50 protein-coding genes are annotated in these 46514 nt (G+C 53.1%); 29 read left to right on the forward strand and 21 right to left on the reverse strand.

From position 1 onward, the window contains the following. Window positions 1-120: 120 nt before the first annotated feature. Genes RG807_RS16615 through RG807_RS16630 form a run of 4 tightly spaced genes read left to right on the forward strand, consistent with a single transcriptional unit; the run spans window position 121 to window position 3514 of the window. Window positions 121-942 carry an SDR family oxidoreductase gene (locus tag RG807_RS16615; protein WP_309045881.1) on the forward strand — a complete coding sequence of 274 codons (822 nt, stop codon included), beginning with the start codon at window positions 121-123 and terminating at the stop codon, window positions 940-942. A gap of 30 nt (window positions 943-972) precedes the next feature. Beyond that, window positions 973-2037: a phosphotransferase family protein gene (locus tag RG807_RS16620; RefSeq protein WP_309045882.1), complete on the forward strand. Its 1065-nt coding sequence runs from the start codon at window positions 973-975 to the stop codon at window positions 2035-2037. Further along, complete coding sequence (locus tag RG807_RS16625) at window positions 2037-2726, forward strand: histidine phosphatase family protein (RefSeq protein WP_309045883.1); 690 nt, start codon at window positions 2037-2039, stop codon at window positions 2724-2726. The genes RG807_RS16620 and RG807_RS16625 overlap by 1 nt, the downstream gene beginning before the upstream one ends. Window positions 2727-2743: 17 nt before the next feature. Then, window positions 2744-3514 carry an SDR family oxidoreductase gene (locus tag RG807_RS16630; RefSeq protein ID WP_309045884.1) on the forward strand — a complete coding sequence of 257 codons (771 nt, stop codon included), beginning with the start codon at window positions 2744-2746 and terminating at the stop codon, window positions 3512-3514. Here the strand turns inward: RG807_RS16630 and RG807_RS16635 are convergent, their stop codons facing one another. Beyond that, the gene (locus RG807_RS16635) at window positions 3515-4423 is read right to left on the reverse strand and encodes a DUF6279 family lipoprotein (protein ID WP_309045885.1); all 909 of its coding nucleotides are present in this window, start codon (window positions 4421-4423) and stop codon (window positions 3515-3517) included. 143 nt (window positions 4424-4566) lie between these two features. On the opposite strand from RG807_RS16635, the gene RG807_RS16640 reads away from it, so the two are divergent. Together RG807_RS16640 and RG807_RS16645 are read left to right on the forward strand one after the other, a co-directional pair. Then, the gene (locus RG807_RS16640; RefSeq protein ID WP_309045886.1) at window positions 4567-4833 is read left to right on the forward strand and encodes a DUF2798 domain-containing protein; all 267 of its coding nucleotides are present in this window, start codon (window positions 4567-4569) and stop codon (window positions 4831-4833) included. Between the two features lie 132 nt (window positions 4834-4965). Continuing rightward, a complete protein-coding gene (locus RG807_RS16645; RefSeq protein WP_309045887.1) occupies window positions 4966-6399 on the forward strand; it encodes a DUF4397 domain-containing protein in 1434 nt (477 codons plus the stop codon). Window positions 6400-6451: 52 nt separating this feature from the next. Here RG807_RS16645 and dacB read toward each other — a convergent pair whose 3' ends face one another. Beyond that, window positions 6452-8020 (reverse strand): D-alanyl-D-alanine carboxypeptidase/D-alanyl-D-alanine endopeptidase, encoded by a 1569-nt coding sequence (gene dacB / locus RG807_RS16650; protein WP_309045888.1) that lies wholly within the window; start codon window positions 8018-8020, stop codon window positions 6452-6454. 257 nt (window positions 8021-8277) lie between these two features. Between dacB and RG807_RS16655 the strand changes: the two genes are divergently transcribed. Beyond that, on the forward strand, window positions 8278-9051 hold the full coding sequence (locus RG807_RS16655) for a glutathione S-transferase N-terminal domain-containing protein (RefSeq protein ID WP_309045889.1): 774 nt from the start codon (window positions 8278-8280) through the stop codon (window positions 9049-9051). A gap of 115 nt (window positions 9052-9166) precedes the next feature. Beyond that, window positions 9167-9580 (forward strand): GFA family protein, encoded by a 414-nt coding sequence (locus RG807_RS16660; protein WP_309045925.1) that lies wholly within the window; start codon window positions 9167-9169, stop codon window positions 9578-9580. Here the strand turns inward: RG807_RS16660 and RG807_RS16665 are convergent. Next, the gene (locus RG807_RS16665; protein WP_309045890.1) at window positions 9574-10698 is read right to left on the reverse strand and encodes a PQQ-dependent sugar dehydrogenase; all 1125 of its coding nucleotides are present in this window, start codon (window positions 10696-10698) and stop codon (window positions 9574-9576) included. The genes RG807_RS16660 and RG807_RS16665 overlap by 7 nt on opposite strands. 188 nt (window positions 10699-10886) lie before the next feature. After that, on the reverse strand, window positions 10887-11348 hold the full coding sequence (locus RG807_RS16670; protein WP_309045891.1) for a YaiI/YqxD family protein: 462 nt from the start codon (window positions 11346-11348) through the stop codon (window positions 10887-10889). Between the two features lie 159 nt (window positions 11349-11507). Between RG807_RS16670 and RG807_RS16675 the strand changes: the two genes are divergently transcribed. Continuing rightward, complete coding sequence (locus RG807_RS16675) at window positions 11508-11846, forward strand: zinc ribbon domain-containing protein YjdM (protein ID WP_309045892.1); 339 nt, start codon at window positions 11508-11510, stop codon at window positions 11844-11846. 153 nt (window positions 11847-11999) lie between these two features. Continuing rightward, complete coding sequence (locus RG807_RS16680; RefSeq protein ID WP_309045893.1) at window positions 12000-12509, forward strand: copper chaperone PCu(A)C; 510 nt, start codon at window positions 12000-12002, stop codon at window positions 12507-12509. A gap of 89 nt (window positions 12510-12598) precedes the next feature. Here the strand turns inward: RG807_RS16680 and RG807_RS16685 are convergent, their stop codons facing one another. After that, on the reverse strand, window positions 12599-12775 hold the full coding sequence (locus RG807_RS16685) for a CCGSCS motif protein (protein WP_309045894.1): 177 nt from the start codon (window positions 12773-12775) through the stop codon (window positions 12599-12601). Window positions 12776-13048: 273 nt separating this feature from the next. Here RG807_RS16685 and RG807_RS16690 point away from each other — a divergent pair, with 273 nt between their 5' ends. After that, the gene (locus RG807_RS16690) at window positions 13049-14119 is read left to right on the forward strand and encodes a GGDEF domain-containing protein (RefSeq protein WP_309045895.1); all 1071 of its coding nucleotides are present in this window, start codon (window positions 13049-13051) and stop codon (window positions 14117-14119) included. 87 nt (window positions 14120-14206) lie between these two features. On the opposite strand, the gene RG807_RS16695 is transcribed toward RG807_RS16690, so the two are convergent. Next, complete coding sequence (locus RG807_RS16695) at window positions 14207-14413, reverse strand: cold-shock protein (protein ID WP_071266268.1); 207 nt, start codon at window positions 14411-14413, stop codon at window positions 14207-14209. Window positions 14414-14707: 294 nt separating this feature from the next. Between RG807_RS16695 and RG807_RS16700 the strand changes: the two genes are divergently transcribed. Both RG807_RS16700 and RG807_RS16705 read left to right on the forward strand, forming a co-directional pair. Further along, window positions 14708-15562 carry a crotonase/enoyl-CoA hydratase family protein gene (locus RG807_RS16700; RefSeq protein WP_309045896.1) on the forward strand — a complete coding sequence of 285 codons (855 nt, stop codon included), beginning with the start codon at window positions 14708-14710 and terminating at the stop codon, window positions 15560-15562. 6 nt (window positions 15563-15568) lie between these two features. Beyond that, the gene (locus RG807_RS16705; RefSeq protein WP_309045897.1) at window positions 15569-16165 is read left to right on the forward strand and encodes a CPBP family intramembrane glutamic endopeptidase; all 597 of its coding nucleotides are present in this window, start codon (window positions 15569-15571) and stop codon (window positions 16163-16165) included. On the opposite strand, the gene RG807_RS16710 is transcribed toward RG807_RS16705, so the two are convergent. Then, window positions 16162-17028, reverse strand: coding sequence for a LysR family transcriptional regulator ArgP (locus tag RG807_RS16710; protein ID WP_309045898.1), 867 nt, complete (start codon window positions 17026-17028; stop codon window positions 16162-16164). The two genes, RG807_RS16705 and RG807_RS16710, sit on opposite strands and share 4 nt — an antisense overlap. A 92-nt stretch (window positions 17029-17120) precedes the next feature. Here RG807_RS16710 and RG807_RS16715 point away from each other — a divergent pair, with 92 nt between their 5' ends. Beyond that, window positions 17121-17735, forward strand: a complete 615-nt coding sequence (locus RG807_RS16715) for a LysE/ArgO family amino acid transporter (protein ID WP_309045899.1) — start codon at window positions 17121-17123, stop codon at window positions 17733-17735. A 9-nt stretch (window positions 17736-17744) separates the two neighbouring features. Here RG807_RS16715 and RG807_RS16720 read toward each other — a convergent pair whose 3' ends face one another. Continuing rightward, window positions 17745-18245 carry a C40 family peptidase gene (locus tag RG807_RS16720; protein WP_309045900.1) on the reverse strand — a complete coding sequence of 167 codons (501 nt, stop codon included), beginning with the start codon at window positions 18243-18245 and terminating at the stop codon, window positions 17745-17747. 93 nt (window positions 18246-18338) lie between these two features. Here RG807_RS16720 and arfB point away from each other — a divergent pair, with 93 nt between their 5' ends. Next, on the forward strand, window positions 18339-18752 hold the full coding sequence (arfB, locus tag RG807_RS16725) for an alternative ribosome rescue aminoacyl-tRNA hydrolase ArfB (RefSeq protein WP_309045901.1): 414 nt from the start codon (window positions 18339-18341) through the stop codon (window positions 18750-18752). Here the strand turns inward: arfB and RG807_RS16730 are convergent. Next, window positions 18743-19819 (reverse strand): alpha/beta hydrolase, encoded by a 1077-nt coding sequence (locus RG807_RS16730; RefSeq protein WP_309045902.1) that lies wholly within the window; start codon window positions 19817-19819, stop codon window positions 18743-18745. The two genes, arfB and RG807_RS16730, sit on opposite strands and share 10 nt — an antisense overlap. Before the next feature lie 115 nt (window positions 19820-19934). Between RG807_RS16730 and RG807_RS16735 the strand changes: the two genes are divergently transcribed. After that, complete coding sequence (locus tag RG807_RS16735; RefSeq protein WP_309045903.1) at window positions 19935-20252, forward strand: putative signal transducing protein; 318 nt, start codon at window positions 19935-19937, stop codon at window positions 20250-20252. A 26-nt stretch (window positions 20253-20278) separates the two neighbouring features. Here the strand turns inward: RG807_RS16735 and rluF are convergent, their stop codons facing one another. Next, the gene (rluF, locus tag RG807_RS16740; RefSeq protein ID WP_309045904.1) at window positions 20279-21226 is read right to left on the reverse strand and encodes a 23S rRNA pseudouridine(2604) synthase RluF; all 948 of its coding nucleotides are present in this window, start codon (window positions 21224-21226) and stop codon (window positions 20279-20281) included. A 137-nt stretch (window positions 21227-21363) separates the two neighbouring features. Between rluF and RG807_RS16745 the strand changes: the two genes are divergently transcribed. Beyond that, the gene (locus RG807_RS16745) at window positions 21364-22116 is read left to right on the forward strand and encodes a substrate-binding periplasmic protein (RefSeq protein WP_309045905.1); all 753 of its coding nucleotides are present in this window, start codon (window positions 21364-21366) and stop codon (window positions 22114-22116) included. Window positions 22117-22132: 16 nt separating this feature from the next. On the opposite strand, the gene RG807_RS16750 is transcribed toward RG807_RS16745, so the two are convergent. The 3 genes from RG807_RS16750 to RG807_RS16760 all read right to left on the reverse strand — a co-directional run bounded on the left by RG807_RS16750 (window position 22133) and on the right by RG807_RS16760 (window position 26142). After that, entirely contained in the window at window positions 22133-22957 is an 825-nt protein-coding gene (locus RG807_RS16750; protein WP_298450064.1) for a DUF6160 family protein, read from the reverse strand. A 91-nt stretch (window positions 22958-23048) separates the two neighbouring features. Then, entirely contained in the window at window positions 23049-24860 is a 1812-nt protein-coding gene (locus RG807_RS16755; protein WP_309045906.1) for a choice-of-anchor D domain-containing protein, read from the reverse strand. A gap of 259 nt (window positions 24861-25119) precedes the next feature. Continuing rightward, window positions 25120-26142, reverse strand: coding sequence for a helix-turn-helix domain-containing protein (locus RG807_RS16760; protein ID WP_309045907.1), 1023 nt, complete (start codon window positions 26140-26142; stop codon window positions 25120-25122). Between the two features lie 206 nt (window positions 26143-26348). Here RG807_RS16760 and RG807_RS16765 point away from each other — a divergent pair, with 206 nt between their 5' ends. Then, window positions 26349-27041: a class I SAM-dependent methyltransferase gene (locus RG807_RS16765; RefSeq protein ID WP_309045908.1), complete on the forward strand. Its 693-nt coding sequence runs from the start codon at window positions 26349-26351 to the stop codon at window positions 27039-27041. A gap of 38 nt (window positions 27042-27079) precedes the next feature. Here RG807_RS16765 and RG807_RS16770 read toward each other — a convergent pair whose 3' ends face one another. The 7 genes from RG807_RS16770 to RG807_RS16800 all read right to left on the reverse strand — a co-directional run bounded on the left by RG807_RS16770 (window position 27080) and on the right by RG807_RS16800 (window position 33963). Then, window positions 27080-28387: a short-chain fatty acid transporter gene (locus RG807_RS16770; RefSeq protein WP_309045909.1), complete on the reverse strand. Its 1308-nt coding sequence runs from the start codon at window positions 28385-28387 to the stop codon at window positions 27080-27082. 164 nt (window positions 28388-28551) lie between these two features. Further along, window positions 28552-29997, reverse strand: coding sequence for a phospholipase D-like domain-containing protein (locus RG807_RS16775; protein ID WP_309045910.1), 1446 nt, complete (start codon window positions 29995-29997; stop codon window positions 28552-28554). Window positions 29998-30015: 18 nt separating this feature from the next. Beyond that, a complete protein-coding gene (locus tag RG807_RS16780) occupies window positions 30016-30750 on the reverse strand; it encodes a glutamine amidotransferase (protein WP_309045911.1) in 735 nt (244 codons plus the stop codon). Window positions 30751-30758: 8 nt separating this feature from the next. Continuing rightward, window positions 30759-31484 (reverse strand): YebC/PmpR family DNA-binding transcriptional regulator, encoded by a 726-nt coding sequence (locus RG807_RS16785; protein WP_298450071.1) that lies wholly within the window; start codon window positions 31482-31484, stop codon window positions 30759-30761. A 98-nt stretch (window positions 31485-31582) separates the two neighbouring features. Further along, window positions 31583-32383 carry an oxygen-binding di-iron domain-containing protein gene (locus RG807_RS16790; protein ID WP_309045912.1) on the reverse strand — a complete coding sequence of 267 codons (801 nt, stop codon included), beginning with the start codon at window positions 32381-32383 and terminating at the stop codon, window positions 31583-31585. 149 nt (window positions 32384-32532) lie between these two features. After that, window positions 32533-32961, reverse strand: coding sequence for an SRPBCC family protein (locus RG807_RS16795; protein ID WP_309045913.1), 429 nt, complete (start codon window positions 32959-32961; stop codon window positions 32533-32535). Window positions 32962-33087: 126 nt separating this feature from the next. After that, window positions 33088-33963 (reverse strand): AraC family transcriptional regulator, encoded by an 876-nt coding sequence (locus RG807_RS16800; protein WP_309045914.1) that lies wholly within the window; start codon window positions 33961-33963, stop codon window positions 33088-33090. Window positions 33964-34129: 166 nt separating this feature from the next. Here RG807_RS16800 and RG807_RS16805 point away from each other — a divergent pair, with 166 nt between their 5' ends. The 9 genes from RG807_RS16805 to RG807_RS16845 all read left to right on the forward strand — a co-directional run bounded on the left by RG807_RS16805 (window position 34130) and on the right by RG807_RS16845 (window position 44590). Then, window positions 34130-35623, forward strand: coding sequence for a CoA-acylating methylmalonate-semialdehyde dehydrogenase (locus RG807_RS16805; RefSeq protein WP_309045915.1), 1494 nt, complete (start codon window positions 34130-34132; stop codon window positions 35621-35623). A gap of 119 nt (window positions 35624-35742) precedes the next feature. After that, complete coding sequence (locus tag RG807_RS16810) at window positions 35743-36909, forward strand: acyl-CoA dehydrogenase family protein (RefSeq protein WP_309045916.1); 1167 nt, start codon at window positions 35743-35745, stop codon at window positions 36907-36909. A 26-nt stretch (window positions 36910-36935) separates the two neighbouring features. Continuing rightward, the gene (locus RG807_RS16815; RefSeq protein WP_309045917.1) at window positions 36936-37715 is read left to right on the forward strand and encodes an enoyl-CoA hydratase; all 780 of its coding nucleotides are present in this window, start codon (window positions 36936-36938) and stop codon (window positions 37713-37715) included. Between the two features lie 43 nt (window positions 37716-37758). Beyond that, window positions 37759-38859 (forward strand): enoyl-CoA hydratase/isomerase family protein, encoded by a 1101-nt coding sequence (locus RG807_RS16820; protein WP_309045918.1) that lies wholly within the window; start codon window positions 37759-37761, stop codon window positions 38857-38859. A 62-nt stretch (window positions 38860-38921) separates the two neighbouring features. After that, window positions 38922-39809: a 3-hydroxyisobutyrate dehydrogenase gene (mmsB, locus tag RG807_RS16825; protein ID WP_309045919.1), complete on the forward strand. Its 888-nt coding sequence runs from the start codon at window positions 38922-38924 to the stop codon at window positions 39807-39809. 194 nt (window positions 39810-40003) lie between these two features. Then, window positions 40004-40936 (forward strand): DMT family transporter, encoded by a 933-nt coding sequence (locus tag RG807_RS16830; RefSeq protein WP_309045920.1) that lies wholly within the window; start codon window positions 40004-40006, stop codon window positions 40934-40936. Between the two features lie 128 nt (window positions 40937-41064). Beyond that, window positions 41065-43284 carry an OsmC domain/YcaO domain-containing protein gene (locus tag RG807_RS16835; RefSeq protein WP_309045921.1) on the forward strand — a complete coding sequence of 740 codons (2220 nt, stop codon included), beginning with the start codon at window positions 41065-41067 and terminating at the stop codon, window positions 43282-43284. Between the two features lie 5 nt (window positions 43285-43289). Next, a complete protein-coding gene (locus RG807_RS16840) occupies window positions 43290-44276 on the forward strand; it encodes a diaminopimelate dehydrogenase (RefSeq protein ID WP_309045922.1) in 987 nt (328 codons plus the stop codon). 35 nt (window positions 44277-44311) lie between these two features. Next, window positions 44312-44590 (forward strand): YkgJ family cysteine cluster protein, encoded by a 279-nt coding sequence (locus RG807_RS16845; protein WP_410804599.1) that lies wholly within the window; start codon window positions 44312-44314, stop codon window positions 44588-44590. 3 nt (window positions 44591-44593) lie between these two features. Here the strand turns inward: RG807_RS16845 and RG807_RS16850 are convergent, their stop codons facing one another. Continuing rightward, on the reverse strand, window positions 44594-44860 hold the full coding sequence (locus RG807_RS16850; protein WP_298450084.1) for an RNA recognition motif domain-containing protein: 267 nt from the start codon (window positions 44858-44860) through the stop codon (window positions 44594-44596). Window positions 44861-45043: 183 nt separating this feature from the next. On the opposite strand from RG807_RS16850, the gene RG807_RS16855 reads away from it, so the two are divergent. After that, window positions 45044-45940: a DMT family transporter gene (locus tag RG807_RS16855; RefSeq protein ID WP_309045923.1), complete on the forward strand. Its 897-nt coding sequence runs from the start codon at window positions 45044-45046 to the stop codon at window positions 45938-45940. 119 nt (window positions 45941-46059) lie between these two features. After that, the coding region (locus RG807_RS16860; protein ID WP_309045924.1) for a contractile injection system protein, VgrG/Pvc8 family at window positions 46060-46514 on the forward strand (455 nt) is incomplete at its 3' end.

The raw sequence follows: 46514 nt of genomic DNA on the forward strand, positions 1-46514 counted from the left end.
GTCCATGTACGCTTGGCTCCGCCATCCATGGCTCCGCACAGTTTCAGAAAGCCGGCCCCGCCCACTCCTGTCTGACTCTGAGTCAGGTTGCCAGAAATCCAAAAAATAACGGACAAACCCATGACACAAAGAGTATTCGTAACAGGCGGCGCAAGCGGCCTTGGCCGAGCCATTGCACTGCGTTATGCCAGAGAAGGCGCCAAGGTCTGTATCGGTGACATCAACCCCGAGCAGGGCGTAGGTGTTGAGCAGGAAATTAACAATGCCGGTGGCCAAGGCTACTTTGTGGAGTGCGACGTTCGGCGCCTGACAGATATCGAAAAAATCTGCGCTGATCTCACCGAAAAGTGGGGCGGAGTAGACGTGGTGGTGAACAACGCTGGCGTGGCCTCTGCCGGCTCCATTGAAGACACCACCATGGCCGACTGGGAATGGATCATAGATATCAACGTGCTGGGTGTCGTGCGGGGCTGTAAGGCATTCGCGCCCCAGTTCAAGAAGCAAGGCTCCGGCACCTTCGTAAACATAGCCTCCATGGCAGGCCTTATGCTCGCGCCCCTCATGGACAGCTACAATGTGTCTAAAGCCGGCGTCATTGCGCTGTCCGAAACCCTGCGCCAGGAACTACGGGGTGATGGCATCCACGTGAGCTGCGTGTGCCCGGCATTTTTCCAGACCAACCTCACGCAAAGCATGCGCTCGGACATTCCCGGCATTCAGCAGAACGTGAACAAGCTGATGAAGCGCTCGACCATTACGGCAGATCAGGTTGCCGACGACATAGTGCGTTCAGTGAAGAAAAAAGATTTCTGGGTGCTTCCCCACGTGAAAGAGCGCCGCTTGTGGATACTTAAGCGTTACGCCCCAGCAGTGTTCGACAAACTGATGTACGAAGAGAGCAAGCGCTGGATGAAGAAGATGGGCAACAAGGCCAAAGCCTGATTAGCGCACGGGAAAAAAGGAGAGTGATGAATGACCCAGATTGACCAGGCAGCAGATATCCGCGAAGGCGAAGAGCTGGATCTATCCGCAGTAGACCGCTTCATGAAAGGTGCCATCCCGGACCTGACCGGCGAGCCGACGATCCGCCAATACCCGGGTGGTGCTTCCAACCTGACGTATCAGGTGGACTACGGCGACCGTTCATTTGTTTTGCGCCGCCCACCCTTCGGCAAAATTGCGAAATCCGCCCACGACATGCTGCGTGAAGCCAGAGTGATGCAGGCGCTGAAGCCTGTGTACCCTTATGTGCCCAACATCATTGCCATTTGCGACGACCACGATGTGCTGGGTTGCGATTTCTACGTGATGGAACGCCTGAAAGGCATCATTCTGCGCCAGGACTTCCCTAAAGACCTTGAAATGGACGAAGCCGATACCCGCAAGCTGTGCCTGAGCGTCATCGACAAGATGGTGGACTTGCACCGGGTTGACGCCAAGGCCGCTGGCCTGGATTCCCTGGGCAAAGGCGAAGGCTATGTTCAGCGCCAGATAGGCGGCTGGAGCGATCGTTTCCGCAAAGCTCGCACGGACGACGTTGGCGATTTTGAGGAGGTGATGGCCTGGCTCAACGAAAAAATGCCAAACGATGTGGCCCAGGTTGTGATTCACAACGACTACCGCTTCGACAACGTTGTGTTAAACCCCGAAAACCCCTTTGAAGTGATCGGGGTGCTGGATTGGGAAATGGCCACCATTGGTGACCCGCTGATGGATCTGGGCAATACGCTCGCATACTGGATAGAGGCGGATGACGATGAATCCTTCAAGATGCTTCGTCGCCAACCTACGCATCGCCCCGGAATGCTTACTCGTAAGGAAGTGGTTGAGTACTACATGGAGAAGTCCGGTTTTCACGCAGATAACTTCGACTTTTACGAGATTTACGGGCTGTTCCGTTTGGCGGTGATCGTGCAACAGATCTATTACCGTTTCTATCATGGCCAGACCAGTGACAAACGCTTTGCCATATTCGGCCACGCAGCCAATAGCCTTGAAAAACGGTGTAAACGTTTGATCGCGGAGAGCTCTTTGTAATGGCTACGGTGTACCTTGTGCGCCATGGCCAGGCCAGTTTTGGTAAAGAAAATTACGACCAGCTTTCCAAAAAGGGTTGGGAGCAGGGCAAGGTGCTTGGCCGGTGGATCGCCGATAAAATTGAACCGGCTGCGATTTTTGGCGGCGACTTGCAGCGTCACCGGGAAACCGTAGAAGCCATTGCAACCGGGTATGGTGCAGAGCTGCCGGATATGCAGGTTGCTCTGGGCTTTAACGAGTTTGATCACGAGTTCATCGTAAACGCATACCGGCCCCAATGGCGTGACCGGCAGGTGATGGCGAGGGATCTGGCAGCTTTCCCGAAACCGGCAGCAGCCTTTCAGAAGGCATTTGTAGAAGCAGTACGCCGCTGGGCATCTGGTATACACGATGCAGAATACGATGAGACCTGGACGGAGTTCAAAACCCGGGTTCTCTCGGCCTTTGATGAAATGATCGAGTACGCAGGCGGCGGTGATGTTTTGGTGTCCACATCCGGCGGCCCCATCGCCGTTATGTGCCAGCACCTTTTGAGCCTGAGCGATGAACGGACATTAGGGCTGAACGAAGTCATCGCTAACACCAGCGTTACCCGTGTGCTCTACTCCACGGGTCGTCGCAGCCTGTCTGTTTTCAATAATTACAGTCATCTGGAAGCGGAAGATCCCGCCCTGGTGACCTTCCGATAACGAATTGAGGTGAACGAATGAGCAAGAAAGACCTGTTTGATCTGACTGGAAAGATTGCCCTGATTACTGGTGCCAGCCGTGGCATTGGCGAGAGCATTGCCCGCACGCTGGCGGATTATGGCGCTCACGTGATTGTGACCAGCCGCAAGATTGACGGCTGTGAAGCCGTCGCCAGCAGTATTCGGGAAGCGGGCGGTAGCGCTGAAGCCTATGCTTGCCATATTGGCGAGATGGATCAGATAGAAGCGATCTGGGCCCACATCGAAAAAGAGCACGGCAAGCTGGATATTCTGGTAAACAACGCCGCAGCCAACCCGTACTTCGGCCCGGTTGAGGATACAGATCTGGGTGCCTTCCAGAAAACCGTCGATGTAAACATCCGCGGTTACTTCTTCATGTGTGCCCGTGGTGCGCAATTGATGAAGAAGCACGGCGGTGGCTCGATTGTTAACGTGGCGTCGATTAATGGTGTGAACCCTGGCCATTACCAGGGCATCTATTCGATTACCAAAGCGGCGGTAATCTCCATGACCAAATCCTTCGCGACCGAGTTGGGGCAGCAGAATGTTCGCGTTAATGCGCTCTTGCCAGGGCTCACAGATACAAAATTTGCCAGTGCACTGACCACCAATGAAGCGATTAAAAAGCAGGCGATGGCGCACATTCCTGTAAAGCGTATTGCCGACCCGGATGAGATGGCCGGCACTGTGTTGTACCTGGCCTCAGGTGCATCCAGCTATACGACGGGTGCCTGCATTAATGTGGATGGTGGTTACTTAACGGTCTGATCATTTGTAAATGTGCGATGCGACCTCAGAGCCAGAGACACAGGTAAGGGCTTTGAAGTCGCCGCGCAATTCCGATACCTGGCGTGCCAGATGGTCGAGATGTGAAGCGTCGCTTGCCTGTAACAGTTGCTGAATCAATGAACTCATGGCCGCCATGCTTTCGTCGATCCTCTGTGCATAGGCATCGCCGCGACCTGCTTCCGGGTTGTTGATCAGTTCGGTGACTGTTGCGTCAAAATCAGGATCATTGCGATTCTCAAGGGCATTCAGCAGGGCTTTTTGCCAATTGCGACGGCCCGCCAACCAGATTTCTGTCTGTCCTTTCCGGCTTTCCGACCAGTTTTTTATGAGGCTCTTCTGAGTGGCGTTCAGGCTGCCCAGCCACCGCTCGGCTCGCTCTTCTGTGCGCTCCGCTCGCGCTTGTGCAATTGTTTCGGCATCACCCTCCAGAAATTCCCCTTCCAGTTCTCGATGATTTTCTTCCATGTTGCCCGCCAATTCGCGGACCTGCTCATCACTTAAACTGGAGAGCAGGTTAATGGCAACGGGTGTGATTTTTTGCATCAAAGGCGGGAAGAAGCCTGCAATCTGGTTTTGAAGACGGCTGACTGCCTCAGGGGTTGGTTTACCTGACGCAAGGTCGCTCTCGATACTGCTCAGCCAAGCTCTGTAACGCGGCAACTCGGAGCTACAGTGCCATCGTTTCAAACTCTCAATATCGTCATCTAGCTGCTGCTCCTGAGTCTGAGAGAGCGAAACGAAATCCTCAACCCACCATACAATGCCCCAATCGGCGTAACGGTATGCAAGCCGGGTTGAGCTGCATCCTGAAATAAACAGCATGATAACAAGCAGGAATGCTGCCGATCGTATGCTGTGTACTTTGGATAAATACCCATACTGATCCATAAGGCGCCTTGCTCGGTAAAAAAGCCTATCGAAAAATGATCGCAAGCTCACTACTATGGCTTGCTTTCGTATACACAGTCTACGACATTCCGGGGTTTTCAGATGTGACCATCAGAAGGCCTGTGCCCAGATCAGGAGAGTTCATGAGCCGAATTAAACCCGCCCGTTTGCGACAATTAGTGTTCGGGTTTTATATGTCTGGAATGATGTCACTATTGATGTCTGGCGTAATCACCTTCATCAACACAGGGATGGATAGCGCTTTTATGTATCGCTGGATCCCGGCCTTTTTAGTGGCATGGGCCGTCGCATTTCCATTGGTAACCTTCATTGCGCCCCTAGCGGTGAAACTTACGGAAATGACTTTGGGGCGACCCGGCAATGAAGACAAGCGAACACCTGTAAACTGAAATGTAAAATTTTATAATCTGTTTTTATTGTCCTCCCGTAAGTTAGTTTTACGTGCATGTCAGGAGCTGAACTAGTGCATGTTCGAACTAATTGATTCCGGTTGTTATCTTTGGAATAGAGGTTAAGAGACAATGAAAACAAAAGTTGCACTGACAATGGCTTTAGCTGGCAGCGTGATGCTGGTTGGCTGCAGTAATAATGACAATGATCCGGTGGTGAAGGAGCCTACTTCGAAGGTGAGGGTGCTGCATGCTGTTTCCGATGCGCCTCCTGTAAATGTTTTGGTTGATGGGCAAACTGCGGTTTCAGGTGCTGATTTCAAGCAGGCAGCCGTTATTTCTCCTGCAGTTGGAAGTTATTCACTGACCGTCGAGGGTATTCTCCCTGGCGGCGCTACTACACCCGTTATTGGTCCTGCCGACGTCACCCTTGAGGAAGGCTTCAATTACGACGTGATTGCAGTTGGAAATTTGGCAACCATTGAGCCTCTTATCCTGGCCGACGATGGCGCCTTAACGGATGCGGATCTGGTTCGTTTGCGCGTTGCCCATTTGTCTCCGGCTGCTCAGGCTGCTGTAAACGGGCCCGTTGAAGTATACGTGTCTGTCCCAGATGCTGAGCTTAGTGACGACGGCGTTCTTTCATTCAGCTTTGAGTTCAAGGGCGTGCAGGATCCGATTGAAGTTCCTGCCGGCGACTACAGGATTCGCGTTGCAATTCCCGGGGACACTCCAACAGTCGTTTATAACAGTGGCGTGGTTTCACTGGTTGCCGGATCGGATCTGTTAGTGGGTGCCGTCGATAATACCAGCCCAGCGACAACGGAGGGTGCTTCTAACAGTCCTATCAGCCTGATTGCGGTTACTAGCAAAGGCGAGGTCCTGGAACTGTATGACGAGAACCAGAAAGCGGGCGTCAGGGTTGTGCATAACTCCGCGGATGCTCCGGCAGTTGCTGTTCTGGTAGACGACAGCGTTGCGATACCCAGCTTGACGTTCCCGAACGTCGCGCCGGGTGCTGCCATTAACAGTTATGCAATTATTCCCAATGGAACTCGTAATCTCAAGGTATCCCCTGCGACCAGTGCAGTTCCGGAATCTGCTGTAATCGATGCGGATGTTGAGTTCGGCCAGGCTTCTGCTAAAACCGTTGTTGCGGTGAATGTTCTTGCTGCAATTGAACCATTAGTGTTGGTAGACAGTGTTCGCAGTATCGCCACTCAGGCTTCTCTGCGCGTTGTACACGGTGCTGTTGAAGCTGGGACTGTAGACGTGTATCTGGTGCCAACAGCTGAAGGCGGAGCGACGGCGACTGTTTTGAACTCAGAGGTAAACGATCCCACCTTGAATGACTTTGAATTTAAGAGTAACACTGGATACCTTGCGGTGCCTGAGGGGGAGTATGTTGTGTTCATTACGGATCAGAGTGGTAATGAACTGTTGAAAACCGGCAGTGTTACTCTTTCCAATGGTGGTGTTTACACAGCCATCGCGCGCCTTGCACCGGAAGACAGTGACAATACAGCGGGTTTGACACTACTCGATGATTTTGCCGGTCCAGTGTGAAATTAATTGGCGAGTATTAGTAAAGAAAAGCCCCGGTTTTCCGGGGCTTTTTTTATTGAACAGACGTGCGGGGTTGGCCTGAATCCATCCGAGAAAGCGCAGTCCCCGTAGGTGGCCGGAAGTGCAGAGAGTAAAGAATCCGGTCCAGGACAGCCTGGCCATTCCAGGCTGGATCGTTATTCACCATGCCCACAACCGCCCAGGTTGTATTGTTTTCATCCCGTGTAAAACCCGCGATAGATCGAACGTTCTCCAGGTAACCGGTTTTAATGCGGCCTTCGCCATCCATGCCCGTATTTCGCAGACGGCGAGCCATGGTTCCATCCATTGCGATAATCGGCATGGAGGCCATGAGGTCGGAAGAGTAGGGGCTGTTCCAGGCGTGCTGAAGGATTTTGGCGCCTTGTCTGGCGGTAATCCTGCCGTGGCGTGTAAGCCCTGCGCCATTGTCGATCACCATGCCACTGGTATCGATGCCTTTCTTGTCCAGCCAGTCATAAATAACGCGAATGCCGGCTACCCGGTCGTCGTCTTCATGGCCCAGTCGGTTTTGAGCGCCGATGGTCAGCAACAGTTGCCGGGCCATCACGTTGCTGCTCCATTTGTTGATGTCCCGCACCATGGTAACCAAGTCTGGCGAGGTGGTTTTCATAACCAGCCGGGCGGTTTCCGGGGTTAGTCCGGTCTGGTTTCCACCAGACACAATAATACCCATTTCGGAAAGAAGGCTGCGAATCAGTGAGGCGCTGTATTGCTCGTGTGGCAGCAGCGACAAATAAGTGGTGGTGCGGCACCCCTGGGGCAACTCACCTGTTACCCGCACAGTTACCTTCCCGCCTGCCTGCGCTACTGGTTCCCAGTCAAAGCTGCGGCGTGATGGGCAGGGCCCTTCGGCTACTGCAGTCACCCTGTTGTCGATAACAACTTCGCCAAGAGCGGGTGTGCTCCAGGCTTGGGTGCCGCGCTCATCGGCTCGAATCTGGAAGTGTATGAGGTTGAGGTTGGTTAAGTAGGCAGACGGCTCAACCAGAAACGGCGCGTGAGGGTTGTCGCCATTGTCTGTAAAGGTAGGGAAGCCACCATCAATTTTGAAATAGCTGCCATCCAGCACCAGATCGCCATCAATGTGGTTGATCCCCATGTCACGGAGTTCCCGCAGGGTTGTCCAAAGTCGTTCGAAGGTGAGTTTCGGATCGCCACCGAAGCGCACATAAAGATTGCCTTTAAGAGTATCGCCAACCATTTGCCCATCAGTCAGAAAATCGGTATCCCAGTGATGCGTGGGACCAAGGATTTCTAAAGCTGCGTAAGTTGTGACGACCTTCATGATGGAGCCAGGGCTCATGGGCACGTCGGCGTTGATGTTTTGATCAAGTCCGGGGCCGTTCAGCGGAACTGCGGCCATGCTCAAAGCATCGTCACTGTTGAGGGACTTCATGGCGAAATCCCTCATCTGGCTGGCCCAGAGGCGGTTGTCGCTGTAGCTGGTGTCGTCACTGTCAGCAGCCAGTGCTGATGGCAGGTTTGCCAAAGCTGAAGTCAAGGTAAGCGCCGCGGCCAGAACCAAGGCAGGACGCTTTGGCCGACGAGTGACTATTCCTGCGTTGTTTGTATGCGGCATACCTGAAATCATCCTAATGGCCACGCGATAAAATGTGCGGAGAGGTTCGCTGATTAAACAATAGCCCATCTTTGGTAAATGTACTATGCAGAAAACCTCTACATGACGTTAATAAATGCCAGTAGACTGGTTGTTTGTATTGGGGTTTGTCACGGGGTGTAAGTTGCGTTGCGGTCAGTATCTGGTGGTAGTGTTGGCCAATGTAATAGTGGCATGTTTGGTGATAATGACGGTGTTTTCAACAAAAGGATGGATCTATGGCTAATGTGCTGGCTCACCATGCAAAGGTACTGGGGTCTGTGGCTACCTCATCGTTCACAGCCTGGCGTGGGTGTCTCGTGGTAAAGGCCGTACCCCAGCCGGAGCAAGCTCTGGTGCTTTACGATATGGAGGGGTGTCCATACTGTCGGCGCGTTCGCGAAGCATTGACAGCCCTCAACCTTGATGCGGACATTCGGCCTTGCCCCAAGGGTGGCCGCGTATTCCGCAAGCACGCAGAAGCGATCGGTGGAAAACAGCAGTTCCCCCTGTTGGTTGACCAGAACACCGATACCGTAATGTACGAGTCGGAAGCCATCATCGAGTACCTGTTTCGCCAATATGCTGGTCGTTCGGTACCCGGATACTACCGTGAACGGGTCTGGCAGCCGGTTCTTGGTTCCATGGCTTCCGTTGCAAGCGCCATGAGAGGCCTGCGAGCCAACGCCGGAAAACAGCCGGAGCAACCGCTGCATTTATGGAGCTTTGAAGGCAGTCCATTCTCCCGCCTGGTGCGAGAGAAATTGTGTGAGCTGGAAATTCCCTACACTCTGCACAATCTGGGCAAGGAGCACTGGACTGAAATTGGTCCGGCTGCACAGCGAATCAAGCCTGGGCCCTATACGCCAATTCCGGGTGGCAAAAGAGATGCGTTTTTCAAGGCTCACGGCCGGGTACAGGTGCCTTACCTTGAAGATCCGAATACCGGCGAAGGGCTGTTTGAATCTGCTCGCATACTGGACTACCTGAATGCGCAGTATGGACAGCGATAAAAGATAGATGGCTATTCCAGTTGGCCACCCTGGGCGGCAACTCTGTTTCATGGGCAGCAAGGCAGGTATCATAGCAAGCCATTAATGCGCTCATTAAACGATTGTCAGGATGCCTATGTATACCGGCCAGTGCCTGTGCGGCGATGTTACGTTTGAATACGACGGCCCTTTGGGGCCGCTGTCCCTGTGCCATTGCAGTCAATGCAGGCGGGCCCATGGCAGTGCATTTTCGGCCAGTTCGCCGGTGCAAAAGGTGCGTTTCCGGTTTTTGTCCGGAGAGCCTCAACTTACGGAATATGAGTCGCGTCCCGGAAAATACCGGGCTTTTTGCAGCCGCTGTGGCGGCCAATTATACAGCCGCGTAGATGCGATTCCCGGCATTCTTCGCCTGCGTGTGGGCACTATCAACGAACCCATAGAAAAGGGGCGGGTGCAGCATGTCTACACTGGCTCAAAGTCGGGCTGGTTTGAAATTACTGATGATCTGCCTCAGTATGAAAAAACCGAACGTACCGGCGATCCTCACTGAGCGGGCACAACCCGGTAGACTTTCCCTTGGGACGAATCCGTCAGCAACCAAAGGCTGCCATCTGGCCCTGAACGAACGTCACGAATACGTTCGTTCAGGCTGGTGAGCAAATCTTCCTCCTCGACTACCTGTCCATTTTCGATTTCCAGCCGAACCAGTTTGCGTAGCTTGAGCGCCCCTACGAACAGGCTGCCTTGCCACTGAGGGAAGTCGGTGCCGGTGTAAAACGCCATGCCTGAGGGGGCGATGGATGGGTCCCAATAGTGCAAGGGCTGAGCCATGCCCTCTTTTTCGGTATTAAAGGTTATTGGAAGTCCGGAGTAGCCAATACCGTAAGTGATTTCAGGCCATCCGTAATTGGTGCCGGCTTTCAGGATGTTTATCTCATCGCCCCCACGCGGGCCATGCTCGTGAGTCCAGAGTTCTCCGGTTTCAGGATGCAGGGTCATGCCCTGGATATTGCGGTTTCCCCAGGTGAAAAAGGTGTTATTAATGTTTGGGTCATCAAGCCCTGGGTTGCCGGGAGCCGGTTCGCCATTCACCGAAATGCGATGGACGCCGCCGGCGTCGTCCCGGGTATCTTGGGCCCGATCCATCTCGCCGCGGTCACCAACGGATACGTAAAGGTGGCCGGATGCATCGAATACCATGCGCCCACCAAAGTGACGGGACGTATTGGAGCGAGGGAGCGCTTCGAAGATGGTTGTGACATCTTTCAGACGCTCTCCTTCAAAAATCCCGCGGGCTACGCGAGTCGTCATTCCCTGGCTGGAGCGATGCGCATAGCTGAGGAAGAGTGTTTTATTGTCGACAAACTCCGGGTGCAGAACGACATCGAGTAGTCCGCCCTGGCCGGACACTACAAGTGATGGAAGCCCAGGAATGGCTTGGGGCCTTAGCGTTCCGTTCTCGATGAGCCTCAGGCGGCCCGCTCTTTCCGTAACGAGCATGGATCCATCGGGGAGAAAGGCCAGGCTCCACGGGTGTTCGAGGCCATCAGCAACGGTTTTCAGGCTGAATTGAGCGTCATTACTTGCAAATGACTGGGCTGCCACGGCGAAGGGGAGGAAAAGCAGTAGCAAGCCGCCCATCGGTATCAGGGGTTGTATAAGGCGCATGAGTTGCCCTCCGAGAGTTGCAAATGATAATCAATATCATTAATATGTTTTTGTGCTTGTACATGCAGCACAAATAATCCTCACAGGATCTGTTTACACCATAAGCACAGGGATATACAGCCATGACGGCAGAGCAGGAAATGATGGAAGGGCTAAAAATTGCGGCCGGTGCTGGCCTGTTTGCTGCGCTAGTTGTTATCGGCCTTGCGGTTGCGCTGTAACCAGCTGTCCAGTTTGTCTGCGAACTCTTTTCGGTCGGTCTGACTGAATGGTGCTGCGCCCCCGGTAACCTGCCCGGCATTACGCATCTCTTCCATGAAGTTCCGCATAGCCAGGCGCTGGCGGATGTTTTCCTTTGTGAAAGCCTGGCCCCTTGGATTAAACACATCTGCCCCTTTCTCAATGGCTTCAGCTGCTAACGGTATGTCCTGGGTGATCACCAGATCACCTGCACTGAGCTGATCCATAATCTCGTTATCCGCCACATCGAAACCCTGCATTACCTGCCTCGCTTTGATATATGGGCTGGGCGGCAGCTTGATCACGTGGTTGGCAATAAACGTTGTCTGCACTTGCCAGCGGGTGGCTGCGCGGCAGAGAATTTCCCGGATGGGCACGGGGCAGGCGTCGGCGTCGACCCAGATTGCCATGGCGTATTCCTTATAAGCGGATTTTTATAGCGGTTGAATGATGCAGGGGAGTTTACCTGTTGTAGCATCAGGCGTGGAAGAGGGTGCCAAACCACACCGCCAGAATAGAAATATTCCAGGTGGTATAATCCCTGTAAATTCAACCAACAGGAAACTCCAATGTCTCAACTTCCCCCTTGTCCCAAATGTGCTTCTGAATTCACCTATGAAGATGGTATTCAGTTCGTTTGCCCTGAGTGTGCCCACGAGTGGACCGAGGCCGAGTCGGCCGCTGCTGCAGAGGGTAAGGTTGTACGTGATGCTCACGGTAATGAACTTCAGGATGGTGATGCGGTGACCGTCATCAAGGATCTGAAGGTTAAGGGTTCCAGCTCAGTCGTAAAAGTGGGTACCAAGGTGAAGAGTATTCGCCTTGTTGAGGGCGATCACGATATCGATTGCAAGATTGATGGCATTGGCGCCATGAAGCTGAAATCCGAGTTCGTCAAGAAAGCTTGATGCCCAAAGTCTCGGGCTCAGTCTCGCTCGCTGCGACCATTCGCCGCACCGTATTTCTTGCGCTTGGCTGAGCGGAAAGCAACACTGTGAACGTTATTACCTTCACTCCTGACATTAGTCACTTTCAGTTCAACAGTAGCGACGCGAGACATCATGAGAAAACTAATTACATTGTTGTATGTCAGTAGCGCATTGATCGCATCGGTCTTTGTCAATGCTGTCATGGCTCACGAGTATTCTGTGGGAGATATTGAAATAGGGCACCCATGGAGTCGACCAACGCCGCCGGGCACCTCTATGGGTGTGGGCTATTTGGTCATCAGCAACCATGGCGACAACGATATCAAATTGGTGAGCGCTAATACGCCTCGAGCGAATCATGTGTCAATTCATGAAACCCTTATGAAAGACGGTGTGATGCGCATGCAATCGCTTGAGAGCGGGCTGACCATACCGGCTGGGAAGCATGTTGAACTCAAGCCTCTCAGCTATCATCTGATGCTGGAAAAGCTGACGGCGCCGCTGAAAGAGGGAGAGAGCATTCCTCTTACGCTGCAGTTTGAAGGCGCAGAAGTGATTGAGGTCGAGCTAAGCGTGCAGTCGCTGGACGCTGACACGAAAGATACGGAAATGGACCATTCAGGACACGGAATGGAGCATTGAACCAGGTTTAGGGAGAAACCCGGTGGCGTTTCGGGCAAGCCGCGCATGCATCAGAAACGTCACCGGTGATTACGCTATTTGCTGCTAGCTTACGAGCAGCCACCACAGCAAACGCCCGGGTCCCCGTGCTTGCCTTTCTTTTCAGTATTTTTTTCTGTGCTTTCGACTGCGTTAGCAGTTTGCGCAACAGCACCGTCTTTGAGTTGATCTGCGTTCGTGTTAGCGCCGTTGTTCGGGCTGGTCACTTCTTCGAATAGCTGTGTCATTTGATATTTCCTGTTTGGTGCACTTTAAGATTCATTTTAAATGGATGTTATGACGAGTTTGCGGGAGTGTCAATGCATGTTTTACGTAATCTGTCTGCTGATATGGACAGCACACGCCGCTATCCAAAAAGTGAGTGCGGATTCATTTGTGTGCTAAAGTCATGTGTTAATAAGAGTAAGTCCAAGCTCAAAGCGTTAAGAGTGTTTGCCAGAGGTTTCACGGGGAAAACTGAGGCCGAACTGATCATTCAATAGTTAGGGATTTTGCAGCTTATGTCTGACCACAGTGATGCTGTGAAGTCCGCATCGCGGCGCGAGCGAGGCATGAAGTTCTGGAAAGTTGTCCGCCGGGTGTGTCAGCTTGCGGCGACGATTGATATTTCTTTTTTCTTCCTGTTTCTTTTCCTCGGATCGCCGGTTCTGGCGTGGATAAACGTTGCCAGTGTGGCTGTGTATACGGCTGCGTACTATGCAATCAAACGCAGGCAGAATCGCCTTGCGATTGCGCTCATCTGGCTAGAAGTCATTGTCCACTCGGCGTTAGGATCCCTGATGATCGGATGGGAAAGTGGCTTTCACTACTACCTGCTGATGTTCATTCCGGCTGTATGTATCAGTTCGGTGCGCTTGGGCACCATTATTTCTTTGATAGTCGTAATCTGGGCCTACTACGTAGGGCTCGATATTCTTATGTGGTTCATGGAGCCTCTCCAGCCAATACCATCGGGCGCCCTGCTCGGCGTTCACCTGTTCAATCTTAGTGTTGTGTTGGCGATGCTTGCTTACCTGTCATTCTTTTATATGAAGATGGTGGTGTCGGCGCAGCGCAAACTCCAGAAGCTCGCTACGGTAGATTCGCTGACCGGGCTGTTTAATCGTCGCCACGGAAGTGATCTGGCTGAAAATGAAATTGCCCGTTTCCGCAGGGTGGGGCACCCTGTTGCGTTTATGTTGCTCGACGTGGATCACTTCAAGTTATTCAACGACCGGTACGGCCATGAAACAGGTGACACAATTCTGGCTGAGATCGGGCAGGTCATTCCGGCACAGCTGAGGTCCCAGGACATTGCAGCACGCTGGGGAGGCGAGGAGTTTCTGGTCATTCTTCCGGATACCAAAATTGAAAGTGCACTGGCAAGCGCCGACAGGATCAGGGTTGCACTTCGCAGTCATGACTGGAAACAGGCTACAGGTGAGTCGATTGATGTAACAGTCAGTGTTGGTGTGAGCGAGGTCTGTGAAAACGACGATCTGGCATCTGCTATCAGTCGTGCGGATCGAGGGTTATATCGCGGTAAGGCTGGCGGACGCAACCGTGTAGAGCATGAGGAAGAGTTGTCGTGATAAAGCGGGATAGCGAGGTGGAGGCAGAGGAATTTCAGGCAACAAAAAAGGCAGCCGAAGCCGCCTTTTTTAAACGCTGACTGTTAATTAAACAGCAACAACGTTCTCAGCCTGAGGACCTTTCTGGCCCTGAGTCACGGTGAAGTCAACTTGCTGGCCTTCAGCCAGAGTCTTAAAACCGCCGCCCTGAATAGCGCTGTAGTGAACAAATACGTCGGGGCCGCCTTCACGAGTGATAAAGCCAAAACCTTTTGCTTCGTTGAAAAACTTAACAGTACCGGTAACAGTAGACATAATATAATCCTGATTTCAATCATTTAATGTGCCGCCAGATCATCGTGTTGATGGCTGGTCAGCGGTATGCGGAAACAAACAACGGGCGTGATCAAAAACAGGACGTACAACTACTGGAATGCGTCATATTGATGAAGTGCTTTGCTAAATCTTTCCAACGAGGGCCACTGTACCTGCTGGCCGATGAAAAGCAAAGGACTTTCTTGTACGCATAAACCCGACATCTTCAGCAACATGAGGTATGTTTGCGTCAGCAATTTGAATTAATAATCAATTAACAAAGGAGTTTCTGCTTTGTCTGAGCTATCCACCTACGAAAGTTTTGCTGTCAGTGTTGAGAACAATATTGCTCATGTGCAATTCAAACGCCCGGAAGCACTGAACTCCATGAACAAGGCCTTTTGGCTTGAACTGCCCAAGTGCATGCAGGACATCGAAGCAAACACCGATGCCCGAGTCATTGTAGTGTCATCCACGGGCAAGCACTTTTCAGCCGGAATGGACCTTGGCGTTTTTACAGATTCCAAAGCCGTGCCGATGAGTGGCGATCCCGGCAGAATGGCGGAGAATCTGCGCCGGGTTGTGATGCAGCTTCAGGACACTCTGACCTCTCTCGAGAATGTTCGCTTGCCAGTGCTTGCCGCCATTCATGGAGGTTGTATAGGTGGCGCACTGGATTTGGTGTGTGCGGCGGATAGTCGTTACTGCACCGAAGATGCGTATTTCACGATCAAGGAAACCGAACTGGGCATGACCGCCGATGTAGGCACTCTGCAGCGTTTGCCCAAGCTGATGCCGGAAGGCGTTGTGCGTGAATTGGCCTATACCGGCCGCAAGTTCACTGCGCAGGAGGCCAAAGGGCTGGGCTTTGTGAATGCGCTTTATCCTGACCAGGAATCGTTGCTTGCCGGAGTTATGGATATTGCCGCGCAGATTGCCGCCAACTCACCGCTGGCGGTTACGGGGTGCAAGGAAATGTTGAACTACAGCCGTGATCACACAGTGGCTGACAGCCTGAAATACATGGCAACCTGGCAAGCCGGCATGTTCCGCCCCACCGACATGATGAAAACCTTCCAGGCGAAAGCCCAGAAGCAGGCACCACAGTATGATGACCTGTTCCCCGTGAAGAGCCTCTTTGAAAAGTAACTGGCGGTGACGAAACGGCACAGGGCAAGCCTGTCCTCCTATGCTGCCCTGGCGTTCCAGGGTGGCATAGGGGTAGTGGGATTGCTGGTAATCCTGGTTGCAGAAATTCCGGTGCAGTTATTCGGCGCCGGCATTCTGCAAAGCGTGTTGTTCGGTGTTCTGGGTGCCTTATGCACGTACGGAGCGTTGTTGATTCTTACACAGATTCCAGGCCTGTTTCCGGACAACCTGGGCCAGCAAATGCGCGGGCTGCACCGGTTTGCCTCAGGCTATTCCTGGTTTGTTCTTTTTCTGCTCTCGGTTTTTGCCGGTGTGGGGGAGGAGTTGCTGTTCCGGGGAGCGGTACAGGGTTGGCTTGTGGAACACACCAATACTGCAACTGGCGTACTGCTGGCCTCTGTATTGTTTGGCTTGGTGCATTATGCCTCTTTCACCTACTTTATAGTGGCTACCTGCCTGGGATTGGTGCTGGGTGTAGCTTACTCAGTGACCGATAGCCTGCTTCTGGTGATGGTCTGGCACGGAGTTTACGACATGCTGGCGCTGTTCTTCCTGCTCCGGTTTCCTGGGTGGTTTGGTGTAAGTGTGAATCGGAAAGGCTAGGCAGATGCCGCTTGCAATGCTGCTGTTAGCCGGTCCATGACACGACCGCTGTGGCGCCAGAAATGCCAGTAAAGTTTCACCTCAAGAGATAGCCCGGGAGCAATGCTCACCAGCTGCCCGGCCTCAATTTCCCGCCGGGCCTGAATCTCCGGAATCATACCGTACCCCATGCCAGCCAGCGCCAGCCTTACAAAACCTTCGGAGGAAGGGCAGAGATGATAGGGAAAAGCGCCGTGATAGCCGCTCTGGCCCAAAAAACGGTGCTGTAATTGATCGTTGGGCCCGAATATGATCGCGGGTGCGGATTGCAGGCTTTGTTCGTTGAAACCCTGGTTGAAGTGTTGCGCCCTATAGGCGGGTGTGGCCAAAGGCAGATAGATCATGGTGCCCAGGGGAACGCAGCGGGCTCCAGCGGCGGGCTGAGGATTGCTGCACAGGCAGGCGGCGACATCCCCTTCCCGCATCCTGCGCAGAGCGATATCCTGATCTTCCACGACCATATCCAGCAACAGGTCTTCTCTGGTGCAGAACTGGCCTATTGCGTCGGCCCACCAGGTTGCCAGGCTATCTGCATTCAAGGCGATGCGCAGCCGCGCGGTTGGCTCTGAAAGAGTGGGAAGCGACTTTGCCAGGTCCCTTTCAAGAAGCTGAACCTGTTGAACATGGTTGAGTAACTGTTGCCCGGCAGGTGTGGCCCTCAGAACCGGGCTGCGCAACAGAACCGGTTGGCCAATGCGAATTTCAAGGGTGCGGATCCGCTGGGAAACAGCGGATTGGCTTAGCCCCAGCGTAGCCCCGGCGCGCTCAAATCCGCCTGTCTCGATAACCGTGGCAAGCGCTTCAAGTAATTTGTAATCAATCATAAGGTCAGCTTATGCACTATTACGAGTATGAATTTTAAGTATAGCGTTATGTGAGTATTCTTGCGGCATCTGAAACTGTGGAGTTCGTAACTGTGTTTGAAAGCTACCTTACGGGGTTAATTGTTTGCGGCGGCCTTATCATCGCTATCGGGGCACAAAATGCTTATGTGCTGAGCCAGGCAATACGGCGGGAGCACCACTGGTTGGCAGCGGGCTTGTGTATGGTTTCAGATATAACGCTCTTTGCCCTGGGTATGTTCGGCGTAAGTGCTGCTTTGATGGCAATGCCGGAAGCCCTGGAGATTTTGCGCTGGCTTGGGGTGGCTTTCCTTGGCTGGCTTGCCGTTCAGGCATTTGTGAGAGCGGGCAAGGGAAGGGGAGCGCTGGAAGTTGGAGAGGCAAAGCGAAGTAGCTTGAAAGGCGTTTTGTTTACGACGCTGGCGGTGACCTTGCTGAACCCCCAAGTGTATCTGGATACGCTTTTGTTGATTCCAGCGGTAGGTGCTCAGCAGCAGAATGCAACGACCTTTGTAGCGGGGGCCAGTAGCGCTTCAGTTATGTGGTTTGGGCTGTTGGCCTGGAGCGGATCCGCCATGGCACCGATACTGTCACGCCCAATGGCTTGGCGAATCATTGATGGTGCCATTGGTGTGATGATGGCGACTATTGCTATTCATCTTGCTGCGAATGGCAGTTTGCAGGGCTAAGTGCCCCGTTTAATCGAAACGGCGGGCCTGGGAAAGGCGGTCGCGCCAATAATAGCCATCCAGATCTGACATGATGACCCCAGACGATGTTGAGGCATGTATGAAGCGATTGTCTCCCATGTAAATGCCGGCGTGTTGGTCCTTGCCGGCTATCCGGAAAAAGACAATGTCACCCGGTTCAATGTCCTCAGTGGAAACCGCCTTGCCATGGCGCAGCATGAGTGAGGTGGAGCGTGGCAATTGCTGGCCTAGGCTTTCATGATAGGCAGTGGTTATAAAACCTGAGCAGTCAAACCCTCTACCTGTGGTTCCGCCGTAGTGATAGGGCGCACCTTGATAGCGTTCGAATACCTGCCATAGTTTATCGGCTTTCACCGAGCCGGGCGCAGCTTCTTCCGGATGATATTGTGAGTGTGGGGCGGTAGATGGCAGTTGTTGGTTGCTGGCACACCCGCCCAATATAAACGACACGAAAGCCACCACCATGGCATGTTTGGCAAAGTAGGCCATTGGAAGTCCTGAGCAAAGATTCTGTTTGGTCACTGTATTACCTTAACCCGGCTATGTCAGGTTACGGTTTGCGCGATTTGGTATCCTAGCGAAATGTTGAAAATATCGAATGCTGTTGAAATTGCGGAATGGGAAATCGAGATTACCCAGATTCGCTCTCAAGGCCCAGGTGGCCAGAATGTGAATAAAGTGGCTTCTGCCGTACACCTTCGCTTTGATGTGCCAAACTCTGCGCTGCCGTCGTTTTATAAGGAGCGCCTTATGGCGCTGCAGGACCAGCGCATCAGCAAGGAAGGTGTAGTTGTCATCAAGGCCCAATCGTTTCGTACACTGGAGCAGAATAAGGACGATGCGCTTGAGCGCTTGAAAGAACTGATACTCGAAGCGGTCAAGGTACAGAAAGTGCGCCGTGCTACCCGGCCTTCAAAATCCGCCCGGCGTAAACGGGTGGATAAGAAGACGCAAAAAGGCAGAACCAAGGCGCTGCGCGGCAAGGTTCAGATGTGAGTTGTCTCTGATGCACGTTCTGGGGCTTCGATCTGTTTGATAAAAGCTTGCACGTCAAGAAACGCCTCTTCAGCTTCCGGTAGCATGGGTGTAAAAATCTGCCATACGTGAACCATGTCCGACCAGGTGTGCAACTTCACTTGTGAGCCTGCGGCTTTGGCCTTGGCGGCGTATCGCCGAGCATTATCCAGCAGCATCTCTGAAGTACTGGCCTGGATCAGTGTCGGGGGCAAATCTGCAAGGTTTCCCAGCAGTGGCGATGCAACAGGACTGGTAGGCGAAATTCGGAAAGCCGCCAGTGTTGCCCACCAGATAACCGGCTTTGGAATCTTCGACAGACCGCCGAAAACAGGCCCAAGCATAGGGTCCGTAGAGATATTGTTGCGGTTGCTCGGCGCTGAAAGTGTGAGGTCTGTGGACGGTGAAAAGGCCACCGCAGCGTTCGCTTGGCGCAGGCCACTGTCACGAATCCAGGCCAACAGGCCAAGTGTATGGCTGCCACCCGCGGAATCTCCCGCCACCAGAATGAACGATGCCTCTCTGGCACCCTCCGGGCCGTTATCAACCAGCCAGGTGTAGGCTTCACGACAATCGCGCACACCATCCATAAATCGGTGCTCCGGCATCAGTCGATAGTCCACGGCAAAGACGGCTGCATTGGCTATGTTGGACAGCCGATCCGTAATGGCTCTGTGGCTGCGGGGGCTGCCAGCTGCCCAGGCGCCACCGTGAATGTAGAGAATGCGCCTCCGGGTATCAGCACCCGGCGCGATCACCCACTCACCGCGGGGGCTGTCGCACCGCCGGAATTCAGACAGGAGTTGGAGGCCATCACTTAACCCGTCCATGTGTTTGCGCAGTGCCATGAGTCTTGCTTTACCGCGAAGCCCGTACCCAGCTTTGCGCATCTCCTTTAGCCGCTCGAGCACATTCTGGTTCTCTGCACTGGGGCTTGTTGTCTTTACTGAATAGGTTTCCTTATCCAGGTGGGAGAGGTCCTCTATGCGAAAAAGAAGGAGGGTCATTGCAACGATAAACAGAACGACAGTGGCGATAATCCAGAACATGAGTGGCCCGTATCCTGAGAGTTGGCCCGGATGCTCCGGGCACACTATGCTTTGTATCAAAGCATCGCAGATTTTTGCGATTGATGCCTTCAAATGTCACAGAAGGAGAAGGGCGATGCAAATAGCCTATCGGGCCAAGGACATCACAGAAGCGCATATCGTTGCCGGACTACTGAACGCCCGCGGCATTGAAACCCATGTGGGTGGCCTTTATCTGCAGGGTGCAATGGGCGAGATTGGTGCTGCGGGCTTTAGCAATGTTCATGTGGGCGATGAGGATCTCTACCCGGCCCGGCAGGTGATTGCAGAATATGAGGCAAATGGGCAGGCCGTTCCAGCCACGGAAACCGATGACGGTAAGCCAGACTCTTATGCCCGCTGGTTTTTGCTGACAATGGCAGTCTTGGCACTGATTTGGTTAAACGTTCGTTGATGCACCTGCCATTTAGTGCTTACCGGTCATCGCTTAACACTGCGCTGCCGTGGTTTTCCGGCTTTGGAACGCTTTGACGACACAGGTTTTTTTCCTGCTGGGGGCCTTGTGTTTGATGGCCCAGTTTTTTTTCTGCCTTTATTACCATCCCGCTGGCCGGTTTTTGGCCCAGGTGCGGGCGGGCGCGAAGAGCCCTTGGGTTTACCAGTCGTCTTTTTCCTGGCGGTGGGAGGCTTATCTGGCGCGCCATCTGATGATGAATCACGTATGGCATCAAACAGACCCGCCAGTTCTTTCTCCGTAAGATCCCGCCATTGGCCTACCGCCAACCCTTTCAGATTGACGTTCATAATACGGACGCGCTCAAGCCGGGTGACCTCAAATCCGAAGTGCTCGCTCATTCTACGAATCTGTCGATTCAGCCCTTGCACCAATATTATGCGAAATACAAAGCGGCTCTCTTGTACTACTTTGCATTTTTTGGTCATGGTGCCGAGGATGGGCACGCCCCCTGCCATGCCTTGGATAAAAGACTTGGTGATGGGCTTGTCGACCGTTACCACATACTCTTTTTCGTGATTGTTCCCGGCACGAAGGATTTTGTTGACCAGATCGCCGTTGCTGGTCATGAAGATCAGGCCTTGCGAGTCTTTGTCGAGACGGCCGATTGGGAAAATACGCGTACTGTGACCAACAAAACGCTGTATGTTGTACCTTTCAGCGTCATCGGTCGTGCTGACAATACCCACGGGTTTGTTGAGAGCAATAAACACAAGATCTTCTTCTGCCCGCGGCTCAATCACCTGGCCGTTAACTCTGACCGTATCGCCGGGTAATACCTGATCGCCCACGCTGGCACGCTTGCCATTGATGTAGACATTGCCCTGCTCAATGTAACGATCCGCTTCCCGGCGGGAACACATGCCGCTTTCGCTGATGTATTTGTTAAGGCGGGTGGAATGATTGCTGGCCATTTATTGTCCGGTTGTGAAGCTGAGAGCGGGCATCATAGCAGGCAGCTGATTCTCTCGCAGCCCATCGGTTGGTGCTTTATTGCTCAGTCTGTCATTATTTTCCAGTGTATTTCTCAGCCCTGAGGGCGCAGATATCAATGAATAATACCTATTATTTTTTCCCAGTGTGGCGGGTGTGTTTTTGCAAAGTCTTCGCTGGTCTGGCTCTGCTGCTTGCCCTGCCAGCTTCCGCGCAGACGCTTCACCTGGTAACGGAGGAGTGGCCGGGCCTGATTAACGATACACCGCAAGGGCCTAGTGGTGTGCTATGGGAAATATCAAGAGACGTGCTTGCAAGCATGGGATATCAGATAAAACTGGATTTTGTTCCTTGGAAGAGGGCTCAGCGCCTGGTGGCAGAGAGTGCGCGTGACGGTATTATTGGCATGGGCATAACCGACGAGCGAGAGAAAGTTTATCAGTTCCCGGAGGAGGCACTTCTGGTTAGTGAAACCGCGGTCTACACGCTGAAGGACAAAAGTTTCGAATATGACGGCCTGGATTCCCTGACAGGAATGAACGTTGGCGTTTCCCCCGGCTATACGTACTCGCCTGAGGTCAGGGCTGCCACCCATTTCGAGCAAGTGAGTATGCCAACTATAGAATCTGGATTGAAGATGCTGCTGCTAGGGCGGATTGATGCGATGTTGGCAAACCGGAATGTTGTCTGGAAACAGGGCGAGCAGCTGGGTATTGAAAATCAGATCAAGGCTTCCGGGAAATCTGTCAGTGGGGGCCCAGTTTACCTGGCTTTCAGTTCGGATATTTCTGGTGAGTTTTTGGAGGCATTTTCTCACGCTTTGAAGCGCTACAAGGATACTGAGGCGTATGTGGTTGATGGCCTCCGGTAAACCGGAGGCCATTTTTTTAGTGCCCGTAAATCCGCATGCTTGTGTTCTGGATTGCGAGGTTATCCAAAGCAACAGAGCCAATCGAGGTGCCGCCTACGAGCACTTGCCCGATGGTAATGTCAGCCTCAAAGGTGTTCAGATCAATTGCCAGAGCTGAACTGCCGTTGGCCCGTGTACCGTTGTAGATATCCAAATCCACTTTCGCGCCAAGGCGCGTGATCAGTGGGTTGTTTGGATCGAAGTCGGCGCCAGTCACGCGCATGTCACGAATGCCAAGAGCAAGGAACGGGATATCGACATCCAGGTCATCTATGGCAAACATGGTTTGCACATTCATCTTGTCGGTTGCTGTGTCGATGCGAATTTTCAGCTCCGTCAGGATGCCATCCATGGCGAAATTATTGGCCAACAGGGTGGAGTCGGTGTGTCCCTGTAGTGACCATTCGCCAGTCGTCACAGAAAAATCGATTGGTGCTGCAACCAATGGGAATACGTTGATCAGCGCATCACCATCATCTGCAATATCAATTTCCACCTTGATGTTATCGATCAACGTGCTCGACTGGCCAAATAGCAGATTCCGGATTCCGGGATCTGTAAATTCGGCAAACATGTCGGTGCGATTGGCACCGCCAATGAAAATGTCTTTTACGGACAGTGAACCTTCATCCGTGTAGCGGAATTCTCCAATATTGACCTGGGTTTCCAGCTCAATAGTGACACCGGCCTGGCCGGTGATATTACCCATGTGGGTGTCTTCAAGTGGCTTTAACTCCGCGTGTGCCGCGAACGACAGACTTGAAATTGCCAGCACCAGTACTGATTTCTTCAGGCTTTTCATAACGATTCCTTTTTTTGCTTTTGTTATGTAGGTCAGCCGGCTTTTATACCGGCTGACCTGTTGGGGCTATATTTGATTAGCCCTCTTTTCCTTACAGTTCCGGAGTCAACGTCAGGTCGATGGTGTTGCCGGAACCAGTCAGGAACTGGTTAAGAACGCTTGTCAGAAGACCACAGTTTTCCAGTGGTGGCAGGTCGTACACGCCGCTCACGTCGCCGCCGGTTGCAGGCGAGAAGTTAGAGCCATCTTTGGAGGTCAAAGTAATGTCCACAGGCTGGATTGACTGGCACTGATCGCCGCCGCCAACTTTGATGGGCAGGCCGAACAGCTTGAGTTGAACCTTTGGTACTTTGATGAACAGGTGAGAGTTGGCGGTCAACTTGCCATTTACCAGGCTGCCAGTGGTCATTTCAGACTGCTGGAACTCAACATTTGCTGTTGCTTTCAGACGGCTGAACAGAACTTTGATTGAGAAATGACCAACGGTAGGGTCAACGTTTAGATCGGCTTCGAACGTGCCGCTTGCCAGTTCCAGAAGCGTTGCGATGCTGCCGGTCAGAGGCAGGCTGCTGTCCGAGGAATTGATGTAGGTGGAGCCTGAAAGGCCCAGCAACAGCTCAATTTCATTTGTAGGTGCTTCAAAGCCTTCTGCGCTCAGGGATACGGAAACTTCTGCGTTCTCAGCGTCGTTAGAAGAAATCACCAACTGTGCATTGCGCACACCGGCTGAAGCGGCTGTGAAGCCAACATCGATAGCACAGGTCTGTGAAGGAGCGACGGTGGTGCAGTTGTTGGTCTGCAGGAACTCGCTAGCGTCTGGGCCCGCAACGTTGATGCTGTTGATAAGCAGAGTGTCAGTGCCGTTGTTGGAAATGGTGACCTGAGCAGATTTGCTCTGGCCTAGCTGAATCCGGCCAAGGTCCACAGACCCGGGTGTTACAGCAATTTCAGGCACTGGTGCCAGAACGCTGCGGCCAGTCAGCGCAACATCTACAGAACTGTTGTCTGCGTCGGTTGAGTTGATGGTCAGAGTTGCACTCTGTGGGCCTTCGCCATCTGGAATGTAGGTAAGGTTTACGTCACAGCTTGCGCCGGCTGCGATGGTGTTGCAGCTGTTGCTTTGCATGAATGCACTGGCGTTTGTGCCAGCAATCGAGATGCTGTTGATGCCCAGCGCAGCATTGCCAGTGTTGCTCAGAGTAACGGTTTCATCTTTGGTAAGACCAGCCTGCACATTACCAAAGGCCACGTCGGTGCGGTTTACTGCTATACGTGGCGTTTCGACAACGTCACCTTCTACGGTAACGTTTTGCAGCAAGTTATCCTGACCCGCGAGCAGGGTACAGTTGGTCGTGATTTCGCCAATCGGTGCAGGTGCAATGTCACCATTGGCTGTGCGAGCCACCAGATTCAATGTCAGGCCGCCAACGCGTATTTCTGCATTGCCGATATCCTGCTCGGTAAAGGTGAATTCCGGGGCTTGGCCATTTGCAGGAACCGTGAACGGGCCAGATGTTGATGGGATGGGGCTTGGGGGAATTGTCAGAGTAACGGTTTGCTCGACCGTACGACCCGCAGTAATAATCTGGTTGGTGTTTACTGCTGTGCCTTCCACAGTTTCTGAGCCGACCAGTTTAAGACCAGTACGGGAGTCCTCGTTTACCAGTGTCATCGCTGTTACCGAAAACGCGGGTAAAGGAGTGCCAACGACGGCGCTTGTTGGAATATCGGCGCTGATTTCAGCACTGATGGGCTGCTCGCCGATCAATGGGAATGGGCAGCTGAATTGGAGGTTGGTGGAAACCGGGGCTGCGATAGCGCTCCCGGCGCCGGACATTAATGCCGCCGCTGCCAGGGCGGGCGCAATTACACGACCACGGGGGGTGGAGTTCCTGAGTTTCATGAGTTCGTCCTCTGTAAAGCATCGTTGTTATAGGAGGGCGCGCAGACTGCACCGACTAAGGACTGCTCGATCGGACATGCAAAAGACCCTATTGCCACGCGTTTAAACGCAAGTGTGCCCGAGTATTAGGCCTTTGAAGGTGGTTGTGGGTCATTGCCGTTCCCGGCATGGTCTTTGTTCAAAGCGGAGATATAGCGCAGAGAATGTCGAAACCGTGACCGGATTCAAATTGCTCCGGTCACGCCTCGTTAGTCAGGGATCAGGTTGTTTTGCGGGATTGCTTTCGAACATCGCCGGGTGTTTTGCCGGTCCATCCACGGTAGGCTTTGGTAAAGCTTGCCTGATCGCTGAACCCGAGCTTTTCGGCAATGGATTCCAGTGGAACGTTGGTGTCGTTCAGATAGAGAGTTGCGAAGTTTTCGCGAATTTCATTTCTGACCTCACGAAACGATGTGCCAGCACTGGCCAGGTGCTGGCGCAACGTGCGAGTGCTGATGTCGAGGCGCCGAGCAATATTGGTGGTAGTGCACGGCCGGCCGGGCTGGGTCATGATCATGTCTCGAACCTGCATCAGTGTTTCATCAGCTAGACCGGTTTTTTCTTCCTTGCTTTTCCGGCTGCGTGCCAGCAGAAATCGCAGGCTGGCTGTATCCTTTTGAGTAGGCTGTCCCTTCAGTGCCATGGAAATCTGATTGAATGGTGCATCGAAACGGAATTCGCAATCCGGCGCCAATGATTGCCATGAATGGGTGTCGCGATTGGAGGGAAAGGCAAATTGAATATCGAAATGCTCGCATACCTCCGCTGATACGCGATGAATACTGCCCAGGTACATTTTTGTTACACAGGGTGCCAGCTCACCAAGCCCCCACGTATCGAGCAGTCGGATGTGGAAGGTTGATCCGGTAGAGTGCAGCTCCATGTCCATCAGCGGAAGTCCTACCCGGAGGTATTGCACGATCATGCTGATGAGTTGTCGGGGGTTGTCTTGGCCGAGTACGGCAAATCCCAGAAGCCCATGGCTTGGGAGATCCAGCTGTTGCCCGAACTGAAATGCTGCCCGTTCGTCATTCATCAGCCAGTCGGCTTTTTGCAGCGCTGTCGTTATTTGCTGCATGCTGACGCTTGCGTCCGGATCGTACAACATGGCCTCGGTTATGTCGGTGTCGTTGAGAAGGGCTGCCCGCTTCACGCCTCTTCGCTCCATGAATTCGATGAAACGACGAACATAGCGAGCAGAAATCAGCGGTACTTCAAGCGCCATACTATTCGAAATATCCATATTCCTGTCCCTGGGGCGAGAATAGCCCTTAACATCGTCATGAATTACGATTGCTAGTGTTTGCGAAAATCCGTTACTGCAGGCTTTCTTCGGCGGGCAGTATAGGCACGTTGGGTTGAAGATATTTTTGGGGCCCGTCACGAAATAGTTGTCATGGCCGGAAATGACAATGAAACATTTGTCAGGTTTGAGGGTGCGGAACAGACATGCATTTGCAAAAATCTACTGGGATATCAGAGAAAAAGCCGGATGCCAGTGCGGGCGCAATATGCAGTGTGTGCGGGCAGGGCGAGTTAATGAGATTTCAGACGCTGGGTGATAAAGAGTACCTGCGATGCCCACGCTGCAGCGCAACCATCATGGCCCGGAAAAGCTGGCTTGGGCCTGATGAGGAGCGTGCGGTTTATGAGCTGCACGATAATGATCCGGGTGACACGGGCTACCGGTCTTTTCTTGAGAAACTCGCCTTGCCCATGCTTGAACGCATTCAGCCAGGGGCTTCCGGGTTGGATTTCGGCTGTGGTCCTGGCCCCGCGCTTGCAGAAATGATGCGAGAGGCAGGTATGGAAGTGGCGCTTTTCGATCCGATTTTCCACCCGGCCGAGTCTGCGTTGAGCCGCCAGTACGATTTCATTACCTGCACTGAGGTTGTGGAGCATTTACATCACCCGGCCAAGGTGTTCCGCCAACTGGATGGTTTGTTAAAGCCCGGGGGTTGGCTAGGTGTGATGACCTGCTTTCAGACCTGCGATGATCGATTTGATAAGTGGCACTATCGGCGGGATCCCACTCACGTTGTGTTCTATCGGGAGGCAACATTGAAGGTTGTTGCTCAACGTATGGGGTGGACTATGACTGTGCCATGCAAGGATGTGGCAATGTTTTATAAGTCGTTATAGAAACCGGGGGCAATGCGCCCCCGGTTTGTTCTAAGCCCTTAAAGCCAGGTAAGACCTACACCGATGATCGCGCCTGTGATGATCAGCAGCATCAGGCAGTATCCCATGATGTCTTTCGCTTTGAGCCCTGCAATAGCCAGTACCGGCAATGCCCAGAAGGGTTGCAGGAGGTTGGTCCAGGCATCGCCCCAGGCAACAGCCATGGCCACTCGTGGAATGCTTGCGCCAAGCTCCTGAGCTGCCGGTAGCATGACCGGTGCCTGCACGGCCCACTGGCCGCCACCAGAGGGAACAAAAATGTTCACCAGGCCTGCACTGATGAAGCTCCAGAACGGTAGGCTCTCAGCAGTGGCCATGGATACAAAACCTGAGGAAATGCTGGCAGCCAGCCCAGACGCCGTCATTACTCCCATGATTCCGGCATAGAATGGAAACTGGATAACAATGCCTGAGCCGCCTTTAACGGCTTCATTCAAGCTATCAAGCAGCCGTTTAGGCGTTTGGTGAAGAATGATCGCCAGGAACAGGAACATGAAGTTGACGATGTTCAGGTTCAGGCCACCACCGTCCATAAAATACTGGAAAATGAATGCCAATCCACTGAAGCCAATCAGCCAAGCCAGTATTCTGCTGTTTTCGAGATGGTCCGCAGGGCGGAGGATGGAAACGCGGGTGTCTGGCTCGTCATCAAGTACCGCAGGATCAACGTAAACGCTCTCTTCTTCTGAGGGTAGCATCAGCCGGTTTACCGTAGGCACAACAATAAACAGCGCCACAATGATTGCCAGGTTGAAGAAAGCAAAGATGGTTTCGCTGGTGCCAATTACGCCAATGACGTCAGCGGTAAAATGCCCATCGGTTGCGATGACCAGCGGAATTGAACCTGCTAGGCCGCCGTGCCAAACAATAAAGCCCGAGTAGGCACTGGCTATCAATAATGGATAGTGAACCCTTACTTGCCGTGCAAGTGCTTTGGCAAAAAGGGCACCCACTACCAGGCCGAAGCCCCAGTTGATCCAACTTGCGACCAGTGCCACGAAGGTAACCAGAACAATTGCCTGGCCGGGTGTGCTTGCAAGAGATGCAATCCGATTCAGAATTCCGCGAACAAGTGGCGTGCTGGCCAACATGAACCCGGTAACCAGAACGAGCAGCATCTGCATCGAGAAAGTGAGCAGGCTCCAGAACCCATTCCCCCACATTTCGACCACAGCCATTGGGCTATGGCCTTCAAACGCCATAGCGGCGATGAAAGCAAAAAGAGAGAGGATCAGAACAAAAATATAGGGATCAGGCAGGTACTTATCTACCAGGCTGACCATTGGCCGAGCGGCTCTATTGAGCATTGGGTATCTCCTTGTTCTTGTTGATTTTGACCTATAGCAGCTTAGATGGTCGCGAGATAAAAACCAAACCAAAAGGCATAAGCGAAAGGTATAGGGAGACTTTTGCGAGCGAAGGTGCTTGGGGTGTGAGGGGGGAGAGGGTGTGAAGTGAGGAGTGCTCTAATTCAGAACGTGGATAGCCCGGTGGCTTCCATCACGCGATAACGCCAGTAGCGTAGCCGCGATTCATCGGCCCAGCGCTCGTAGGGCAGGCTTAGTACGGGATCGCTGCCCGGGCCCGATTGCCACTGTGTTTCAAAGAAGCTAACGGATTTGGTGGCCACTTCAGAACCTGCTGGTGCGGCTAACCAAGCGTTGGTTTCCAGGTTCAGATCATCAAGGTTGCGCCGAGTAAAGTTGGCGGAACCCAGCAGAACTTCAGTCGGACCCACCAATGGACGGAGCATCAACAGTTTGCTGTGACACTGCTCGCCAAAGGTGTTGCACCAGCGAACAGGGATTCCAGCTGTGTGAAGTTCCAGGGCAACTTGGCGGTTGGGTATGCCACTTTTTTGATGACCGAACGCTTCGTTATTGGCATCGAGAAGCACCCGTAACCGAACGCCACGATCGTGGGCATCGAGAAGGGCGGCCACAATCTCCCGATGTGAGAGATAGAAGAAGGCGAGATCCAGGTGGCTGCCGCTCTCGGCCTTGGTGATCATCTCTAATGCGGTATCCCGAATTGCAGATTCTGTTTTAATTGCAACGGTTCCGGCGGCACTCTCGTCAGGTGGTCGATGCGAAGCCGTCTGGTTAATCAGTTCGTCCAGTATCGGGTTGGGCTGGCCAGACATTGCCAGAACCGCTTGCTCGGTTTTCAGAACATCGGTAACCGCAGAGCCAGTAAAACTGATGGCAATGTTGCTGTGTCGGCTGCTGCCATCGTGAGGGTTCGCAGACGTTATAAGGGCGCGCAGTTTATCTCCTTCATCTGTTACCAGAATCTTGCGATGGTTTGCTTTGAAGTTGGGCAGGGCAAGGTAGCTGCGAACGGTGACAGGCGCTGTTCCCAGAGCATTTGGTAGCCAACCACCTTCAGAATTATTTCCAAACCATTGGCAGCAAACGCGCCAGATTGCAGACCATGTGGGGTTGCTGTCACGAAGTGGCCGCAAATTTGTCTCTGTTACCGCAATGCCAGCCTGACGAAGCGCCTGAAACCAGGGCGACACAGCCCCACCGTAAAGGGTATTCAGCGGGTCTGAGATAACAATAATTTCCAGCTTCGGCCGCTCTGCCTTCCGGTTGATCAGTGCCTGGGTAAGCTGCTCGGAAAGACGACGATGCTCCACGCCCTCTGGGCTGCTGCTATTGAAGAGAAACATGTCGACCAGAATGAGAGATTGAGCCTGGCTGATGAGGCGCAGGACTTCGTCGAATATTTCATGGTCGCGGGTTTCTGAGCCATCGCTGTGATGGTAGGTCGAATCCGTCAGTAGCGTTGCGTCGTTGAGGGGATAGGTGTCGCCGTTGTGGCTGATCCCGGGAGGCAAGGGCTTGTAGGAGTGATACAAGCCCACACCAACCAGTGTCAGAATTATTAATGCGAGCAATACCTTCAATGACATAAGCGGCCCGGTGCAGTCTTAACCAGCGTGGTTTTCTTTTACAAGAGTAGAAAAGCGCTCTAGCAACCCTGAAGCTTCCGGTGCATCGGTAACGGAATCGATCATGGCGCTTGGATCAAATCCCTCGCGCTCCAAATCAGGTGTCTGCACACCGAGATACGCTCTCATAACAGTGCTGGAGAACTCCGGATGGAATTGCACGCCCCAGGCGCACTTGCCAACACGAAACGCCTGGTGTGGCTCAAACTCGTTGCGGCCAAGCAAAACGGCACCCGGTGGCAGGCTTAAAACTGACTGCATATGGGTGAGTTGTGCGCTGAACGTGTTTGGCATGTTGCCAAACAGCAGGTCATCTTTGGCACTGGCGAGTAGCTCGACATTTCTGGTACCGCTTTCGCGACCCTGCGGGTGATAGCCTACCTCACCACCCAGGGCGTGCGCCAAAAGTTGGTGTCCGTAGCATACGCCAAGCAGTGGGATCTCTTTCTCAACGACGCGGATCAGCCATTGAGCGGCCCTTTCACTCCAAGCTTCCCGATTGCTGACCATAGCGGGAGAACCGGTTACGACAACGCCGTCCCAGTCGTCCGGGTTGTCAGGAAGTTCGCCGGCTACAGTGTTGAATACTGTAACGTCGAGACCGGGTGACAAACCGCGCAGAAACCATTGGTCGAAATCACCGAATTGCTCTTCGATAGCCGGGTAGGTGCTGCCAGTTTTCAGGATCGCCACTCTTGGTTTTTGCGGGGTCACTTTCCTGGCTACTCTTCAGGCAGTTCGGCGTTGTGGAAAATGTTCTGCACGTCATCCAGTTCGTTCAGCATGTCGCAGAATTTTTCGAACATGGGAATGTCATCGCCTTCCACTGGAGTACTGGTTTTCGGCAGGAACTGAATTTCGTCTACTTCGAAGTCGATATCGGCAAAGGCTTCTGTCAGTGCCTGGCGAGCCTTGGCGTATTCCGTGTTCGGTGTAAATACTGTGATTTGGCCTTCTTCGTTTTCAATGTCGGTAACGTCGACATCTGCTTCCATTAAGGCTTCGAGAACGGCTTCGTCGTCTTCACCTTTGAAAACGAAAATCGCACTGTGGTCGAACATGTGTGCCACGGTGCCGGGCGTGCCGATTTTGCACTTGGTTTTTGTGAAGGCGAGGCGAACATCGCCAAACGTCCGGTTTGGGTTATCTGTCAGGCAATCGACAATTACCATGCAGTTACCTGGGCCGTAGCCTTCGTAACGAGCGGGAGAGTAGTCTTCCCCGGCACCACCGCGGGCTTTGTCTATGGCCTTTTCAATAACGTGAGAGGGCACCTGATCTTTTTTGGCACGCTCAATAAGGCCGCGCAACGACAAGTTGCCATCCGGGTCTGTACCGCCGGATTTGGCGCTCATATAAATCTCGCGCCCGTACTTGCTGTATACCTTGGTTTTGGCCTCCGCTGTCTTGGCCATGGATTGCTTGCGGTTCTGGTAGGCTCTGCCCATTTTTTGCGCTGCCTCATACTTGCTGGGGAAAAGGTGGGATTTTACGCAAGAATAGCAGTTTGGGACAGGCCTATTTGGCTGGCCTGCCCCTTAAACGCTTATACGTAGTCCACAGGAGCGCGATAGTTGTCCTGTACCATCAGGTCGATTCCGCACTCAACACTGCTGACCCAGCTCAGGAAACGATCAATCATTGCGGCGCCTTCGAAGCGCTTTCCGTGCTGAGGCACAATCATTTCAACGTCCATATCGCGGATCATATTGGCCCAAAGCCGGCACACTTTGTTTGACGCGATATAGCGCCGGTGAAATCCCATCATATGTGGAATGTGCTGGTCAAAATCCTTTACCGGCAGGTGGTCATCTTCTGCGCCTATAGAGGCGCCGAGATCCCCTGAGAACAGAATTTTCGAGACCGGATCATAAAACTGCAGGTTGCCGACTGAGTGCATGAAGTGGGCAGGCAGGCACTGTAGATAGGAATCACCAAGCCGTACGTTGGCGCCTGCATCCGGAATGCTGACGATGCGGTCGTAAACACTGCCGCTCAACTGATTGGTAACGTAACTGGACACCAGGTGAGGCAGGAATCTGGCCCACAGTTTCGATGTCACGATTTTAGCATTGGTATGGACGATCCAGCGGTCAATGGCGCCGATGATATCCGGGTCCTGATGCGACGCAAATACAAAGTCCATGTCTTTGATATTCATGTATTTCGAGGCTGCGACAGCAAGAGGTGTGTAGGTAAGGTCACCGCCCGGATCAATCAGGGCTTCGTGTTTGCCATCGACTAGCAGGAACTGGTTGGACTGGACACCTTCTCCGGTGACCAGAGAATCAAACATCAGGCACTTATGATGCCCGTTATCGAAAAGGATAATCGGCTCGTTTGCCATCTTGATCTCCGCAGTAAAGGAAGGCCGGCGGTTGCACCGGATATTGCAAGTTGCGCGGAGAGTACAAAATTGATGGATAGCAACAATTGCTTCAGGTCAATTATCTGATATCCATCAAGTAACAATTTGTTTCACTTGAATAAAACCGCTTAGGCCAGCCTTGGAACCTTTTTCATGCCTCGGCGTATGGCTCGCTCAAGACTTGTACTAACCAGTTTGCCTGTGTAGGGAACGCGGTCTTCAAAGGTAATCCGATAACGCACGCGGGTGTGGCCTTCTGGCGTATCCTCAAAACGAATCCGGCCCAGGTGGTTGCGAATCGGGCTCATACTGGTGATGGTGTATTCAATCAGTATGTCCGGTTCGAAACTGGTGACGGTTTCTTCCAGGCCGAGAGGGCCAATGCCAACCTTGCGCACCGAACCAAGGCCGTTAGGGTCGGCCTGATCGCTGTTTTTGATTCGCTTTACGGGTGCTCCCAATAGTTTCCCGAAGCTTTGGTGATCGGCAAACAGTGCAAACACTCTGTTGCGGGGTACATTGAAGGTTTCATCAATTTCAAACGTATGCGTAGCCATTTTGAGTGCTCTTTATTGTGTCTTTATCCCGAAGACTAGCGGTTTCGTTACTTCAACAAAAGTCGTAGATGGCGGCAGAGCAGTTACTGGCCTGTTGTGCCTGGCCGGTATGCGTCTAATTCAACGTTAGTGTCTTGATGTATGACGGTAGTCCCTTGGCGACTGCCCCATAACTTTTTTAAATAATCGGGAGAAATAGTAGGCATCGTCATAACCCAGGCGATGGCTTATATCAGTAAAGCTGAGGCTTGTTGTGTCGAGCATTTGGCAGGCGCGCTCTACCTTCAGATGCAGGAAGTGCTGAATGGGAGAGGTTCCGGTTTGCTCTTTGTAGCGAGTAGCAAAGTGCGCGGGAGATAGGCCGGCAAGATCTGCTAGTTGCTCCAGAGTGATGCGTTCATCCAGGTGCTCATGCATATAGTTATTGATGGTATCCAGCTCGTTTTTTCGTTCATGGCTGGTTTCATCAATACTTATCGGAATGGCTGTAAACAATTGCCTTAGACGATTGGCTGCATGAATCAGACCGCGTGCACGGAAGCCTGTCTGGCGAACCGATAAAAGGCCATTGAAGTCCACCAGAAGTCTGGGTTGCCGCCCAAGGTGGCGGACCGGTGTAGAGTCATCAAATCCCATGTATTGGTGAAACTCGCTAGCCAGCGGCCCTGTGTAGTGAACCCAGTGAATTGTCCAGGGGTTATCCGGGTCTGCTGTGTAGCGGTGGGTGGCGCCAGCGGGTAGTAACAGAAGATCTCCCGCCTCCAGTGTGTAGGGTACACCTTTCACATTCAGGAATGCCCGGCCTTCAGTACAGTAAATCAAAAGATTGTCGCGATGATTCTCTCGATGCATATGGTGCCCCGTCGCCCGGCGGTAATGGCCGAATGCCAGCGGGTAGAGGTCCCGGGTAAGAGGGTGTTGCGACAGGAGGTTAATAATAGGGGCGGGCACCACATAGCGAATGCTGTCTTTGGGTACTGGCCACTGGGAGGTTTGAATCATGATTGTTACTGTTACCTGCAGTTTGGCTAATCGAAAGATAGTCCATCAAGGTCGAAATTTAGTCAATCACCAAGTGCTGGTGGGCGTGCTAAGGTCTATCCATGCATAGCCAAAGTGATCTTGCTTTTGGCCACCCTCTTGCACAACAACAAACAGGGATACCGACATGAAAAATGTTCCACTGTACCTCGCTGGTGAATTTGTTCAGAGCCAGACCAACGAATGGATTGATGTAACCAATCCGGCCAATAACGAAGTGATCGCCCGAGTGCCATGCGCAACCAATGCAGAAATGCGTAAGGCGATCGATACGGCCGGCGAGGTGTTTAAAACCTGGAAAGAGGTTCCGGTTTCTGAGCGCGCCCGTGTGATGATGCGTTATCAGGCCCTGCTGAAAGAGCATCACGACGAAATTGCTGAAATTCTTTCTCAAGAAACTGGCAAAACCTTTGATGATGCGAAGGGTGATGTGTGGCGCGGTATTGAGGTTGTTGAGCATGCGGCCAACGTTCCCTCCATGATGATGGGCGAAACGGTTGGCAACGTAGCACGTTCAGTCGATACCCATTCCTGGATTCAGCCGTTGGGTGTATGTGCAGGCATTACGCCGTTCAACTTCCCGGCGATGATCCCACTTTGGATGTTCCCCCTTGCTATCGCCTGCGGTAACACATTCATTCTCAAGCCTTCCGAGCAGGATCCGCTGACTCCGATGCGCTTAGCTGAGCTGTTTGAAGAAGCCGGCGCGCCAAAGGGTGTTCTACAAGTTGTTCACGGTGGTAAGGAACAGGTAGATGTTCTGCTGACCGACCCTGCCATCAAGGCCATATCGTTTGTGGGTTCTGTGCCGGTTGGCCGTTATATCTACGAAACCGGTACTCGCAATATGAAGCGCGTTCAAAGCTTTGCCGGCGCCAAGAACCATATGGTGATCATGCCCGATGCTGATAAGCAGCAGGTGCTCAATGCCTTGGTTGGCGCCTCTGTAGGTGCGGCTGGCCAGCGTTGCATGGCGATCTCTGTGGCAGTATTCGTAGGTGAAGCTCAGGCCTGGATTCCTGAATTGAAAGAAGCCATGGCGAAAGTGCGCCCAGGCGCCTGGAACGACTCCGGTGCCAGCTATGGCCCGGTAATTTCCCCCAAAGCCAAGGAGCGTGTTGAGGCGCTGATAGCCACGGGTGAAGCCCAAGGCGCGAACCTGCTTCTGGACGGTCGTGGCTGCACAGTAGATGGCCTGCCTGATGGTAACTGGGTTGGCCCAACCCTGTTCACCGGTGTGACCACCGAGATGGACATTTACAACGAAGAAATCTTCGGTCCTGTACTGGCCTGTATGGAAGAGAGCAGTCTGGAGGATGCCATCGACCTGATTAACAAGAGTCCTTATGGTAACGGCGTATCGATCTTTACCGGCTCCGGTGGTGCAGCACGCAAGTTCCAGCATGAAATTGAAGTGGGGCAGGTGGGTGTGAACATCCCCATTCCTGTGCCCCTGCCGTTCTTCTCATTCACCGGCTGGAAAGGCTCTTTCTACGGTGATCAGCATGCATACGGTAAGCAGGCCGTTCGCTTCTATACTGAGACCAAAACCGTTACATCCCGCTGGTTCTCCAGTGAGGCAACATCATCGGAAGCAAACTTCTCTATCCAGCTGCGTTAGTTGTTTGAAGGTGGGTTGGTTTGGGTCGGAACTTGTTTCCGACCCCTTTTTCATCCCTCCTGAACAAGGGCTTCTGAGCCTGGTGAAAGTGGAGAGCGTGGAGAACGTGGAGAGAAACGATGGACTTTAACCTCACTGAAGATCAGTTAGCGTTCCGCGAGGCGGCTCGAGCCTTTGCTGAAAAAGCCATGGCACCCTACGCAGCCCAGTGGGATGACGAGCATGTTTTTCCGGTAAGCGTTCTGAAAGAAGCCGGCGAAATGGGCTTCATGGGAATTTATACTCCGGAGGCGCTTGGCGGCATGGGCCTTTCCCGGCTGGATACCTCCGTAATCGTTGAAGAGCTGGCGGCTGCCTGCCCTTCAACAGCCGCATTTATCACGATTCATAATATGGCGACCTGGATGGTTGCGAGCTTCGCGCCCGATGACCTTAAACAGGAATTGGTTCCGAAGCTGGCCAGCGGGGAGCTGCTTGCATCCTACTGCCTGACGGAACCCGGTGCGGGTTCTGACGCGGCCAGTTTGCGTACTAAAGCTGTGCGGGATGGCGATGATTATGTGATCAATGGTAGCAAGATGTTTATCTCCGGTGCCGGTGAAACAGACATTCTGGTGTTGATGGCGCGCACGGGCGCGGCGGATTCAGGCGCCAAGGGTATTTCCACCTTTGTGATTCCTGCCAGTGCGGAAGGCATTACTTACGGCAAGAACGAAGAAAAAATGGGTTGGCACAGTCAGCCTACTCGCACCGTTAACCTTGAAAATGTGCGTGTTCCGGCAACCAATCGTGTGGGTGAAGAAGGCGACGGGTTCGCCATTGCCATGAAGGGCCTTGATGGCGGCCGCCTGAATATTGCCACGTGTTCTTTGGGTGGTGCACAGGCTGCTCTATTAAGAGCCCGCAACTATATGCACGAACGACAACAGTTTGGAAAGCCTCTGGCTGCGTTTCAGGCGCTTCAATTCAAGCTGGCGGATATGGCAACCAACCTGGTAGCCGCCCGGCAGATGGTTCGTCTTGGTGCCTATAAACTGGATGCCGGCGATTCTGAAGCTACATTGCACTGCGCCATGGCGAAGCGTTTCGCAACCGATGCGTGCTTTGAAGTGGTAAATGATGCACTCCAGTTGCACGGGGGCTACGGTTATATACGGGAATACCCTCTGGAGCGCTTTTTGCGCGACCTGCGTGTGCACCAGATTCTGGAAGGCACCAACGAAATCATGCGTCTGATTATTGCCCGTCGCTTGTTGGATGACGGTGTGGCCGAGGCCATTCAATAAATCGCAAAAATAACAGGAGAAGGATGATGAGCGATCTGATTCAGCTCGAGAAACGCGAACACATTGCAATACTGACCATCCACAACCCACCGGCCAATACCTGGACAGTGGATTCTTTGGCTGCACTGACCAACATCGTCCGTGAGCTTAATGAAGACAAGAATATTTTCGCATTGGTTCTGACCGGGCAGGGCGAGAAATTCTTCTCTGCTGGCGCCGATCTTAAAACCTTTTCCGATGGCGATAAGGCACGAGCTAATGAAATGGCTCAGCTCTTTGGTCAGGCCTTTGCTGCGTTGACCAAGTTCCGTGGCGTATCCATTGCCGCGATTAACGGTTACGCCATGGGTGGTGGCCTGGAATGCGCCTTGGCCTGTGATATCCGCATTGCCGAAGAGCACGCTCAAATGGCTTTGCCGGAAGCGACAGTGGGCTTGCTGCCCTGTGCTGGCGGCACCCAGAACCTGCCCTGGATTGTGGGTGAAGGTTGGGCCAAGCGCATGATTCTCTGTGGTGAGCGTGTAAAGGCCGACAAGGCTTTGCAGATTGGCTTGGTCGAAGAAGTGGTACCCAGTGGGAAAGGCCTGGAAAAAGCTCTGGAATTGGCTGAAATGGCCTGCAAGCAGAGCCCGTCTTCCGTTGCCCGCTGCAAAACACTGGTGATGAGTTCCCGCGATGGCCGCAGCCATTCAGACAGCTGGCGCATGGAGCGTGAACTGTTTGTTGAGCTGTTTTCTACCGAAGACCAGAAAGAAGGCGTCAATGCCTTCCTTGAAAAGCGCAAACCAGAATGGAAAAACCGTTAAAAGCTTCTCAACTCCTGAGGCATATCGGTCTAAGGAATTTTTTATGAGTCATCAACCTGTTAAAAGCCATCAACCTGTTGTTTTCGAAGAGTGGAAGACCGCTGACGGTGCCGTTATCGCGGTGGCGAGGCTGAATACGCCCAAAGCGCTGAACGCACTCTCCCTTGAGATGATTCGGATGCTGGCGCCACAACTCAAGAGTTGGGCTGAGGATGATCGCGTTCGTGCCGTCTGGATTGAAGCTGAAGGCGACAAGGCGTTTTGTGCCGGCGGCGATATTGTCGCGCTATACCGGAGCATGACCGAGCCTCAGAGTGGCGGTGGTGCCAGCGCGGGAGAGACCTTCTTTACAGAAGAATATGAACTGGACTATTTGATCCACACCTACCCCAAGCCGATTATCTGCTGGGTGCACGGCATTGCTATGGGCGGTGGTATCGGCATTCTGGCCGGCGCATCCCATCGGGTCGTAACAGAAACGTCCATGATGGCAATGCCTGAAACCAGTATCGGGCTTTACCCGGATGTGGCGGCAGGCTGGTTTCTGAATCGCGCTCCCGGTCGTACCGGGCTATTTCTGGGATTGACTGGCGGGCGCATGAACGCAGCCGATGCCATCTTTGTGGGCTTGGCCGATCGCTTTATCAAGCACGAAGAAAAAACTGCGGTAGTCGCTGATCTGGCCGCGCACAACTGGCAAGGGGAGGATGCTTTTGCGGTAGTGGGCGGTGTGCTCAGGCAGCATGAAAATCAAAGCGCTGATGCCTTGCCGGAATCCCAGGTGCGGGCTCATCTCGATGAAATCAATCGGGTAACCGATGCCGACAGTCTGGCCAAGATGGTTGCCCAGATGAAAGAACTGGCTGGCGGTGACGGCTGGCTGGCGAAATCAACCAAACCCTTGGCATTCGCCTCGCCAACCTCACTAGCGTTGTGTTGGCAGCACTTGCAAAACTGTCGTCTGGACAGTCTCCGCGAGGTGCTCGACAAAGAACTCGTGCTCTCCAAAAACTGCCTTATAAATGGCGAGTTTGCCGAAGGTGTTCGTGCTCTCCTGATCGACAAGGACAAACAGCCCCGCTGGCGTTACGCGTCGCTGGAAGAAATGAACAGCGAGTGGATCGACAGCTTTTTCGAACAATAGCCTAACAGGCCGCTCGAACAAGGGCGGCCCACTCAACCGAATACAAAAACAAGGGGATGATTATGGCAACGATTACCTTTATTGGCCTGGGCAACATGGGTGGCCCCATGGCCAGCAATCTTGTGCGAGCCGGGCACGATGTAACCGTTTTTGATCTGTCAAAAGATGCGGTAGCTGCGCTGGTATCAGAAGGTGCCAAAACGGCAGACACAGCCCACGATGCGGCGAAAGGCGCTGAGTGTGTGATCACCATGCTGCCGGCAGGCAAACACGTAGAGGCTGTGTATCTGGGTGAAGATGGTTTATTGGCGGCTCTGCCCGAGGGAACGTTGGTTATTGACTCATCCACCATCTCGCCAGAAACGGCTCGCGGTGTAGCCGAGCAGGCCGAACGCAAGCGTATACCATTCCTCGATGCACCCGTTTCTGGTGGTGTAGGCGGCGCGACAGCAGGTACTCTAACCTTCATCTGCGGTGGTGATGAAGAGACCTTTAGTAAAGCAAAGCCGATTCTGGAAGCCATGGGCAAGAATATCTTCCATGCTGGCGATCATGGTGCTGGCCAGGTCGCGAAAATTTGCAACAACATGCTGTTGGCCATCTTGATGGCAGGCACCAGTGAAGCGCTGGCGCTGGGTGTGAAAAACGGCCTGGACCCTGCGGTTCTCTCTGAAGTCATGAAGCAGAGTTCTGGCGGTAACTGGGCCTTGAATGTGTACAATCCATGGCCAGGCGTAATGGACGGCGCACCCGCATCCCGTGACTACCAAGGTGGATTTTTGGTTAACCTGATGAACAAGGATCTTGGTTTGGCCTTCGATAACGCCGTAGAGAATCAGGCGGCGATTCCCATGGGTTCGCTCGCCCGTAACCTGTTTACACTCCATGCCGAACATGGCAATGGAACACTCGATTTCTCAAGTATCCAGCGCTTTTACAAGCCTGAATAACGCCTGCCGGGGCACGATCTTCCGTGCCCCAAAACCTCACCTGAGTTTATTCCCTCCCGAGTTTTGCCTCTATACATTGGTATTAAAGTGTTGAGCAAGGTAACTATAAGTAGGACAATGAATTTGCTTAATGGTGGATCGGTAGCGAGCAATGCGTAGCCGGTTTGTGATCACGGCTGAAGGCTGCATTCCCTATGCTGACGAACACTTTTGTACTCTATTTTTCGACCGTGTTGATCTGGGGTTCGACGTTTATAGCGATCCCTCTGCAACTGGGTGAAGTGCCTGGCGATGTGTCCATTGCCTATCGGTTTGGGCTGTCTGCACTGGTGCTGATGCTATGGTGCAGCCTGACCCGACGGAATATGCGATTTGGTTTTCAGCAGCACCTCTGGATGGCGGGTCAGGGGCTGATGCTGTTTGGCTTCAATTACATGCTGGTTTATCAGGCAGCTGCAGATATCACCAGTGGATTGATTGCCGTGGTGTTCTCCACAATTATTGTGATGAATATCATCAACGGCGCTCTGTTTTTCGGCAATCGAGTGCCCCGCGCAGTGATTGGGGGCGCGGCGCTTGGGCTTGTGGGAATTATCCTGGTGTTTTTGCCGGAGGTTCGCGCGCTGGACGCCGATGGCGCCACCTTGCGAGCCATCATTCTGAGCTTGGCGGGCACCTTCATCACATCCTTCGGCAACATGATTTCGGCTCGCAACCAGTCATCGAAACTGCCTGTCATGCAAACCAACGCCTATAGCATGGCTTACGGCGCTGTTTTGCTGGCGCTCATTGCGTGGGGTAGGGGAGAGGCCTTCGTTTTCGAAGCAACCTGGAGCTACACCGGCTCGTTGGTCTACCTGGCTTTGATTGGCTCAGTCCTCGGTTTTGGCAGTTTCCTCACATTGCTCGGGCGGATAGGGCCTGAACGTGCAGCCTACTGCATGGTGCTTTTCCCAATCGTCGCGCTTGCGCTCTCAACGGTATTCGAGAGTTACATCTGGACAATTGAGGCCGTTGCCGGTGTATCACTGGTGCTAGCAGGTAACTTGTTGGTCATTCTGCCCAAAGAAAAACTGCAGCGGGTGTGGCGGGTATTCCGACCCGCAGCTGCCAGCCCTGCCGAGTAGGAGTGTTGCAGAGGTAGTGATTGGTACTAGGTATGAGTGGCGTAGCGTTACGTCTATAATGGCCGCCCTGAATGGCGCGCACTCTATGGTCAAGGCGCGCCGAAATCTCTAAACCGAGTACCCTCGCAATGGAAATCAATGTCAATTATCTCGACAACCTCCGAGTTGAAGCCAAGTTTGATGACTTCTCGGTGATTGCCGACCAGCCCGTTCGCTACAAAGGCGACGGCTCGGCACCTGGCCCTTTTGACTACTTTCTGGCTTCATCAGCCCTGTGCGCCGCCTATTTTGTGAAGGTGTACTGCCTGGCGAGGGATATTCCAACCGATAACATTCGCCTTTCCCAGAACAACATTGTTGATCCGGAAAACCGCTACAAACAAATCTTCAAGATTCAGGTTGAGCTGCCCGACGATCTGCCCGAGAAACATCGCCAGGGCATTGTGCGGTCCATTGATCGCTGCACGGTCAAAAAAGTGGTGCAAACCGGTCCTGACTTTCAGATTGAAATCGTTGATAACCTCGATGAAGACGCCCAGGCGCTGCTGACGATCAAGCCAGAAGGGGGTGAGGACACCTACATCGAAGGTAAAGACCTGCCGCTGGAGCAAACCATTGCCAACATGAGCGGCATACTGGCCGACCTGGGCATGAAGATAGAAATTGCCTCCTGGCGCAATATTGTTCCTCACGTGTGGTCGTTGCACATGCGCGATGCGGCTTCGCCAATGTGCTTTACCAACGGCAAGGGCTCTACTAAAGAAAGTGCATTGTGCTCGGCTCTGGGGGAGTTTGTTGAGCGCTTGAACTGCAACTTCTTCTACAACGACCAGTTTTTTGGTGAGGACATCGCCAACAGCGAGTTCGTACATTATCCGAGAGAGCGCTGGTTCAAGCCTGGTCCCAATGACGAATTGCCGGAAGGCATTCTGGACGATCATTGCCTGGCCATTTATAACCCGGATGGCGAGCTGCATGGCTCCAACCTGATCGACACAAATTCTGGCCGTGTGGACCGCGGTATATGCGCGCTCCCTTACGTGCGCCATTCTGATGGCGTGCCGGTTTACTTCCCGACCAACCTCATTGAAAACCTGTTTTTGAGCAACGGCATGAGTGCGGGAAATACTCTGGCAGAGGCACAGGTGCAGTGCTTGTCGGAAATTCTTGAGAGAGCTGTAAAAAAGCAGATCATTCAGGAAGAAATTGCCCTGCCGGATGTTCCTTTACATGTTCTGGAAAAGTACCCGAATATTCTTGAGGGTGTGCGGGCTCTGGAAGCTCAGGGCTTCCCCATACTGGTAAAAGACGCCTCACTTGGCGGCCAGTTTCCGGTGGCCAACGTGACTCTGATGAACCCCAAAACCGGTGGGGTGTTTGCTTCTTTCGGCGCCCATCCAAACATGGAAGTCGCTCTGGAGCGCAGCCTGACCGAGCTGATGCAAGGCCGCAGCTTTGAAGGTCTGAACGATTTTCTGCCGCCCACATTCAATAGCCTGGCCATCACCGAGCCCAATAATTACGTGGAACACTTTATTGATTCCAGCGGTGTGATGTCCTGGCGTTTCTTCAGTGCCAAGGCGGATATAGCGTTTGAAGAGTGGGACTTCACTGGTACCACCGAAGAGGAGGCCGCTACACTGTTCGGCATCATTGAAGACATGGGCCACGAAGTCTACACCGCAATTTATGACGACCTGGGTGCTCCGGTTTGTCGCATGCTGGTGCCTGGCTATTCCGAGGTGTACCAGGTAGAAGATCTGATCTGGGATAACACCAATCGGGCTTTGGATTATCGTGAAGATATTCTCAATCTGCACATCCTGAGTGATGAGCAGCTAGCTGCCTTGGTAGAGCGCCTGGACGATAGCCAGATAGACGATTACACAGACATCATCACCCTGATCGGCATCGAGTTTGATGAAAACACCGTGTGGGGCCAGCTCACCATTCTGGAATTGAAACTGCTGATCAATCTGGCACTCAAGCAATACGAAGATGCCCTGGAAAGGGTGGAAATGTTCCTGCAGTTCAATGACAACACAGTAGAGCGCGGCCTGTTCTATCAGGCCATGTGCGCGGTACTGGAGGTCACTCTGGATGACGAGCTTGAGCTGAGTGATTACGTGTTTAACTTCCGGCGCATGTTTGGTGATGAGGTCATGGATGCCGTGGTCGGCTCAGTGGATGGCAGCGTTCGTTTCTATGGTTTGACCCCGACCAATATGCAGTTGGAAGGACTGGACAGGCATCTGCGCCTGATTGACAGCTACAAGAAGCTGCACGCAGCACGTGCGGCTAAAGCCGGGATTGAGTTGCCGCCGCAAATTTCTAACGTTACAGGATAATCATCATGGCAGACAAAATTAGAGTAGCCATTGCCGGGTACGGCAATCTGGGCAGGGGTGTGGAAGCTGCGTTGGCGCAGAATCCGGATATGCAGTTGGTGGGTGTGTTCAGCCGCCGCGACCCCGCCAGTGTGGCGCTTCTGGACAGCACAGTGCCGGTTTATGCCATGGCAGATATTGAACAGTACCAGAACGACGTTGATGTAATGATCCTGTGCGGTGGCTCGAAAACCGACTTGCCGGAACAGGGGCCTTATCTGGCACAGTTCTATAACACCGTCGACAGCTTCGACACTCACGCCAAAGTGAACGAATACCACGCGGCATTGGATGAGCCCGCACGCAAGGCTGGCAAGCTTGCGTTGATGTCTGTGGGCTGGGATCCCGGCCTGTTCTCCCTGAATCGTTTGTTCGGTGAAACCATTTTGCCGGAAGGTGAAACTTACACATTCTGGGGCAAAGGCCTGAGCCAGGGTCACTCGGATGCAGTGCGCCGCGTGGAGGGCGTCAGGAAAGGCGTGCAGTACACCTTGCCCTCTCAGGAGGCTATTGCCCGAGTACGCAACGGCGAGCAGCCGGAATTGAGCACCCGTGAAAAGCATGTACGGGAATGCTTCATTGTTCTGGAAGAGGGTGCCAATGCAGACGCAGTGCGAAACAGCATTGTGACCATGCCGGACTACTTCGAGCCCTTCGACACCACGGTTAACTTCATTGATGAAGCTACCTTCGCTGCAGAGCACAGTGCCATGCCCCATGGCGGCTTCGTTATTCGCAGTGGCGAAACCGGCACCCATAGCAAGCAGACTATCGAATATTCACTGGCGCTTGGAAGTAACCCTGAGTTCACCGCCAGTGTGTTGGTAGCCTACACTCGCGCAGTCCATAAAATGGCCCGCGCCGGCGAAACCGGTGCCATATCTGTATTTGATGTGGCTCCAGGTTTGTTGTCCCCCAAGAGCCCGTCACAACTGCGCAAAGAGCTGCTCTGATAGAGTACCGCCAACGCCTGATGGAAATAACTGCCATGTCTGATCCCGGTATTAGCTGCTCAAACTGCCAGGCCTGCTGTTGCCGCCTGGAAGTTATGCTGATTACCGAGACAGGCGTGCCAGAGCGGTTTATTGAAACCGATCAGTGGGGCGGCAGAACGATGGCGCGTTTGGATGACGGCTGGTGTGCGGCGTTGGATCGCCGCACCATGTCGTGTTCGATTTACGACAAGCGACCGTTTATTTGTCGGGAATTTGAGATGGGCGGCTACGAGTGCATAGAAGAACGCGCAGCCAATGAGCCTGCAGCGTAAGGGTTAGCTATTGGTATCTGCTTGCTGTTCCTTATCCTGAGCGACCTTCACCCGTATTTTGTTTGACCCTACACGAGCGTCGTTCAGGTGGGCCTTGGCCATTTTTGCTTCCTTCGCGTGTGGCATTTCCACAAATCCAAAGCCTTTGGATTTTCCGGTTTCTTTATCTAAAACCAGTGTGCACTCGGTGACAGTGCCATGAGCAGAAAACAGCTCCATGATTTCCTGTTCTGTTGTCGTGCGTGCGAGGTTACGGACTAAAAGTTTCATGACGGGCCATTTTTAAAAGTAAGTATGATCACATTGCTTATGGATACGGTGCAGCGTGGCTTGGCAAGGTTCTGCATGCGTTTATATCCAAGCTGCGAGCCGTAGAACCCAGTATAGCCTTTAATAGGTACAAGCGGATAATGGCGTTCCGGTTTAATCACTCGTTTTCTGAGGTTTGTGACTATGTATTATGCGTTTCCGCTACTGGCAGTCATTTTCTGGGCGGGAAATACCGTAGTTAACAAACTGGCCGTGGGCGTTATTTTTCCGGCAGAAATTGGGTTTTATCGGTGGCTGTTCGCTGCCGTCATCCTCACGCCCCTGCTATTGCGTCCAACGCTGAGGTCGTGGCCAGTGGTGAAGGAAAACCTGGGCAAAATTTTTGTGTTAGGTGTGCTGGGCATGGCGATATATCAAAGCCTGGCCTATTTTGCCGCGCCTAAAACCTCTGCGACCAACATGGGTATTGTTTTAGCGCTCATGCCTGTGATGTCGCTGATTCTGGCCATATTGGCATTGGGCCACCGCCTTACAGTTGGAGCCATAGTCGGATCACTGTTTTCATTTTTTGGCGTACTGATTGTAATCACCTCTGGGGATCTGGCAGCGATTACCCAGCAGGGGATTAATGCCGGCGACGGCATGATGCTGGTCGCCGTAGCTGCCTACGCCATATACAGCACTTTGCTGAAAAAATGGCAGATACCTCTGCCTGCAATGCAGTTACTGTATGCACAGGTGCTTGTGGCTGTTGTGGTGTTGTTCCCACTGTTTGCTGCGCTGCCACAAACAGGGCTGAACAGTGATAACGTGCCACTGGTGCTATTCGCCTGTGTGTTTGCATCTATTGGAGCACCCTTGGCATGGATGACGGGCATCAAGCACCTTGGGCCCAGTCGGACTTCTGTATTCTTCAATCTGATTCCGATTTTAACGGCGCTGATCGCATCCGTGATGTTGAGCGAAACATTGGGGCCGCATCATTTTATTGGCGGTGGTCTCACCCTGTTCGGTGTGCTCTTGTCTGAGTGGTGGACGCGACCCTTCCGGGTTAAGGCGCAGGCGCAGGGTTCGGCCTGAGATTTTGTTTACATAGAACGGGTGCTCGTTTGGGGCAGGGAGCATTTGATTAAACACCGCATTTGCGACAGAATCTCCGCCCGGACTCATACAGAACCATACCTTCAAGGACTGAAGATATGCCCCAGGCAAGCGGACTGCAGTTTACCGCCCGTGTTGGCGAACTCCCCACTGATCTATTCTCTGTTGTTGGCTTTACGCTGACCGAGCGGCTATCCGAGCTATTTCATGGCTGCCTTGAACTGGCCAGCACCGACCCGGACATAGATGCATCCGAAGTTTTGGAGCAACCCGTGGATCTGGTGGTTTGGGAAGGCGGTATGCCCCTTCGCCGCTTCACCGGCGTGGTCAACGAATTCGCCCGAGGCGATTCCGGCCATCGCCGCACCCGCTATGAGATTGTTATCGAGCCGCCGGTGTGGCGTTTGGGGCTGATGCACAACAGCCGCATCTTCCAGACCCAAGCCACAGACACCATTGTGCGCACCCTGTTGGAAGAGCGGGGCATTGTGGACTCCGTATTTGATCTGAAACGTGCCCCCCAGGAACGGGAATACTGCGTACAGCACCGGGA

This window comes from Marinobacter sediminicola (genome assembly GCF_031157525.1).
In the GTDB taxonomy this organism is placed as follows: Bacteria; Pseudomonadota; Gammaproteobacteria; order Pseudomonadales; family Oleiphilaceae; genus Marinobacter; species Marinobacter sediminicola.

What these genes read in the sequence shown, in the direction of transcription:
- RG807_RS16750 (WP_298450064.1), bottom strand. Translation starts at nt 22,957, where the DNA reads ATGAAAAGCCTGAAGAAATCAGTACTGGTGCTGGCAATTTCAAGTCTG.
- RG807_RS16845 (WP_410804599.1), top strand. Translation starts at nt 44,312, where the DNA reads ATGTCTGATCCCGGTATTAGCTGCTCAAACTGCCAGGCCTGCTGTTGC.
- RG807_RS16675 (WP_309045892.1), top strand. Translation starts at nt 11,508, where the DNA reads ATGTCTCAACTTCCCCCTTGTCCCAAATGTGCTTCTGAATTCACCTAT.
- rluF (WP_309045904.1), bottom strand. Translation starts at nt 21,226, where the DNA reads ATGGCCAGCAATCATTCCACCCGCCTTAACAAATACATCAGCGAAAGC.
- RG807_RS16680 (WP_309045893.1), top strand. Translation starts at nt 12,000, where the DNA reads ATGAGAAAACTAATTACATTGTTGTATGTCAGTAGCGCATTGATCGCA.
- RG807_RS16830 (WP_309045920.1), top strand. Translation starts at nt 40,004, where the DNA reads ATGCTGACGAACACTTTTGTACTCTATTTTTCGACCGTGTTGATCTGG.
- RG807_RS16820 (WP_309045918.1), top strand. Translation starts at nt 37,759, where the DNA reads ATGAGTCATCAACCTGTTAAAAGCCATCAACCTGTTGTTTTCGAAGAG.
- RG807_RS16655 (WP_309045889.1), top strand. Translation starts at nt 8,278, where the DNA reads ATGGCTAATGTGCTGGCTCACCATGCAAAGGTACTGGGGTCTGTGGCT.
- RG807_RS16645 (WP_309045887.1), top strand. Translation starts at nt 4,966, where the DNA reads ATGAAAACAAAAGTTGCACTGACAATGGCTTTAGCTGGCAGCGTGATG.
- RG807_RS16620 (WP_309045882.1), top strand. Translation starts at nt 973, where the DNA reads ATGACCCAGATTGACCAGGCAGCAGATATCCGCGAAGGCGAAGAGCTG.
- RG807_RS16760 (WP_309045907.1), bottom strand. Translation starts at nt 26,142, where the DNA reads ATGGATATTTCGAATAGTATGGCGCTTGAAGTACCGCTGATTTCTGCT.
- dacB (WP_309045888.1), bottom strand. Translation starts at nt 8,020, where the DNA reads ATGCCGCATACAAACAACGCAGGAATAGTCACTCGTCGGCCAAAGCGT.
- RG807_RS16745 (WP_309045905.1), top strand. Translation starts at nt 21,364, where the DNA reads ATGAATAATACCTATTATTTTTTCCCAGTGTGGCGGGTGTGTTTTTGC.
- RG807_RS16795 (WP_309045913.1), bottom strand. Translation starts at nt 32,961, where the DNA reads ATGGCTACGCATACGTTTGAAATTGATGAAACCTTCAATGTACCCCGC.
- mmsB (WP_309045919.1), top strand. Translation starts at nt 38,922, where the DNA reads ATGGCAACGATTACCTTTATTGGCCTGGGCAACATGGGTGGCCCCATG.
- RG807_RS16800 (WP_309045914.1), bottom strand. Translation starts at nt 33,963, where the DNA reads ATGATTCAAACCTCCCAGTGGCCAGTACCCAAAGACAGCATTCGCTAT.
- RG807_RS16755 (WP_309045906.1), bottom strand. Translation starts at nt 24,860, where the DNA reads ATGAAACTCAGGAACTCCACCCCCCGTGGTCGTGTAATTGCGCCCGCC.
- RG807_RS16685 (WP_309045894.1), bottom strand. Translation starts at nt 12,775, where the DNA reads ATGACACAGCTATTCGAAGAAGTGACCAGCCCGAACAACGGCGCTAAC.
- RG807_RS16690 (WP_309045895.1), top strand. Translation starts at nt 13,049, where the DNA reads ATGTCTGACCACAGTGATGCTGTGAAGTCCGCATCGCGGCGCGAGCGA.
- RG807_RS16640 (WP_309045886.1), top strand. Translation starts at nt 4,567, where the DNA reads ATGAGCCGAATTAAACCCGCCCGTTTGCGACAATTAGTGTTCGGGTTT.
- RG807_RS16850 (WP_298450084.1), bottom strand. Translation starts at nt 44,860, where the DNA reads ATGAAACTTTTAGTCCGTAACCTCGCACGCACGACAACAGAACAGGAA.
- RG807_RS16695 (WP_071266268.1), bottom strand. Translation starts at nt 14,413, where the DNA reads ATGTCTACTGTTACCGGTACTGTTAAGTTTTTCAACGAAGCAAAAGGT.
- RG807_RS16730 (WP_309045902.1), bottom strand. Translation starts at nt 19,819, where the DNA reads ATGTTCTGGATTATCGCCACTGTCGTTCTGTTTATCGTTGCAATGACC.
- RG807_RS16635 (WP_309045885.1), bottom strand. Translation starts at nt 4,423, where the DNA reads ATGGATCAGTATGGGTATTTATCCAAAGTACACAGCATACGATCGGCA.
- RG807_RS16775 (WP_309045910.1), bottom strand. Translation starts at nt 29,997, where the DNA reads ATGTCATTGAAGGTATTGCTCGCATTAATAATTCTGACACTGGTTGGT.
- RG807_RS16660 (WP_309045925.1), top strand. Translation starts at nt 9,167, where the DNA reads ATGTATACCGGCCAGTGCCTGTGCGGCGATGTTACGTTTGAATACGAC.
- RG807_RS16790 (WP_309045912.1), bottom strand. Translation starts at nt 32,383, where the DNA reads ATGGCAAACGAGCCGATTATCCTTTTCGATAACGGGCATCATAAGTGC.
- RG807_RS16805 (WP_309045915.1), top strand. Translation starts at nt 34,130, where the DNA reads ATGAAAAATGTTCCACTGTACCTCGCTGGTGAATTTGTTCAGAGCCAG.
- RG807_RS16710 (WP_309045898.1), bottom strand. Translation starts at nt 17,028, where the DNA reads ATGATTGATTACAAATTACTTGAAGCGCTTGCCACGGTTATCGAGACA.
- RG807_RS16630 (WP_309045884.1), top strand. Translation starts at nt 2,744, where the DNA reads ATGAGCAAGAAAGACCTGTTTGATCTGACTGGAAAGATTGCCCTGATT.
- RG807_RS16765 (WP_309045908.1), top strand. Translation starts at nt 26,349, where the DNA reads ATGCATTTGCAAAAATCTACTGGGATATCAGAGAAAAAGCCGGATGCC.
- arfB (WP_309045901.1), top strand. Translation starts at nt 18,339, where the DNA reads ATGTTGAAAATATCGAATGCTGTTGAAATTGCGGAATGGGAAATCGAG.
- RG807_RS16735 (WP_309045903.1), top strand. Translation starts at nt 19,935, where the DNA reads ATGCAAATAGCCTATCGGGCCAAGGACATCACAGAAGCGCATATCGTT.
- RG807_RS16670 (WP_309045891.1), bottom strand. Translation starts at nt 11,348, where the DNA reads ATGGCAATCTGGGTCGACGCCGACGCCTGCCCCGTGCCCATCCGGGAA.
- RG807_RS16615 (WP_309045881.1), top strand. Translation starts at nt 121, where the DNA reads ATGACACAAAGAGTATTCGTAACAGGCGGCGCAAGCGGCCTTGGCCGA.
- RG807_RS16665 (WP_309045890.1), bottom strand. Translation starts at nt 10,698, where the DNA reads ATGCGCCTTATACAACCCCTGATACCGATGGGCGGCTTGCTACTGCTT.
- RG807_RS16720 (WP_309045900.1), bottom strand. Translation starts at nt 18,245, where the DNA reads ATGGCCTACTTTGCCAAACATGCCATGGTGGTGGCTTTCGTGTCGTTT.
- RG807_RS16770 (WP_309045909.1), bottom strand. Translation starts at nt 28,387, where the DNA reads ATGCTCAATAGAGCCGCTCGGCCAATGGTCAGCCTGGTAGATAAGTAC.
- RG807_RS16625 (WP_309045883.1), top strand. Translation starts at nt 2,037, where the DNA reads ATGGCTACGGTGTACCTTGTGCGCCATGGCCAGGCCAGTTTTGGTAAA.
- RG807_RS16840 (WP_309045922.1), top strand. Translation starts at nt 43,290, where the DNA reads ATGGCAGACAAAATTAGAGTAGCCATTGCCGGGTACGGCAATCTGGGC.
- RG807_RS16810 (WP_309045916.1), top strand. Translation starts at nt 35,743, where the DNA reads ATGGACTTTAACCTCACTGAAGATCAGTTAGCGTTCCGCGAGGCGGCT.
- RG807_RS16855 (WP_309045923.1), top strand. Translation starts at nt 45,044, where the DNA reads ATGTATTATGCGTTTCCGCTACTGGCAGTCATTTTCTGGGCGGGAAAT.
- RG807_RS16815 (WP_309045917.1), top strand. Translation starts at nt 36,936, where the DNA reads ATGAGCGATCTGATTCAGCTCGAGAAACGCGAACACATTGCAATACTG.
- RG807_RS16785 (WP_298450071.1), bottom strand. Translation starts at nt 31,484, where the DNA reads ATGGGCAGAGCCTACCAGAACCGCAAGCAATCCATGGCCAAGACAGCG.
- RG807_RS16835 (WP_309045921.1), top strand. Translation starts at nt 41,065, where the DNA reads ATGGAAATCAATGTCAATTATCTCGACAACCTCCGAGTTGAAGCCAAG.